Genomic DNA, 56774 nt, shown 5'->3' with positions numbered 1-56774 from the left:
TAGGTCTTGCGGGCGGAAAAGCCCATGTCGCCCGAACACAACACGACGACGCGGTAGGGCAGGCCGAGGCGTTGCAGCACCGTCTCGGCGCATTTGGTCATCCGCTCGTGTTCTTCGTCCGAGCGGTCGGGGTGGACCACCGACACCATTTCCACCTTGTGGAACTGGTGCTGGCGGATCATGCCGCGGGTGTCCTTGCCCGCCGATCCGGCTTCGGAACGGAAGCAGGGGGTCAGCGCGGTCATCCGCAACGGCAGGTCTTTTTCGTCGAGGATCGCATCGGCGACCAGATTGGTCAGCGGTACCTCGGCGGTGGGGATCAGCCAGTGACCGGTGTTGGTCTTGAACAGATCCTCGCTGAATTTCGGCAATTGGCCGGTGCCGAACGCAGCGGAATCCTTGATCATCAGTGGCGGGTCGATCTCGGTATAGCCGTGCTCGCCGGTCTGGAGGTCAAGCATGAACTGGCCGAGCGCGCGTTGCAGCCGGGCCAGCGGCCCCTTCAGCACGACGAAGCGGGCTCCCGACAGCTTGGCCGCGCCGTCGAAATCCATTCCGCCCATTTTTTCGCCCAGCGCATCGTGGTCGAGCGGGGTGAAATCGAACGCGCGCGGTGTGCCCCAGCGGCGAATCTCGACATTGGCGCTTTCGTCGGGGCCATCGGGAACCGACTCGTCGGGCAGGTTGGGCAGGGTGGCAAGGATCGTCTCGATCTCGGCGCCGATCACCCGGTCTTCGTCCTCGATTGCCGGAATCCGCTCCTTGATCGCCGCGACCTCGGCCATCAGGGCCTCGCAATCGCCGCCCTGGCGCTTGATCTGGCCGATCTGCTTCGAGGCGTCGTTGCGCCGGGCCTGCAAGTCCTGAAAGGTGGTCTGGGCGGCGCGACGGCGCGCGTCAAGCTCCAGGATCGCCGCCGATTGGGGCGGCAACCCACGCCGGGCGAGGCCGGCATCGAACGCTGCGGGATTGTCGCGAATCGACTTCAGGTCGTGCATGGAACGGTATCCGGGAAAGTCTGCCAAGCGGCTGGTTATAAGCCGACGCGGAATTCTTGTCGAGACGCGGCGGCGAATCGGTTCTGAATGTAACGCGACCCAATCGGCCAGATTAAGCCGCTATCCGTTGAAATCGGTTTCTTCGACCGCGTCGGTCTCCTCGGCCTCGGAATCAGCCTTGGCGCGTCGTTTTTCCATCGCGCGGGCCGCCAGAATCGAGATTTCGTAGAGCAGAACCATCGGGATCGCCAGCGAACACTGGCTGACGATGTCGGGCGGAGTCACGATCGCGGCGAAGACGAAATTGCCGACGATGGCAAAGCGGCGCTTTTCCGCCATTCCCTTCGCGGTGATCACGCCCACCCGGGCCAGCAGGGTCAGCAGCACCGGCATCTGGAAGGCCAGTCCGAAGGCGAAGATCAGGGTCATGATCAGCGACAGCGATTCGTTGACCTTGGCTTCGAGCTGGATCGGCAGCGATCCCGGTGCCGCCACCAGCGATTCGAAACTGAGCAGATAGGTGTAAAGACCGGGCAGGACGACGAAATAGACCAGGGCCGCGCCCATCGCGAACAGGACCGGCGTCGCCAGCATGAAGGGGAGAAAGGCGCGCTTCTCGTGCTTGTAGAGCCCCGGGGCGATGAACGCCCACAATTGCCCGGCCCAGACCGGGAAGCAGATCGCGGCGGCGGAGAATCCCGCGACCTTCATGAAGGTGAAGAACGCTTCGGTCGGTGCGGTATAGATCAGGCGGCGGCTGCCGCCCTTGGCCAGCGCCGCCGACGAATAGGGTTCGAGCAGAAACTCGTAGATCGTGCCGGAAAAGTAATAGCAGACACCGAAGGCGACGAGGAACGCCAGCGCCGACCAGATCAGCCGACGGCGCAGCTCGATCAGATGGTCGAGCAGCGGCATCGTTTTGTCGTCGAGGGACTCGGTCACGTCGGGATCGCCCAGGTCAGGGGGCCGGAGGCCGCGATTGCGGCGCATCGGCGGGAATCGGCTCGGGAACGGGGTTCGCAGCCGGAGGGGGAAGGGCGTCCGGTGGCGGCAGCGTCATCGCCCGCGCCAGGTCTCCGTCGGGATCGACCGCCTTGTCGATCTCTGCGCGCAACAAGGCAGGGTCGCTTGCCTTGACGATCTGCTGCTTGACCTCGTCCAGTTCGGATTCGCGCACCATGTCGTCGAATCCGCGCTGGAAATCGGCGGCCATCAGCCGGGCCTTGCGGGTCCAGCGTCCGACCTGACGCAGCACCACGGGCAAGTCCTTCGGCCCGATCACGATCAGGCTGACGGCGGCAATCAGCGCCATCTCGTCCCAGCCGATATCGAACATCCGGACTCTCCCGTGCCGTTAAGCGGCCTTAGCTTTTGTGCAGCGGATCGGGCTGCTGTGCTGCCTGCGGGGCGGCGGCCGGAGCCGCGACGGGCTGCTGCGGGGCCGCGACGTTCTGGGCCGCGACGGGCGGAGCTTGAACGCTGGCCTGGGGTTGCGGCGCGGGCTGAGCCGCATTCTCTTCGTCGCCGTCCTTCAGACCCTGCTTGAACGCCTTGACCCCTTTGGCCATGTCGCCCATCAGCTTAGGGATCTTGTTGGCGCCGAACAGCAGCAGCACGATGACCAGAACGATCAGCCAATGCCCGATGCTCCAGCTTCCCATGACCCATTCTCCTCGACGCGATGAAACGATGGCCGGGTGGCCGGGGCCGGATCATCGCAAATGACGACGCCGACCGCAATGCCGCCGGGCGGTTGATCTCGAAATAGACCGGCGGTCAGCCGACCAGCAGCGCCAGCAGCCGTTCGGCCGCCGCGATATCGCGTTTGAGGGCGGCGCGGCGCGCGGTGGCTTCGGCGTCCTCGCCCCATTGCTCGATCTGATAGGTCTCGTCGAGCTGGGACAGGCTCCAGGCGGTGGCGGCATCAATCCGCGCCTGGGTCAGGGCCAGGGCCAGCACCAGCGAGCCGGTGGCGGCGGCGGCGGCCTGGATCGCGGTCAGCCGCCAGGAATCCTGACGCTCCAGATGCTCTGCCAGTGCCGCGACGGCGTGGTCGGGCTGGGCCACCGCCAGCACCGAGACGGTCGAGACCAGCGGAGCCGCCAGCGTCTCGGCGGCCCAATCCAGCAGCGGCTGCCATTCCTGGGCCTGCCGCTCGGCCAGATCGGTCGGAGACTCGGCGCGGTAGCACAACAGGTCGGTCCCGGCATAGGCCATCAGATAGCCGGTGATCGTCTCCCGCTCGGGGCCGACGCGGTCGAGCGCGGTGCTGGCCAATTGGGTCAGCGGCATCGAGGACGGCTGGATCGTTTCGCCCTGATCGTCCCATTCGGCGGCGATCGCTTCGGCCAGGGAGCGGGTAGGAACGCGCAGCAAGCACCCGCCGGGGGTCCGCACCGGGCGCCCGTCGAGATGGACGGCAAAGCCGTCCTCGCTTTCGGCGGCGGCGGCGGCGGCATAGAAGCGGCGAAGGGGAGTGAGACTCACGGGTACGGACCTCGAAGGTTAGCGGCGGCCGATGACGGCACGGCAGGGAGCAGGATCGACCGGCGGCCGGGTGGCGGCGGGACGTTGCGAAAAGGGACGCAGACCGGTGGACTCGCCGCCGACGACGGGAACGGCCAGCGCCCCGCGCAGCCGGGCCGCCGATCCGCCGCGCACCGCAAAGACAAGGTCGAGCATCTCGGTGCGCAGATCGAGCGTACCGCTGCCCAGGATCGCCGCGCGCGGGGTCTCGACCGCCAGGCCGCGTTCGGCGCTGGCCAGTCCGTTCTTGATGCCGATCCGGACGGCGGCGCAGCGCAGATGGATCGGGTCTTCGTCGCCGGTTCCGCCGTCCAACGCGGTCAGCAGCCGGGCGGGAACGCCGCCTGCGGTGCTGGCAGCCAGTCCGGTATCACCGATTCCGGCCAGGATATGACCGTCCAGGGTTCCGGCCAGCATGCGCGGGCTGGCTCCCTGGGCGTGCAGATCGACCGCCAGTTCGGCGCGGCCGCCATCGAAGGGGAAGCCGCCCCCGATCCGCTTCAGGTCAAGTCCGCTGCCTGCCAGCTTCAGGGCGGCGGCGGGGACGTGGTCGGAGGCGTCGAGCAGCGCTTCTCCGGTCAGAAGGCCCTCGCCCAGCCGGGCGGAAAAGCCCTCGATCGCCAACCGTCCGGCGGTCAGGCGCACCGTCGCGGCGGCCTCGGTGAACCCGGCCGCCCCCAAGGGAAGGTTGGCGGCGGTAATGCCGAGGTCGAGATCGAAGCTTCCCAGACGATTCAGCGCCAGCGGTTCGTTGGCCAGCAAGCGTTCGTCGGCGATCGGGATCGCCGGGCGCGCTGGTGTCGGCTGGACCGTTTCGATCAGCCTCAGCGGATCGAGACCAAGATCGGACAGGGTAAGAGTGGTGGCGGCGATCTTGCCGCTGACCGCTGGCCGGGGCTGGAGCGCCAGAGCGAGATCGCCGGAGAGATCACTGCTGCCGATGGTCGCCTTGATTCCACTCAGCCGCCAGCCCGTCGGGCTATCGGTCAGTTTGCCGCCCGCCCGCAATGCCGCCCCGCTGGCGAGGTCCAGTCCGAACAGCCGTCCCGGTCCGGTCAGGCTGTCGGCCTCGGCGGTCAAAGCGAGATCGAGCCCGTGACCGGACAGCGGCGCCGAGAACGATCCGCGCGCGCCGAGCAACAGGGTGTCGTGCTTGCCCAGCACCGCGTCGATATTTTCCAGTGCCGGAGCCTGGACCGAACCGACCAGCCGGGCCGCGACCTTGTAGGGGCCGATCGCCGGAGGGGTCTGTCCCTCGGCGAGCGACAGCCATCCGGCCCGGTGCAGCAGGGTCGCGATCTCGTCACCCCGGGCGTCGAGGATGATGTCGAGCCCCTCGCCGGTCAACGGATCGGCAATGCCGCCGCGGGCGACGACGACCGCGCCGTTGATCGTCCCCTTCAACTGGATCGGGAAGGGACGGTGGCGCTTGCGGGTGTCGGCCGGTCCGACGATGCCGCCCAGTTCGAAGCCGGTCCCGGCCCATTGGCCGTGCGCTTCGAGCGTCAGGCGACCGCCTTCGATGCTTTCCGGGCGAATCCGCCCCTGTGGCAATTGGATGCGGGTTTCGCTCTGGGGCGCGTCGGGAACCCACAGCAGGGTCGCGTCCTCAAGCTGGACCTCGCCCAGGGCAAAGCTGGTCGGCGGCACTTCGTCGCTGACCCGGTCGAGGCCGATCCCGGCGGCGGCGGCGATCGCGGCGGCGGCGGCAGGAGCGGTGGTCGGGGTCAGACGCAGGGTCGGCCGGATCAAGAGCAGCCGCTCGGTGCGGAACTGGCGGAACAGCAGCGGCAGCAGCCCGACCCGGGCCTCGATGCGATCGACCTGCACCATCGGCGCCGAGGCCCCCGGCACCGACAGGCCCAGCCCGGTGATGCTGAGACGGGGCGAGAGGCCGAGGCGCAGCTTGACCGGCCCGTTGAAGACCATCGTCAGACCGGTGGCGGCTCGGACACGGTCGGCCAGAACCGCCTTGTACCGCTCGGTATTGACCGATTTGGCGGCCGCAATCGCCGCGATCGCCAGCAACAGGCCGGCGACAAGGACGATCTTTATGATTGTGGCGGGACGCATGGCCGTTCTCCGATGACCAAGTCGAGCGTTCGACTCAGCTGTTCAAAACTGTCCAGAACCACCCGGGCTCCGGCACTGTGCAACTCGTCCAGCGATTGATAGCCCCACGAGACGCCGATGGCGACGGCGCGGGCGGCATTGGCCATCGCCATGTCGTAAGAGGTATCGCCGATCATCACGACAGCGGCGGGATCGAGCCCGCATTCGTTGGCGGCGCGCAGCAGCATCGACGGGTCGGGCTTGCTGGGATTTTCGTCGGCGGTCTGGATCGTGACAAAGCGTCCGCGCAGGCCGTGAGTCTCCAGCATCGCCTCGACGCCCCGCCGCGACTTGCCGGTGGCGAGCCCCAGCAGCCAACCGTCCGCCTCCAGCCGGTCCAGCGCGGCAAGCGCGCCGGGAAACAGTGGATCGTCGTGTTCGGGCTTCACCCGCAGGGTGTGAAAGGCGCTCTTATAGGCCTCGGCGACGGCGCGGTGGGTCGCCGCCGAGGCCCAGGGCAGCAGCATCGCGCAGGCTTCGACCAGCGACAGACCGATGATCCGGCGCACCTGATCGGGTTGGGGGATGCCGAGACCCATCCGGCCCCAGGCCATTGTCATCGCGCTGACGATGGTGTGCTGGCTGTCGATCAGGGTGCCGTCGACATCGAACATAGCAAGGCGCAGAGGCGGCATGATGTCTCACGATGGGTGGGGGTGGGCGGACAATAGCGCAGCCAAGCCCGCCGACCAATCCTCGTCATGACAGGGTGACGATTAGCAGGGGGCTGGACGGTCGAACGGCACGAAGCGGCCACCAAAAGCGCGCTCGTCGTCGCTCAAAGCGGGGCTCTGGTGGCTAATCTGTCCATCGGCGGGGACTTGCGGCTCGACTGGCATGTCTTCGGCAATGCCGATTTCGATCAGGATCGGCCCACCGGTTAGGAACATATCGGCCCCGATCTGCTCGACATGGTCGATTTTGCGGTACGCGATCCCGAATGCCGCCGCGATCCGTTCGAGATCGGGAACACTGTACAGCCGCCCCGACGCCTCGTAGCGGTTGTCGCAATTCTGGTCCTGATACTGCTTGATCAGGCCATAGCCGTTATTGTTGAACACCACCACCGCGATCCCCAGCCGGTGATAGGCCAGCGTCTGCAAATCCTGCAACGACGCCTGCAATCCGCCATCGCCGACCACCGCCACAACTTGTCGGCGGGGCTGTTCCAACACCGCTCCGATCGCCGCCGGAACAGCGTAGCCGGTCGGGGCCAGCCCTCCGGCCGCGAACAGGGAATGGCGGCGGCGGTGGAACATCTGGAACAGCCAGCACAGATTGGCCCCGCAATCGCCGATCACCACCGCGTCGAGAGCCAGGCCCTTCGTCAGACGCCGGATCACCGCATAGGGCGACAGCACCCGGTGGGTCTGGGCAAAGGTCGAAATGTCGCGGCCGAGATAGCGGGCGCGGGTCTCTTCCAGATAATCGTGCCAGGCGCGAGTCGGTTGCGGCGCGGTCAATTGGTCGAGCAATTGCGGCAGATAGCGCAGGTCGAGGCAACTGGTCTGATAGCCGTCGGCGGCGAGACGGGCCAGATCGGCCGGGTCGATGTCGATAACGTGAATGCGGGCGGAGGGCGCGAAATAGCGGGGATCGCTTCCGCGCAGATTGGCGTCGAGACGGCTGCCCAGCACCAGCAGGCGGTCGCAGTTCCACAGCGCGAAATTGGCTCCGCGATTGCCATGGCGGCCGATCGCGCCCAGATAGCTGGGCAAATCGTGGTCGAAGCAGGCCAACGCGCTCCAACTGGCGACAAACGGAACCCGGTCGCGCCGCAGCCAGTCGGCCAGCGCGGTGGCAATTCCCGCCTGTCCGACGCCACCGCCCAGCAGCAACAGCGGGCGTGCACCCTCGGCCAGAAAGGCGTTGAGAGTGGCGGCAATCTCGTCTAGTTCCGGTGGCGGCAGGGGGGGAGCGATCTGGGGCGGCAGGATCGGCAGGTCAACCGGCTCGGTCTGCACTGCGACCGGGATATCGACCAGAACCGGCCCAGGTCGGCCGACAGTGGCAAGATCCCAGGCTTCGGCCAGGATACGAGGCAGATCGGCCGCGCAGGTGACCTCGAATGTTTTCTTGGCAATTGGAGCGGCCATTGCCGCAATCGGGGTCCGCTCGATTGCGGCTCGGCCGGTGATGAACAGCGCCGGAACCGAATCGTGACAGGCGCAGGCGATGCCGGAGATCAGGTTGGCCGCGCCGGGGCCGCCGCTGGCCATCGCCACCCCGATCCGGCGCGCGCTCCGCCATACCGCATCGGCGGCCAGCGCCGCCGAACGCTCGTTGAAATGGGTGAAATAATCAATCCCCGGCTGGCGGGCGATCGCGTCGATCATCAGCGCGCAGGATATCCCGGCCGTGCAATGAACCCGCCCGACGCCCCGATGCCGCAAAAAGGCGGCGACGTAGTCCGCTCCGTTCAAAAGATACCTCGTCGTGTCGGTTCCCGCCGGACCCTGGTGTTCGGCCTGCCCAAGGCCCCCGATCCGGTATCACGGCAAGCGGGGTGGGAAATGATAAAGCCGTCGGGGCGAAGAGTCGACCCGACGGCTTATATGATCAGTGTGGAACCGGCCTGTCCGCGATCAGTGATGGCGCACGGCCAAAGCCAGCAATTCGGCACGCCGTGCCGAACCGCCCTTCGCCCCCTCGCTGTCGGCCAGTCGGATCGCCTCGGCGACCTCGGTCAGGCATTCGGTGTTGCGGTTCTCGACCGTGTCCAGCGTCCAGCCCGCGTTGCGACCTTCGGCCGACAACATCGCCGCTTCGGTTTGCAGCGCCTGGGCCAGATCGAACAGCCGGGCCGCATTGGCGGCATGGCGGGCCGCCGGGTTGACCGCGATGTCGGCGGCGGCGGCGGCGGCGCTGGCGGAACGGTCGTCGCCGTTCAGCCAGCTTTTGGCCCAGCCGATCCAGTCGCTGTTGCTCTCGAGATCCTGAGCGTGAAGGATCGCGAAGGCGACCGACTGGGCGATCGAGAGATCGTCACCGAGGCTCATCCTTCCGCCCCCCCGTTGGCCGGAGCGGCCCCCTCGCGGGGGCGGCGACGGACGGTCTTGGGGTCGGCGGTGATCTGACGGTAGATCTCGATCCGCGCCCCATCCTCGACCACCGCGTCAAGGGTGGTCGCTTTGCCATAGATCCCGACCTTCTGGGCGTCCAGATCGATCTCGGGGAACTGGCGCAGGATGCCGGACTTCTCGATCGCGTCCTTGACGGTGCTGCCGTCGGGCACGTCGATGGTCAGCCAGGATTGACGTGCCGGGGTGGCGTAGACGACTCCGACCTTCATCGCTCTTCTCCTTAGACGCTATGAGCGCCGGCCATGCGGATTTCCTTGCCGGCGGCAAGGTCGATCATCCGCTTGGCGACCAGAACCAGCCCGGTGACCAGGAACCCGCCCGGAGGCAGGATCGCCAGCAGCACGCCGCTATCGGCGGGCAGCAGACGCAGTTCCATGAAGTGGAACGCCGGACCCAGCAGCAGGGCGGCGTCGGCGAAAACGGTGCCATTGCCGATCAGTTCGCGGATCGCGCCGATCACCACCAGCGCCAGGGTGAAGCCGATGCCCATGAACAGGCCGTCCAGGAAGGAGCGGCTGACCGGTTCCTTGGCGGCGAAGGCTTCGAGACGGGCGAGCGGCAGACAGTTCGACACGATCAGCGGGATGAACAGGCCCAACACCTTGTACATCTCGTGCATCCAGGCGTTCATGCACAGATCGACCAGGGTGGTCATCGAGGCAATGATCAGGATGTAGACCGGGATACGGACTTCCTGGGTGATCGTGTTACGGAACAGCGCAACCAGCAGGCTGGAGGCGGCCATCACCACCGCGGTGGCGATGCCGAGGCCAAGGCCGTTGGTGGCGCTGGTCGTGACCGCCATGGTCGGGCACATGCCCAACAGCATGGCGATGACGCCGTTATTTTCCCACAGTCCGTCCTTGATGATCGTCTTGTAGGGCGTAGCCATCAACCGGCCTCCAGCATCTTGGATTTCTGAGCGTCAAAGAAATGCAGACCCTCGCGGATCGCGCCGACCACGCCGCGCGGCGTGATGGTCGCGCCCGAGAACTGATCGAATTGACCGCCGTCCTTTTTCACCTTCCACTTCTCCAGCGGGGTGTTGGCGAACGACAGCCCGTTGAAGCGCAGAATCCAGTCGCCCTTATCGACCTGGATCTTGTCGCCCAGGCCAGGGGTTTCCTTGTGGGTGATGACGCGGACACCGAGAACCTTGCCCTCGGCATCGACGCCCAGCATCAGGCGGATCGGACCGGCATAGCCGCTCCCGACGATAGTATAAGCGACGCCGGTAACCTGTCCGCCCTTGGTGGCGCGATAGATGGTGACATCCTCGCCCTTGGCATCCTTCAGGGTGATGGTGTCGGTAACCGGCGAATTGTCGTGGATCGCGGTCGGCAGCACCTGAGACAGCGAGCGTTCCTTGTCCTCAAGGATGCGCTGCTTGATGTCGTCGTTGGTCTGCTGGTCGGTGACGGCCAGCACGATTCCGAAGCCCAGGCAGAACGCCCCCAGGATCGAGGCGTGAATCCAGGTGGCGCGGCTCATTTATTCCCCCTGTTCAACGGCAGCGGCTCGCCCTTGCGGGTACGGCCAAAGGCGCGCGGGCGAATATGGTGGTCGATGATCGGGGTCAACGCGTTCATCAGCAGAACCGCGAAGGCCATGCCTTCGGGATAACCGGCGAACGTGCGGATGACCCAGGTCAGGAAGCCGATGCCAAAGCCGTAGACCAACTGGCCCGATTTCGACACCGGCGAGGTGACGTAATCGGTGGCGATAAAGAACGCCCCCAGGATCGTCGCACCCGACAGCAATTGGAAGGTTCCCGGCGTGAAGCGGTCGGGATTGATCGCACTGAACACGGTGCCGAGCAGGAACAGGGTTCCCATCACCGCGACCGGGATGTGCCAGGAGATCACCCGCTTGGCGATCAGGAACAGGCCACCCAGCAGGATCAGGAACGCCGAGGTCTCGCCGAAGCTGCCAGCATGGGTGCCGAGCGCCAGGCTGGTGAGGTCGGGGGCGGTCAGGATCGACTGGCTGACCGGAATGCCGCGCGACAATTCGGTCTTGATGTAGCCGAGAGCCGAGGCGGCGCTGAGCGAATCCAGCATCGCCGAGTGGCCGAAGATGATGCCGATGCTGTCGATCAGACCGGGCGATCCGGCGCTGCCCAGCGGGGCGGGACGGACAAAGGTGGTCATCTGGAGCGGGAACGACACCAGCACCGCGATACGGCCGACCATCGCCGGGTTGAACACGTTCTGGCCGAGACCGCCAAAGGCATGCTTGGCGAGGCAGATCGCGAACACGGCGGCGACGAAACACACCCACCACGGCGCCCACGGCGGCATGCTCATCGCCAGCAACCAGCCGGTCAGAACCGCCGAGCCATCGGCGAGGGTGGGGCCGACCGGGCGCTTCGACAGGTACAGGCACATGGCCTCGAGCCCGACGCAGGACAGCACGGTGACCAGGAACATCAACGCCGCCGGCCAACCGAACAGCCAGATATCATACAGCGTAGCGGGGAGCAGCGCCGCCAGCACCAGAGTCATGGTGCGCGAGACGCTGGTGGGAGCGTGGGTGAACGGTCCGCTCTTATCGACGGCGATTCTCATGCGTCTGCCTTGTTCACGTCAGAGTTTTGCGATTGCGCCTTGGCGCGGGCGGCGGCGTCGCGCTTGGCCTGGGCGACCCGCTCCAGACGGGCGTTGCGGGCTTCGACCAGAGCCTTGGTCTGCTCGGTCTTGCGACGCTCGCGGTCAAGCGCATTCAGCCGGCCCTTGGCGTAGTTGAAGTAATGGACCAGCGGAACATAGGAGGGGCAGATGTACGAGCAGGATCCGCACGACACGCAATCCTGAAGCCCGATCGCGGCGGCTTCTTCCAGTCGCTCGTTGCGGATCAGCGCCGCCATCTCGACCGGGACCAGACCGCACGGACAGATCGACACGCAGGTGCCGCAACGGATGCAGGGCTGGGTCGGCCGTTCGTTGACTTCGTCGCCGGTCAGCGCCAGCACGCCCGACGTGCCCTTGACCACCGGGACGGCGGTATCGACGATCGGCTGGCCCATCATCGGGCCGCCGCTGACCAGACGCTTGATCTGGCCGTTGATGCCGCCGCAGAAGCCGAGCAGGTCGTTGATCGGGGTGCCCAGCGGCACTTCGATGTTCTTCGGTTCCTTGATGCCGTGGCCGCTGACGGTGACCACCCGCGACAGCAGCGGGCGGCCGAAGCGGACGGCATGATGGATCGCCCGCGCGGTGGCGACATTGTGCACCACCACACCGACATCGGCGGTCAGCTTGCGCGCCGGGGTTTCCCGACCGGTCACCGCCTGGGTCAGGTGGCGTTCGGCTCCCATCGGATACTGGACCGGCACGCCGACGATGGTGACGTTGGGCTGGGCACTCGCGGCCTTGCGCATCGCCTCGGTCGCCTGCGGCTTGTTGTCCTCGATCGCGATCACCACCTGGGGCGCGCCCAGGGCGTGAGCCATGATCCGGGCACCGTCGATCACTTCCGCGGCATATTCACGCATCACCCGGTCGTCGCAGGTGAGGTAGGGTTCGCACTCGGCGCCGTTCAGCAGGAGAATCTCCAGCTTGTTCTTGTCGCCAAGGCCCAGCTTGACCGCCGAGGGGAAGGTCGCCCCACCCAGCCCGACGATGCCGGATTCACCGACACGGGCGCGGATCACCTGGGTCGATTCGGCGAAGGGATCGGCGATCGGGGCGGGCAGGTCGGCCCACTGATCCTTGCCGTCGGCTTCCAGCACGATCGTCAGCATCGGCAGACCCGACGGATGCGGCGCGGTCATCTCGGCGATCTCGACGATCTTGCCCGAGGTCGGCGCGTGGACCGGGGCGGAAACGACGCCCTGGCCGCGGGCCAGCATCTGTCCCTTCAGCACCACATCCCCAACTTTGACCACCGTGCTGGCGGCGGCCCCCATGTGCTGCTGCACCGGCAGATAAAGAACCGACGGGATCGGGAGCGCGACGATCGGCTTCTCGCTGGTCAGTTCCTTGCGGTATTCGGGATGAATGCCGCCCTTGATGGGAAACAACTTCATGAACCGTCGCTCCTACAGAGCTTGCAAAACAATCGGACTGGGGCATCGGCCCCCCGCGCGGCTGGCGCGGGGAACACTTTGCCGCAAAGGCGAATCGGGTCGGCCGGACGGACTAATGCGCGGTGTGGGCACCCGGCTTGTCCCAGTGCCACGTCGCGAGCGTCGGCAGCACCGGCCGCATCTCGATCGCTTCGGTCGGGCAGGCCTTGACGCACTTTCCGCAGGCGTGGCAGACGTCGGCGATGACGGTGTGCACCTGCTTGGCGGCACCGACGATCGCATCGGTTCCGCACTCGTTGAAGCAGCGCAGGCAGCCGATGCACAGATCCTCGTTGACGAACGCGACCATCGGGCCGGTCTCGACGTGATCAGAGGCGTCGAGGCTGACACCCAGCCGCTTGGCCAGGGCCTCGGCAGTGGCATGACCGCCGGGGATGCAGGCGGCGACCGAAGCGTGACCTTCGGCCAGAGCGGCGGCGAACTGCTGACAGCCGACATAACCGCACTGTCCGCATTGCGATCCGGGCAGCATCGCCTGAAGCTCGGCTTCCAACGGATCGGCTTCGACGGCGAGATAACGGGCGGCAACGCCGAGGAGGGCACCGAGGGTGACGCCCATGGCGGCCAGACCTCCGACTGCGATCAACATGGTGTCATCTCCCTAGTTGGTGGCCATGCCGGAAAAGCCCATGAAGGCAAGGGCGAGCAGGCTGGCGGTGATGAATCCGACCGGCGGGCCGGCGAACAGGCGGGGCACGGTGGCGAGCGCAATCCGTTCGCGCAGACCGGCGAAGATCACCATCACCAGACTGTAGCCCAACGCCGAGGCGAACCCGAACAGGGTGGCGTTGATGAAGCTCATCTTGCCCTCGACCAGCAGCAGCGCGAGGCCGAGCACGGCGCAGTTGGTGGTGATCAGCGGCAGATAGATGCCCAGCGTCTTGAACAGCGACGGCGATACCTTGCGGACGGTCAGTTCGGTGAACTGCACCGCGGCGGCGATCACCAGGATAAAGGTGACGGTCCGCAGATAGCCAACACCGTAAGGTTCCAGCAGATATTGTTCGACCGCCCAGTCGCCCATACAGGAGACGGTGATGACGAAGGTGGTCGCCAAGCTCATGCCGACGGCGGTTTCCTGCTTGGTCGTCACACCCATGAACGAGCACAAGCCCAGGAAGCGGGCCAGCACTACGTTGTTGACCAGAGCCGCTCCGACGATCAGCAGCAGTAAATCGTGCATCGAATATCCCTCACCCGAGATCGGTATGGCAGCTTTCGCCCGGGCCGGGGCCGTAGGCGCGACGAATTAAGCGGGGGGACAGATCCCCCTTTTTGGCAAGGTACGAGGCGGACAGCCGGGCGATCCCGATACCAACCGCCAGACCGGCGAAGGCCCCCACCATGGTCCGGGTCTCGCCGCCGCCCATCTGGTCGATCGTGACCATCGTGACCAGCATCGTCAGCAGCGGAATGGCGTAGGCGGTGAGCGAGGCCCGCATCAGCGAGCCGCCGCCCAAACCGACCACTACCCGGTCGCCGATCTTCAATCCGGCGCTGTCGGCCAGGGTAAAGCGCTTGGCCAGCAGGCGGGAGGTGTTGCCGGTCTTGGTGCCGCACAGCGCCGCAGACATGCAGCCGTTGCACGATCCGGTCGGTTCCGGTTCAAGAACGGCCAGCCCGTGTTCGAAGGCCACCACCTTGGCCACAGCCTCGATGGTGTTTTCGCCTTCGGGCGACGATGCGCGGTCCAGACCCTGGCTCATGTCTCCATGCCGCCTTTCACGCCATTTCTATCTTTAGGCCGTCACCGTGGCGGTGACGCCGTCGGGGGTGACGAAGATCGCCGTCAGACCACCGGCGGCACGCAAAATCTCCTGACGCCGTTCGACCGGAGCCAGCAGAAGCGCGGTCGACAGCCCGTCGGCCTTGGTGGCGGTGTCGGCGATCACCGAGACGCCCACCATCGCTGGCGCGGTCTTGCCGGTGCGGGTGTCGATCAGGTGGGTGAACTGGCCGGCATCGTCGAACAGGGTACCATAGCCGCCCGAGGTCGAGATCGCCTTATCGACGACGTCGATTTCGGTGATGGCGCGGGTGGGATCGGCCGGGTTGGCGATGCCGATCCGCCAGGCCGAGCCGTCCGGCTTGGTCGACAGCGCGCGGGGCTCGCCCATATCGACCAGCATGTTGACGAAGCCGTGGCTCCGCAGCACGTCGGCGACGCGGTCGGTGATATAGCCCTGAGCGCCGGAATTCAGCGTGATCGCCATGCCGGGGCGGGCCAGCACGATGGTGCGGCCGACCGGATCAATCTCGATGCCGCGCCAATCGACCAGGGCCAGCGCCTGGGCCAGATCGGCGGCGGCGGGACCGGCGGGGTCGGGGTTGGCGGCGGTGAAGTGGCTGAAATACAGCTGCCACACCGGCTGGATCGTCGGGTCGTAGACGCCGTCGCTGATCTTCGCCAGATCGCGGGCGTGGGTCAGCATTTCGATCAGTTCGACCGGAGCGTTGTCGAGACGTCCGTCGCGGTTCAGCGCCGAGAGGGCCGAATCGGCGCGATAGACGCTGAAGATCGATTCCAGCCTGGCGAGTTCGTCAAGACCGGCGGCGATGGCGGCGCGGGCCTTGGCTTCATCGGTGTGATAGAGCTGGATGGTCGAGGGAGCGCCGAGAGTGGTGCCTTCCCAACGGATCAGACGGGCGGCTTGCGCCTGGCTCGCCTGCCAGATCAGCGGCAGGCCGGCGGCGGCAGCCAGCACGGTGATGGCACGACGGCGGTTGATACGGACGGTCATAGAACCTCAGCCCTCCTCCAGCGAACATCCTGAGTCCGGGGCGGGTGCCGCCGCTCCGGAACGGATGGATATGCTCAAATCTTAGCCACGTTGTCAAACATGCCCAAAAAAACGTCGGGGCGCATCCTAGGCTACCCAAATGCGCGGTTCAAGTCCTACCTACCCCTGACCGCATAAGGGTGAACCAGTATAGAGTGGCAGAATTCCATCGAATTCAGCCATTGTGCAACGCACCCCGGCCGCATGGCTGGCATGTGTAACCGAAAACGACGGGAGAAACGCCACAAAATTTCGTCACCCCAGCCTGCCACTGCGAAGTGGCATAGTCGGTCATATGTCTATTGGGCTGGGTTGGGTCTGGGTGGGGATGGGCCGTCAGTCTGGCCGCCGCACCACGCCGAACCAATAGGCCTCGACGCCGTGAATCGCCCGAAACAGATCGTCTATTTCCATCGGCTTAGCGATGTAGCCGCAGGCTCCGGCCCGATAGGCGGTGGCGATGTCCCATTCCGAGGTCGAGGTCGACATCACTACGACGGGGAGATGGTTCAGCATCGGATCGGCGCGGATCTCCTCGAGCACCTGGATGCCGCCCTTGCGCGGCATATTGATGTCGAGCAGCACCAGATGGGGCATGTTGGGATCGTCGCCGACAGCGAGCGGGCGTAGCCGTTCCAGCGCTTCGATCCCATCGCGCGCGCGTTCGACAATGCAGGGGAAGGGGCCTTCTCCGATCGCCTGCGAGACCAGGGCAACGTCCCCCGCATCGTCGTCAACGACCAGAACACGATAGGGGGACACAGCGTTCATTGGGGCTTACCGCAATTGATCGAGGTTCGATTCTGTATTGGAGCGGAACCGTGCCGTGAAACCACGGCATAAGACATCATCCGACAAAGTCGGTGTCGAGCGCGATTTGTTTTTCGGTCGCGGCTATATGGTCCGACGTGCCGATCCTAGCTCGGATATCGGACGTATGCAAACGGCGATCGCCGCTGTCTGGGTAATGTCACTTGCATGACGGTCCCGCCGAGGCTATACAGTGGGTGAGAGACGCACACGCACGTGCCTATGGCCCACTGGGGTTATGCAACGACGATCGCGTCCTTTTTGGAGAAGCCGGCCAAGAACGGGCCGGTCCCCGAAAGGGAGGTGGACATGGTTGTGACCCGCGAACGGGCCCTTATCCCAAGATTAGAAAAAAGTATGTGACGGCGGTCAGGCGAGACCGGTCAATCCGGTCGCCTGCCGCCGACGCGTAGCGTACCCAACCCTCCTCCGACATGGGGGGGCGGGTGTTGATGTCGTGTTTGGTTCGGCAACCTTAATGGACGGGAACCGCTTGCCCAGTGGAGACTAGAAAAGATGAAGCATATCGCGTTTGACGGACGATTGGTGGTGGTGGGATTCGGCAGCATCGGACAGGGGGTTATGCCGCTGATCCTGCGCCATATCGACATCGATCCGACTCGGATCACCATCATCACCGCCGACGAACGCGGTCATGACGTTGCCAACGAATACGGGCTGCGCTTCATCAATGACGCCCTGACCCGCGAGAATTATCGCCCCCGGCTGTCGGCGCTGCTGGGCAAGGGCGATTTCCTGCTCAATCTTTCGGTCGATGTGTCATCGGTCGCCCTGGTCGAACTGTGCCGCGATCTCGGCGCGCTTTATCTCGACACCTGCATCGAACCCTGGCCGGGCGGCTATACCGATCCCGCCCTCAGCCCCAGCCGCCGCAGCAATTACGCCCTGCGCGAAACGATGCTGGGTCTGCGCGGGTCTGCCCCCGCCTCGACCGCGTTGATCACCCACGGGGCCAATCCGGGTCTGGTGTCGCATTTCGTCAAGCAGGCCCTGTTGAACGTCGCCACCGAGTGCGGGCTGGACGCGGCGGTTCCGGCCGACCGTGCGGGTTGGGCCGCGCTGGCGCAGCGGGTCGGCGTCAAGGTCATCCACGTCGCCGAGCGCGATACCCAAGTCGCCGACCGTCCCAAGGAAAAGGGCGAGTTCGTCAATACCTGGTCGATCGACGGCTTCGTCGGCGAAGGCTGCCAACCCGCCGAACTGGGCTGGGGCTCGCATGAAAAGGGCCTGCCCGGCGATGGCCGCCGCCACGATTTCGGCTGCGACAGCGCAATCTATCTGATGCGTCCGGGGGCCAGCCAGCAGGTGCGGACCTGGACTCCGACCGAGGGACCGTTCCACGGCTTCCTGATTACCCATAGCGAAGCGATCTCGATCTCCGATTTTCTGACGGTGCGTGACGGCGACCAAGTGGCCTATCGGCCGACCTGCCACTACGCCTATCACCCCTGCGACGACGCGGTGAAGTCGGTCCACGAACTGGCGGGCAAGGGCTGGGTTCAGCAGCCGCGCCAGCGTCTGATGATGTCCGAGATCACCGGCGGTATCGACGAACTGGGGGTTCTGCTCGCCGGTCACGCCAAGGGCGCCTATTGGTACGGGTCGCAGCTTTCGGTCGCCGAGGCTCGCTCGCTGGCGCCCCACAACAACGCCACCAGCCTCCAGGTCACCGTCGCGGTCCTGGCCGGGATGATCTGGGTGATGGAAAATCCCGAGCGCGGCATCGTCGAGCCGGACGAGATTGATTTCCAGCGCATCCTTGAAATCTGCCGCCCCTATCTGGGTCCGGTGGTCGGGGCCTATACCGATTGGACCCCGCTCGATGGGCGCGGCACCTTGTTCCCCGAGGATATCGATCCCAGCGATCCCTGGCAGTTCCGCAACATCCGGGTCGCCTGATCGGGGGCCAGCGTAGAAGCAGAGGGGGGCACACGTCCTCCCTCGGCCGACGCGCTACCCTTTTGTGTCCTTACCGATCTCGACCGCCTCGAACCGACTGGCGCGGAAGGTGGTCGACCAATGATCGGGGGCCAGTCCCGCCTTGCGCTTGAGATGGGCGAGGAAGGTCCGGGGGGCGGGCAATTGCTCCCACACCGCAGGCAGAAACAAAGCCCGCGCTCCGCCATCCTCGATGATCAATCCGTCACGACGCGGGCGCAACTGGGCCAGCAGATCGGCCTCGTCGGTGAAGCGCATTGCCACCGGCGGAGTCAGCACCGACACCGACAGGGCCAGCCCGTCCAACTCGGCCGGTCGCAGCGGTAGAAAGCGCGGGTCGCCAAAGGCGGCCTTGAACGCGTTATCGACGATATCTTCGGCCAGCGGGCGCCAGGCCTGCGGCGAGCCGATACAGCCGCGCAATTCGCCCTGGCGGGTCAAGGTGACGAAGACCGCGCCGGGTTGGTCGAGGCGACCGGTGGACGTGACCGGGGCGGATGCGGGGCGACCATGGCTCAGTCCGTGGTGGATCGAACCCCAGGCCAGATCGAGCAGGGTCGGGCCGAGGGCGCGAATCTCCGCGTCTTCGTCTTTCGTCCCGGTTTCTTTTTCGGTTTCGTACAAGGCCCAGGCTCCATAGCCGACCACCCGGTCGCGCGGTCCGGCGGTGTCGCCGGAATTGCGTAGATCAAGCCGTTCGATTCGCATCGCCCGCCGCTTCGCCGCCAGCAGCAGACCGGCGAGGGGAACGCGGCCGCAGGCGGACTCGTGGTCCAACCCGTCCGGGTCGAACCGTTCGATCGCGGCGGCGGTTGATTGGTCCCGGCGACGGCACGACTCGTAATCGAGATAATGCGACAAATCGGTTGAAATCACGATCAGGGTCTCAGGCCCGCCCCAGACGGCGTCAAGCGCGGCCGCGACGGTTTCGGCCGAAGCGTCGCCGACGACGAGCGGCAGCATCCGGAAGTCGTTGCCCAGCACCGTTTGCAGGAAAGGAAGCTGAACTTCCAGTGCATGTTCCTGGGCATGGGCCGGGTCGAACAATCCTAGACCGGGCAGGGTGGCCAGACGCTGGGTGCCATCATGATCGAGCCCGACCGGCCCCAGCGGCGAGGCCCACTGGTCGGCACTCGACAAGGCCAGTCCGCGCAAGGCGATTCGATGCGACGGACCCAACAGCACCACGCGGCGCACTTTTCCCCGTGCTGGAGCCATTTGGGCATAGGCGGCGGCGGCGATGGGACCGGAATAGATCCACCCGGCATGGGGAACAATGATCGCCTTGGGAACCGGCGGCCGAGCCGGGGGCGCGGCGGCGAGCAGAGCCGCGCAGATTTGGCGGATTTCGGCCGGATCGGTCGGATAAAACTGTCCGGCAACGGCAGTGGGGCGAATCGCGGTCATGGCCAAGGCCTCTTTTGAGCTTTTTGCCCACTTTCATGGTACTCTGCGGCGATGAACAATGCCATCCAGGGCTCTTTCTTTCCTGCGCGTCATTGGCATCGTCTTGATGACGGTCGGATTCGATGCGCCGTTTGCCCCCGCCAGTGCATTTTGCGGGAAGGGCAGCGCGGACTGTGCTTCGTGCGGGCGGCGGCGGCAGAGGGAATGGTGCTCACCACCTATGGCCGCTCGTCGGGGTTTTGTATCGACCCGATCGAGAAGAAGCCGCTCAACCACTTTCTGCCCGGGACGCCGGTGCTGTCGTTCGGGACCGCCGGGTGCAACCTGACCTGCACCTTCTGCCAGAATTGGGATATTTCCAAGGCCACCACCGTCGATCGCCTGAACGAATCCGCGTCGCCGGAGGCCATCGCCACGGCGGCGGTGCGGCTGGGCTGCCGCTCGGTTGCCTTCACCTATAACGATCCGGTCGTTTTTCTCGAATATGCCGTCGATGTTGCCCTGGCTTGCCGCGCGCGGGGGGTAAAGACGGTGGCGGTGACGGCGGGCTATGTCGATGCGGCGGCGCGCAGCGATCTGTTCGCCGAGATGGATGCCGCCAATGTCGATTTGAAGTCTTTTTCCGACGATTTCTATCGCCGTCTGTGCGGCGGTCGCCTGGAACCGGTCAAGGAAACCTTGCGCTGGCTGGTTCACGAGACCCCGACCTGGGTCGAGATCACCACTTTGCTGATCCCCGGCGAAAACGATTCTCCCGCCGAAATCGAGGCGCTGTCGGGCTGGATCGCCACCGCGCTCGGGCCGGATGTGCCGCTGCATCTGTCGGCGTTTCATCCCGACTGGAAGATGCGTGACCACCTTGCCACCGATCCTTCGGTGCTGACCCGGGCACGTCGGATCGCCAAGGCCAGCGGCCTCAACCACGTCTATACCGGCAATGTCCATGATTGCGACGGAGGCGCCACCCTCTGCCCGGTGTGCAAAGCCCGTCTGATCGAGCGCGATTGGTATCGGCTGACCGGCTGGGCGCTGACCGAAAACGGTTGCTGCTGCGCCTGCGGGGCGCGGCTGGCCGGTCTGTTCGAACCTCATCCCGGCGATTGGGGAGCCCGACGTCAGCCGGTCCGGCTGGGCGAGTGACACCGGATGAACCCCGGCCAGGATGTGGCCGGGGTGTCGTCGATCCGACCGATTCCGGTCAGGCGGCCTTGCGGCCCGACTGGACGTCGGTGAAGCGGGCGTTCAGCGGCTCGAGCGTCGCGCTGACGGCGGCGGTGGCGATTTCAGCCAGCTTGCGCGTCTCTACGATGACGTCTTCGAACGACTGGCGGGCCAGACGGTTCTGAAGTTCGGCCAGTTCAACCGGGCTTTTGACCGCGAACAGGGCTTTGAACGCGGCGTCGGCCTTGTCGATCGAGCGGGCCAGCACCGCCTGCTGCGCCTTGGCAATCTCCTCAATCGCCTTGACGCTGGCAGCGCCGCTCTTGCTCAGAGCGTCGGCATTATCCTTGCCGAACGAGACGAAGGTTTCGAATCCATCAATTTTAAAGCTCATGACAAATCCCTTCTTTGTGTCCACAAAGCGGGCCGTGGCCGGATCGCTTATTGTGCAGTGCAACATAAGGCCGCTTTAGCTCAATCGCAAGCGAGCGCAAATGGATTTTTTGCACCGCAGCAAATGCGAATTGGGATCAGCGGATCACCGCGAAATCGCGCAGGACACCGACCTCAAGCTGGGTTTCGCGCAGACGGTAGCTGACCGCGTCGCCGATCGAGACGATTCCCAACAATTGGCCATCGGCGACGACCGGAAGGTGGCGGATGCGCCGCTCGGTCATCACCACCAGGATTCCCTTGGCCGAATCGGTGGGTGCACAGGTCACTACCGGGCTCGACATGATGTTGCGGATCGGCATGTCGATCGCCGCCTTGCCGTACTGGCTGATGCCATGGACGATGTCGCGTTCGGACAGAACACCAAGCAAGGCGCCGGAGCTGTCGCACACGACGGCGACGCCGACTTTTTTGCCCGACAACAGGGCGGCGGCGTCGGCGACCGAGTGATCGGGCCGAATGGTGAAGATGTTATGACCTTTGATGTCGAGAATGGCAGCGACTGACATAATTGTATCCTTCCGACCCGAACCTATGACCCGTCCTTCGTCCATGCTGGGATGGCGAAGGTGTCCTGTAATGAGTCTAGAGTTGGGGCCGAAGGGCTTGCGTTTCAATGCCTCCCCATCGGTGGAAATCCCTACCTCCGCTTGGAAGGCAGGCAGACCGGCCAAGACGACGCGGCGGCAAAAGGCGACCTGTCTTGGTCAAACCTACCGCTTTCGCCAGCAGAACTAGCCTAGAGGTTATAATCGACCAAGCCTGTTGGCTAGGGTTGGGTCAAGATTACCCTAAGCTTAAGACCTGTCGAAATATGCGGATATGCCTTTGTAGATTTGTATAAAATTGAGGAAGCATTATATGTTTCGTTAAGCTGAAGCATCAGGTTGAATCTCAACCCTTTCTTTTAATTCTCCTGATGATGCCGGAAAAATAAAATCGCAGAAAGCGGGCAAAGCGGGGAGGGGAAAATCTCCAATTGGAATGACCAAGGGATCTATCCCCATGAAGGCACTTAGCATTCGGCAACAGATTCTTCTGATGCCAATCCTGTCGGCGGCGGCGATTCTGCTGGTGGGTATTTTTGCCGCCAATATCGTCCATGACAAAATCGAGGCCGCCCATCGCCTCCAGATCAAAAGCGTCACCGAAGCCGCCGTTCGGGTGGTCGGCTCGTTGCACGCCGAGGCCAAGGCCGGTCGGATGGACGAGGACCAGGCCAAAATTCTGGCCCGCGATGCGATCCGGGCCATCCGCTTTTCCGGCCAGGAATATTTCTACGTCTACGATTACGACGGCAAGCTGCTGTCCCACCCGATCAAGACCGATCTGGAGGGAACCTATAAGCTGAAGGACACCGTCGATTCCAATGGCGTCCGCACCATCGACGAATTGATCCGCGCGGCGCGGCGCGGCGGCGATTTCCTGCCCTTCCAATGGCCCAAGCCGGGCGAGACGGTGCCGTCGGCCAAGTTGGGCTATGCCGCCGGATTCGATCCGTGGGGCTGGATGATCGGCACCGGCGTCTATACCGACGATGTCGAGATCGAAACCCGCCGGGCGCTTGGCCTGATCGCCGGGGCGGGCGGGATCGCCCTGGCCCTGTCGGTGCTGGTCGGTCTGCTGGTGGCGCACGGAATCGGGCGGCGGGTCCGTGCCCAGTCGGAACGGATGTTGTCGCTGGCCGAAGGCGACCTCGACAGTCCGATCGTCGCCGACAGCGGCAATGACGAATTGACCCGGATGGCCGAGGCGCTGGACGTGTTCCGCCAGCGGATGATCGAGAACCGCGAGATGGCAGCCGCCCGCGAGACCGAGCAGGCTCGCCGCACCGCTGCCGCCCACCGCATCGCCGGTCTCGCCCGCACCTTTGATGCCGCCGCGACGAGTGCGCTCGACGTTGTCGCTACCGCCGCAGTCGATCTCGAACGCAACGCAGCCCAGATGTCCTCGGCCGCCGAGATGACGTCGGATCGCTCGATCACTGTCGCCTCGGCGGCGGAGCAGGCTTCGGCCAACGTCCAGACCGTCGCCGCCGCGACCGAACAATTGACCTCGTCGATCGGCGAGATCGGCCGTCAGGTGACCAATTCGGCCCGGATCGCGATCGAAGCCTCGTCCGAGGCCGGGCGGACCAGCGAGCATGTGCGCGGTCTGGCCGAGGCGGCGCAGCGGATCGGAGCCGTCGTCAACCTGATCAACGACATTGCGGCCCAGACCAATCTGCTCGCGCTTAACGCCACCATCGAGGCGGCCCGGGCCGGAGAGGCGGGCAAGGGCTTTGCCGTCGTCGCCGGAGAGGTCAAACACCTCGCCAACCAGACCGCCAAGGCGACCGAGGAAATCGGCGAGCAGATCTCGGCAATCCAGCAGGCCACCGCCGTTGCCGTCGGCGCGATCGATTCGATCGCCGGGATCATCGACACTATCCGCGATTCGACGACGGCGATTGCCGCCGCGGTCGATCAGCAGGGGGCGGCGACCCAGGAAATCACCCGCAACGTCCATCAGGCGTCGTCGGGAACGATCCTGGTCAGCCATACCATCGCCGACGTGACCCAGGCGGTAACCGAGACCCGGCAGATTTCCGGGGGCGTGCATGACGCCGCCGGGCGTCTGCGCCGCGAATGCGACGTCTTGCGCGGGGAGGTCAGCCAGTTCCTCTCCAACGTGCGCGAGGGCTGAGGTTTGGGCTAAACTCGCCCCGGCGCAGGGCACAGATCGGGGGCCGATGCGAGATCGTCGTCGGCCCCCGGCATGAGGCTTCATCCGGCATGATCATTTCGGCGAGTTATCGTACCGACATCCCGGCTTTTTACGGCCGCTGGTTTCTCAACCGCTTTCGCGCCGGATGGGTCCGGGCGGTCAATCCCTATGGACGGCAAATCTCGACAATTCCGTTGCGGGCCGGAATCGACGGCTATGTGTTTTGGAGCCGCAACCCGGCGCCGTTCCAAGCCGCGTTCGACGAGGTCCGGGCCGCCGGATACCCCTTCATCCTGCATTACACCGTGACCGGCTATCCCCGCCGGTTGGAACGCTCGGTGATCGACCCCGCCCGCGCCGTCGCCTTGATCCGCGATCTGGCGGCGCGTCACGGGCCGGACGTGGTGGTGTGGCGCTACGATCCGGTGCTGATCACCTCGCTGACGCCGCCCTCGTGGCATCTGGAGACCTTTGCCGCCCTGGCCGACGCCCTCGCTGGGGCGGTCGATGAGGTGGTGATCTCGTGCGCCACTCTCTATCGCAAGACCGAGCGCAACCTGACTCTCGCGGCGGCAGAGGGGGAGGGGTTTACCTGGGTCGATCCGCCCGCCGAGGACAAGCAGGCGCTGCTGACCCGGCTGGCCGGGATGGCGCGGGCGCGGGGGATGCGGCCGACTTTGTGCGCCCAGCCCGGACTGATCGTTCCCGAGGCAGAGCCCGGCCGCTGCGTCGATGCCCGTCGGCTGGAGCGGGTGGCGGCGGGGTGGGGCTATCCCCGCTCGATTCCAGCGCGACCGCGCGGCACCCGCCCCGGCTGTCAGTGTCACGAAAGTCGCGATATCGGCGAGTACGACACCTGTCCGCATGGCTGCGCCTATTGTTATGCGGTCGGATCGCGCGAACAGGCCAGGATAAGACTCGCCGAACACGACCCTGATTCTGAATTTCTTTTTCGACCTGCCTGGGTATTACCCACAGCCGAAATACCGACTTTGCTGTGATGCAACATAACTCGGGCCAATACCGGACCTTGTCCGATAGTCATATTTCTGAAAGGGAAAGACGACGAAACTATTTATTAAAATGAAACCAAATTAACTTTGGCATTTTGAGCGCGATGTCGTATGGTTTTCATCGGTTGATTGTTTCCAGACGAGGAGGCTCCCATGCTGTCAGGCGCGACTAAAGCCGTCCCGACTCTCGTCGGCCCTCGCCAACCCGCCCGGATCGTAACTCGGGTGTTCGATCATCGGTCCCGCCGTCCGGCCTGCTATGCCGGCAATGCCGAACCCTCGCTTGACGAGGTGATTGGCGATCCGATGGTTCGCCATTTGATGGCTCGCGACGGTGTCGTCGTCGAGTCGCTGATGTCGCTGTTGGACGAAGTCCGTCTTCGTTTGCGTTAACCGAAACCACAGCAGATCCGACCGACTGATCCCTGCCTGCCGTTACCGGCGTGCGCTTGGCGCCGGGAGCGGTTCGGACCGGATTCGTTCGGCCGGAGCGGAACGGGGGGCGGGGGCAGTGTAATCGCTGCTTCCGCCACTTGCGCCGCTGGCACCATCCGCCTGACGCGGGGCGACAGTGATGGTGACGATCGAGCCCAGCACGGACCGGCGTTCGATCTGGACGGTGGCGGCCCGGTCGCCGCGCAGATAGGTCAGGATGCTGGTTTCGCTGGTGATGCTCATCAGCGGCTGCCAGCCGAAGCCGGGCATCTGGGTCTGATAGAAATTGGTCATGTCATTGGCGGAATTGGTCAGCACCATCACCACCCGCCCGGTCCAGCGGTCGCGGTCGGACAGGATCAGCGAGCGGTCCTGATCGATTCCGGCTCCACTGGGGAGGGGAATGTCGGTGACCAATTGGGGCGAGCCGGGGGCGGCCCCATTGTTTTCGGGAGAAGAACTGCGCGTACACCCCGCCTGCGCCAGCAACGGCAGCAGGACGGCGAGGGTTGCGGCAAGGCGGACGGTCTGGCTCTTCATCCCGCAAAGGTACGGGCAAATCTGTTGCCGGGCAAGCGGAGAGGTTTGATCGCTCCCCGATAGCATAAGTGGCAAGATATTCGCCCGAATTTTGCGCCGGATCGCTTAGCCCTTGCTGGTGAGAATGTCGAAAATGGCGGCGTTGGCGGCGGGATCGAAAGTGTAGCCCGAGCTGTTCTGAGCCGCCAGCACCGCCGGCATCAATCCGGTCACCGGGTTGCTCACCTGTGCGGTGGTGGTGTCGGTTTTGGGCTTGGCCGCGATCCGGGTGACGTAATCGTTGACGAAGGTGTCGCCCATCTTGATCTGAACCGCGTAATTGAGGTCGGCCTTGGGGGCGACCGACGAATCGCGGGTGACCTTGAGGATATAGGTGTCGGCCTGGACCGTCAGCTCGCTGCTGAGGAGCGATTGGTAATTGTCGTACAGCTTGCCGCTCTTGCTGTCGCTGTCGGCGATCATCTGGCCGTTCTGGTTCATCAACTGAACGTGGATTGCCTTGTCCGACTGGGTGGTGAAGGCCAGTTTGCCCGAGGTCATCACCTTGAACTTCAAGTCCTGTTCGGTATCGGACGAGTTTATGTTGCTGACGACGTTGAGGCGGCTGTCGTTGCGCTTGACCCAGCCGATATCGGTCGCGGACTGGCGGGTCTGGCTTTCGGGATGATTGACGAGCTTCTGCCACGACTTGACCCCGCCCGGGGTGCTGGCGAGGAGAGCCGATGACGATGAACTGCTGACGCTGCTGTCGGCCATGATCGTAACCTCTTCTGAGGGCGTTCCGCCGATCGGTGTCTCCGCCGCTTCGGGCGCAATCCGACAAACCGATCTGGTGTTACTTTACGCCTTGTCGATGGACAAAACAACAATCTCCTGGCGGTCGATCGGGTGGCGGGCTACGCCATTGTCGATTGAAACGGAACCTGGGGCGCCGGGCCGGAATTGGAGGCGCTCTCGGTGCTGCCGGGGGGCGTCTCCATCAGACCGGCGGCGATGTTGCGGTTGATGTTGATCAGGGTTTCAAGAACCTTCACCTCGCCAGCGAAGGCGCGGGTGGAGGAATTGACGACATAGGAGGCGAGCGCCAGCACGTTGTTGCGAACCGGCTGGGGCAATTCGACCTGATTCTTTTCGATTTCCGAATAGAACAGCAGCCACAGCCGGTAATTGAGCCGAACCGCTTCGTACAAGGCGTCGGGGTCTTTCGAGGCCATCGCATCGTTCAAGGCCATCGCGCATCGGGTCAGGGCGCGCGCCTCGACCGCCCGGCCGGTCGACATGTCCCGCTGGGTCTGGTCGTATGCGTTGACGGTCATTTCGGTGTCTCCTCAGCAGCTTCGCCCATCAATTCCCGCTCGATGTCGACCAAGGCATGGCAGGCCATCAAAGCGTCGTAATAGCGCTCGACCAGGATCAGTTCCCCGATGTCGGTGATGGGGCCGGTGAGAATGGGCCATGCCGCCACCGCCTCTCGTGCGATCTGATGGTACAGGTCGAACAAAATCGGTTTGTCATCGGCAAGATAGATGCTTTGAGTTAAGAAATATAACCGTCGGACCGGGGTTGTGGCGTCCTTTTCGCGCATGATGCGCTTTTCGCGCAGCACGTTCTCGCTGCCGCTGACGATCAGAACGCAACGGCCGCTGCCGCCGTTCTGAACCTTGGCCTTGCCGATCAAAATGGATTCGCCTTGCGCCAGGTTAATCTTGAGCGACATCGTTTCCTCTGGAAGTGACCGAGTGTAACTGCAAAACGCCCGCCGTGTTTTGGCCATCCGGCATGTCGGTCCCGACGCGGACGGACGGAACAGAGCGGCGAGACTGATCCCTTATCGGACCAAAGCCGAATTTATAAGCCATATCGATTCCCCCGTCATGCCCGGATCAGCGCTCGCGGAAGGCTTCGTGGCGCAGTTTCAGCACCGGCTTGACCAGATATTCCAGCACCGTCCGGGTTCCGGTATGAATTTCGACCGTCGCCTGCATGCCGGGGCTGATGATCCGCTTCGCCGTCTCGTCGCCGATATAGGCGCGGTCGGTCTGCACCACCACCCGATAAAACGGCTGGGCGTTGGGGGTCTGGGGAACCGTGGTGTCGGGCGCGACCAGGATCACATCGCCCTCCAGCCCGCCATAGGTGGTGAAATCGTAGGCGCTGATCTTGACGGTGGCGCGCTGGCCGGTCTGGACATAGCCGCGATCCATCGGGCTCAGTTTGGCCTCGATCTGCAACCGTTCGCGCAGCGGCACCAGTTCCATGATCGGGTCGCCCGGTTTGACCACCCCGCCGATCGTGTTGGCGCGCAGATTCTTGACGATACCGTCGATCGGGCTCAGCACGACGGTGCGGCGCTGCTGGTCGGTCGCCTGCGACAGTAATTCGGTGGTGCGGGCGACGTTCAGTTCGGCTTCGGCCAGTTCGCTTTGGACGGTGCGTTGAAAGCGGCTCTGCTCCTCTTCGATCCGGCTGCGCGCTTCCTGTTGGGCGGCCTGGGCGCGGGGGATCGACGAGCGCACCGTTTCAAGCTGTCCCTTCAACTCCTCGGTCTGGGATTCGATCTGGACATGCTCCATCCGCGAGGCCAGACCCGACTTCATCAGATCGCGCGACATATCTAGCCGCTCCTGCGCCAGCCGCAGACTGGTGACCAGCGCCCGCTGGCGGGATTCGTATTCCTGAACCTCCAGCCCTTTTTGCCGCATCTGGTCTTGCATCACCGAGACGGTCGCCCGCAGGGTCTGGCGTCGGGCCTCGAACGAGCGGCGCTCGGAGTCGGCCAGTTGGGGACGGCGGCGGGCCTCGGCCTCGGGGAAGACGATCGGCTGGCCGCTCTGTTCGGCCTGCAACCGCGCCCGCTGGAGCAGATAGCCGTCGAGGCGGACGACAAGCTCCTCGCGATTGACCGAACTGACCGGCAAATCAATCTGGATCAGCGGCGTCCCCTCGGTCACCTCGGCCCCCTCGGTGACGTGAATGTCGCGGATCGTGCCGCCTTCAAGATGCTGGATCACCTTGACCTTGCCCTCGGGCACCACTTCGCCCTCGGCAATCGCGACCTCGTCAAGCCGGGCCAGCGCCGCCCACAGCAGGAACACCAGGGTCAGCGTCATCGCGATCCGGGCCAGCGGACGCCAGGTCGGCAGCGGATAGGTTTCGGCCAGCCGGTACAGCCGGTGACCGGTGTCCGCTGTCGATCCGAGAGGCGGCTCGGGGTGGGCCAGCGGCGGCAGAACCCAGGCCACCGCGCCCCGGACCAGCCGGGCGGGCAGGGCCAGAGCCCCCCTGGGCCGCTCTTCGGGGGGGCAGCTTTCCGGGGCGAACAGCCAGCGGAGCCCGGCCCAGGCGCGGCGCAGCGCCGAGAGGATGTGGCGTCCCGGCGATTGCGCCAGGGCGGGCGGCGGTGCGGATTCGCTCATGTCGCGCCTCCGACGCTGATGTGCAGCCCGGCGGGGGAGGGGGCCGGACGCGGCCCGAACAGCCGGTTCAGGGTTTCGGCGGCAGGACCGGCGGCGGTGATCGCGCCCTTGTCCAGCACCACGACGTCGCGACAGATTGGCAACAGCACCGGGCTATGGGTGACGATCACCACGGTCCGGCTCTGGCCCAGTTCGGCCAGGGTGGCGCGAAGCTCTTCCTCGGCCTGACGGTCGAGGCTGGCCGAGGGCTCGTCGAGCAGCAGCACCGGCGGATCGCCGATCAGGGCGCGGGCGATCGCGATCCGCTGACGCTGACCCGCCGACAGCCGCGACCCCGCCTCGCCGATCGGGGTGGCATAGCCGTCGGGCAGATCGACAATGTAATGGTGAACCCCGGCGGTGCGGGCGGCGGCCAGGATCGCTTCGTCGTCGCAGCCCGGCGCGCCATAGGCGATGTTGTCGCGGATGGTGGCGTTGAACAGCACGCATTCCTGCGGCACATAGCCGATCCACCCCGCCAGTTCGGTGCGGGTGAATTGGGCGATGTCGGCGCCGTCGAGCAGAACCCGCCCCTCGGCCGGGGGATAGAGGCCGAGCAGAATCTTCAACAAAGTGGTCTTGCCGCTGCCGTTGCGGCCGAGGATCGCGGTCAGTCCGCCAGGGCGAATCTCCAGCCGTTCGATCCGGGCGGCGGGTGGCGATGCCGGATCGTAGGCGAAGGTGACGTTTTCCAGCACGATCCGACCGGTCGGGCGTTCGCGCCGCAGCCCGCTATCGCGCCGTTCCTCGCTCTCGGCGAAGACGTCGCCCAGCCGATCGACCGACTGGCGAAACGAGGAAAATCCCTTCCACGCGCCCACCAATTGGTTGATCGGACCGTACAATCGCCCCGACAGCATGTTGCAGGCGATCAGCGCCCCCATGCTGAGTTCGTGGTCGATGATGAAAAGCGCGCCGACGGTGGTCAGCGCGACGCTGCCCAGCATCGTCAGGGTCTGGCCCAGATTGACAAAGCCGTCGGCGGTGGCGCCGCGCCGGATCGATTGTTCGATCGCGTCGGCCTGCCGCTCTTCCCACAGCGGCCGCAGCGCGCCGTCGAGCGCGACCGCCTTGACCGTGGCGCGACCAGCGATGATCTCGGCGATCAGGGCGTCGCGACCGGTCTGGACGTTCTTTTCCTTGCCGGTGGCCTCGGAGACGCTGCGGCCCGAGGCCCAGGCCAGCAGCGCGAAGGCGGCCAGCAGCACCACGAACACCAACGCCAGCGGGCGGCCAATGACGAAAATCACCCCCAGGAAGATGAAGACGAAGGGCAGATCGGTCAGCAGGATCGCGGTCGCGCCCGACACGGTGTTGCGGATGGTATCGACATCGCGAAACAGGGTCTGCCAGAACGAGGCCGGGCGGCTTTCCAGGCTCCGCAGCGGCAAATGGGTCATCTTGTCGAACAGTCGGGTACCGACATCGACATCGATCCGCAGCGCCATCGTCTGCATGATCCGCCCGCGCGAGGTGCGGATGACCCAGTCGAACCCCAACAGCAGGGCGACGCCGATGGTCAGTCCCTGCAAGGTCGCCAGCCCGTTATGGCCGATCACCCGGTCATAAACCTGCATCACGAAGATCGGCACGGCCAGCGCCATCAGATTGATGAACAGCGAGGCGATCAGCAATTCCCGCATCACCGATCGCAGCGGTTCCAGAATTGGTTTCAGCCAGTTTTCACGGTCGTCGCTCATCTTGGCGATTTGGCCTCGGCTCCGGACGGGATGCAAACGGAAAGTGCAGAGGCCCCGGACCGACCCGGTGACGGCAGGGGCGGTGGAAACGATAAAAATCGCACCAATTTCGTTGTTGTCGGGACTCGACGAAGCCTGTCTGGCAAGCTATCTGTAATTGATGAAAACGTGCGCCGCCCTTCGCCATGTCGCCTTCGAGGATCTCGGTTCGTTCGAGCCGTATCTTCGCCGGGCCGGATTCGACATCGCCTATCACGAGGCAGGTTACGACGATTTGTCCGGGTTCGATCCGCTCGCTCCCGACCTGCTGGTGGTGTTGGGCGGACCGATCGGGGCCTATGACGACGCGATCTATCCGTTCCTGCGCGACGAGTTGCGGTTGGTCGAGGCCCGGCTGGCCTCGGGCCGTCCGCTGATCGGCCTCTGTCTCGGGGCCCAGTTGATGGCCCGGGCCTTGGGGGCCAGCGTCCATCCCAATCCGGCCGGGCGCGAGATCGGCTGGTCTCCCTTGTCGTTGACTGACGCCGGGATGGCCTCGCCGCTCTGCGAATTGGCCGGGATCGACGTGCTGCACTGGCATGGCGACACCTTCGATCTGCCCGCTGGCGCGGCGGCGCTGGCCTCGACCGCGATCACCCCCAATCAGGCGTTCCTGCACGGTGGTGCGGCGCTGGGGCTGCAATTCCATGTCGAGGGGACGGCGCGGGGGCTGGAACGCTGGTTTATCGGCCATGCCGCCGAAATCGGTCAGGCCGGTCTGTCGGTGCCCGACCTGCGCGCTGCCACCGCCCGCCATGCCGCCGCGCTGGAGCAGCAGGGAACCCGTCTTCTCGGCCGGTTCCTCGACGGGGTTCGACTTTTGGCCTAGTCCTACCTGTTCAGTGTGATCGAACCATTGTATGATCGGTGAGGATCGGAGGGGCAATAACCTTGGACCAGATGCTCAACGAGGACGACGTCAAGCGACTGCTGTCGAACCCTGACGGGGAGACGCGGATCGAGATCGCAGGCAAAATCGCGTCCCAGCATCAGGGGCTGAGCAGCGACGAGCGCAAGGTGGCCGAGGACATCTTTCGCCTGATGGTCCACGACGCCGAGGTGCGGGTGCGCGAAGCGCTGGTCCGTCAACTCAAGGACAATCCCACCGTCCCCCACGACGTCGCCCTGGCGCTGGCCAGCGATGTCGATGACGTCTCGCTGCCGATGCTGCAATTCTCCGAAGTGCTGACCGATGACGATCTGATCGAGATCATCCACAGTCAGGGCGCGGAAGGGAAACAGGTCGCGGTTGCCGGTCGTCAGACCGTCTCCTCCACCCTCGCCGACGCTTTGATCGAAACCGGCAACGAGACCGCCGTCGCCACCCTGGTTTCGAACGAAGGGGCCGATCTCAACGAGCACACCCTGTCCCATGTCGTCGATCGTTATGGCGAAAGCGAAAGCGTCGGCAAATCGCTGGTCGAGCGTAAATCGCTGCCGGTTTCGGTCGCCGAGCGGCTGCTGACCCAGGTTTCCGAGCATTTGCGCCAGCATCTTCTCGCCCGCCGCGACCTGTCGCCCGAGGCGGTCGCCACCGTGATGATCCAGGCGCGCGAACTGGCGGTGCTGGGGCTGTCCAACTCGGAATCCAATGCCGCGCCGCTGGTCGATCACCTTTATCAGGTCGGGCGGCTGACGCCGTCGATCATCCTGCGCGCCGTCAGCATGGGCGACATGCCGTTCTTCGAACTGGCGCTGGCCAAGCTGGCCCGGATCAAGGTCGAGAATTGTCGCACCCTGATCCACGACGCCGGCAAGCGCGGGTTCGAGGCTCTGTTCGAGAAAGCCGGTCTGCCCCGGCCGTTTTTTGCCGCGATGCGGGCTGCTGTCGATGTTTCCTATGAAATGGAGTATGACGGCGGTCCACATGATCGCGAGAGGTTTTCACGCCGGATGATTGAGCGGATTTTGACCCAGTATGGCGACCTTGGCGTCGAGTTCGAAAATGACGATCTGGAATATCTGCTGGCCAAGCTGAACCGTCTCCCCGCCTCCGTGAAGGGCTCGTGACGTTTGGGTCGCGGCTGACGAGGAACGATGGGATGGCTACTGCCACTGTAACTGCGCCCAAGAAACCCGATCCCGATGTGCGGAATCGTCGGGATATCATCACCACCATCAAGGGACCGATTACCGAGCGTCTCACCAGCCTGATCCCGGCGCTGGCGAGCTTTCCCGATCCCTATGCCTCGGTGCTGGCGACGCCGGAATTGCTCCATGCCTGCATGCAGCTGATTCGCACGAGACGCGAGCATTTTCAGGACTTCCTGGTCGATGCGACGGGCGCTCCGGTGACCGAGGACGACCGTCCGCTCCGCTGCGAGCGCAGCCTGGACCAGATCATCAGCATGGTGGTGCGTTCCGGGGCCAAGGCATATGGAATCAAGCGTTTCGTTCCCACCGAGGCCCCGAAGACCCCGGTCAAGACCGAGCCGAAGACCCTGCTGGAGAAACTGACCAATCTGGTCTCGGGCAAGTGGAGCGAGGCCGAAATCCCCAAGCCGCAGCCGACCCAGGCCGACCAGTTTTACAACGCGATCAAGGATTACCTCGATTACGACTGGCAGGTGCCTTTGATCCCCTATTTTGCCGAACTGCCGGTCAAGCTGATCCGCGAATTAGGGCGCGGACTGACCACGCTGCGCACCCCCGAAGGCATCGCCGCGCTGGCCGATATCGGCCGTCACAGCATGGATCAAGCCAAGCGGATCATGTCCGATGCGATGATGCGCGAAATGCTCGATACCCAACCGCTGGCGGCGAAGGGGATCGCCTTCCTTGGCAAGGAGCGCTACGACTTTCTCCATGGTGCCGTCTACGACAAGATGGGCGAGAAGTTCTGGGAAATGTGCGTCGATTGCGACCGTCTCGAAGCGATGGAGGTCCAGAACGCCAAGGATCTCGAGCAGATGGCCAGCCATCTGCACATCCTGTCGGCCGATTCGATCAATCAGATCATCCGCTTCCTGCAATTTTCGCAGATTCCGATCTTCCTCGAGGTCGGAACCGAGAAATTGGGCGAAGAGAAGTTCACCGAAATCTTCGGGACTCCCGGCAATAAGAAGCTGACCAAGATGTTTTGCGAGAAGATCTCGGTCGCCAAGCTCGAACTTGAGGATCCCGATACCGACCTGCGGCGCAAGCTGCCCGACATCTTCACCGCCTATCTGCGCGCCCCGGTCGATTTCGAACGCGGTCTGTGATCGGACCGGGCGGGTCGGGCGACGTGGTCAGTCCTTTTTGGGGGCGGGGACCGTTTTCGGCTTCCACGAGACGACGCTGACCGGCTTGCCCGATTGCGAGCGCATCACGCGCGGCCGCACCACCTGCTCCAGCGGATCGACCCGCGAGCCCGCCTTTCGCGTCGCCGCCTCGGCGGTATAGAACGCCACCATCTCGGCGAAAGTGATTTCGACGTTGATCCCCTTGGCCATCGCCAGCGCTACCGGGGGATGGTCGGCGACCTTGGCGGTCAGCTTGTCGGCCGACAGAACCCCGAACCGCCGCCAGATGCTATCGAGGAAATGCGACGCCTGCGCCGACAGCGGATGCGGCTCGATCATGTGCGGTCGGCCATAGGCGAAGAGGTGGAACACCGTCGGCTCGACCGGGCCGAACGAATCCGTCACGAAGGTCGCGGGCATCAGCTTGCGACCGTCATAGGCCACCGCGTAATAGGCCTGGGCGAGATAGAGCAGGCGGTGCAGCTTCTGCGGCTGGATATATTCGCGGTCGTTCAACGCCAGATCGGACAGGCGGAACACGACGTCGAGACAGGATTTCACCGCGATGGTCATGGCTTGGGGGGACTCCGCAACCGGGGCCAGATCATAGCCCCAGCCCCGGCCCGGAGGGAAGGCTCCGCCGCCCTTTCTACGAATCCTCTTTCTTGCCCGGCCAGACCAGCGAGGCGAGGATGCCAACCGCCAGGGTGCCCAGCACGATCATCAGGCTGACATTCGGCTCGATATGGACGAAGTCCCAGCCGAAGGTGTGTTCGCCCGCCTGGACGGTCAGCTTGAAGGCGATGAAGAACAGCAGCGCGATCACTGCCTTTTCAAGGTGGACGAGGTACTGGGTCAAAGCGGCAAGGATGAAATACAGCGAGCGCAGGCCAAGCACCGCGAAGATCATCGCCGCATAGACCAGCAGCGGTTCCTGGGTCACCGCGATCACGGCGGGAACCGAATCGAAGGCGAACATCACGTCGGAGGTCTCGATCGCCACCAGACACAGAAACGCGGGCGTCGCGAACACCGCCGCATCCTTCGCCAGTTTCAGCGAAGGATCGGCCTTGGCCAGATCGTTGACGATGGCGCGGGTGACGAAGAACCGTTCGGCCTGGAGGCGGGGGAAGATCGGCATCACCGACTGGGTTATCTTCACCGCCCAATGGTCTGAATAATCAGCGATTTCCTCGGCGTCATGGCGGGCTGTCAGCATCTTGACCCCGGACCAGGCCACGATCGCGGCGAACAGGAAGCCGACCCAGGGGGCAAGGCTGAACAATCCGGTACCGATTCCGACAAACAGGGCGCGGAACACCAAGGCCCCGACGATGCCCCAATAGAGGATGCGGTGCTGAAGCGCGCCCCGGATGCCGAACGAGGCAAAGATCGCCATGAAGACCATCAGATTGTCGATCGACAGCGATTTTTCGAGGGCGACACCCGCCAGGTAAAGGTCGGCCCATTGCTTGTCGAAGCGGACCCACAAATAGGCGTAAAAGCCGAGCGCCAGACTGACCCAGAATCCCGACCACAGGCTGGCATCGAGGATCGAAATCTCTTTTTTCCGCCGATGGGCGAACAAATCGATGAACAGCGAAAAGGCGATCACCGAAAAAAAGATCAGGATCGTTTCGAGCGGAAAGCCGAAATGGGCCATAAGGGAGTCAATCCTTGAATCGGCGGCGACGGACGGGCGGGGAGAGGTGAAGGCGGCACTTTATCAGAGCGGAGTCTGGTCTACAATATGGCCGCGTTCATAGCGGTGTTTACTTATAAGTTGAACCGTAAGGCGGTGGAGCAACATTAGCAATTCGCCCAAGGTGCGGTTTGTGCGAGTCGCTTTGGTCCAACTTGATCCGGCGCGGCTGCGCTCCCATCTGAGCTTTGCTGTCCCATCGCCGAAAGGAAGGCCTTATGCGAGTCGCCGCCAGCCTGCGCCAGAAGATCGAACAGAACCTTGCCCCGACCCGGCTCGATATCCGAGACGAATCCGCCCGTCATGCCGGCCACGGCACGCATGCGGGCGAAGAATCCCATTTCGCCCTGGTGGTGGTGTCCGACGCCTTTACCGGCAAAAGCCGGGTCGAGCGGCATCGCATCGTCCACACCCTGCTGGCCGAGGAATTGAGCGTCGGCGGGGTCCATGCCCTGGCCCTGACCGCGCTGACGCCGCAGGAAGACCGCGCCGCCTAAGCTATTTCACCTTGACGTCCATCAGCTCGATATTGCGCCGGGCGGTGTCGGCGGCGGGGCCTTCGGGGGCGATTTCGATCGCCCGCATCCAGTCGGCTCGCGCCCCCGCCTCGTTGCCCCCGCCCCGGCGGATCATGCCCCGTTCGAGCAGCGCGTCGGGATAGGCCGGGTCCAACTCCAGGGCGCGGGTGATATCCTTTTCCGCCTCGGCGGAATGGTCGAGCAGGCGCTGGGCGCTGGCGCGCAGGGTCAAGGCCTCGACCCGGTTGGGCTGGGCCTTCAGCAATCCGGTCAGCAGACCGACCACTTCGGCATGGTGGCCCTGACTGGCGAGCAGAACCGCCTTGTCGAGGATCAGGTCTGGCTGGCCCGGCACCAGCCCCAGCGCGGTATCGAGATCGGCCAGCGCCCGTTCCGGCTGGGTCGCCAGCATCCAGGCCTGCGCCGCCTGGGCCAGCATTTCGGCGCGCAGGCTTTCCTCGCGGCGGCTCTGCTGGGCCAGGGCTTCGAGCCGCTTGGCCCCCTCTTCGTACTTGCCCTGTCCGATCAGCGCCAGGGCGGCGCAATGGCGGGCGGGTTCGCCGCCGCCCAGCGATTGCCAGGCGATCGCCTCCTCCCAGCCCTCGTCGGGCTTGGATTGGGCCAGGGACAGGCAGGCGCGGTATTCGCGCTGCGGCTCGATGATTTCGGCCCGCGCGGCGCATGGCAGCAACAGCAGGGGCAGAACAAGGGCGATGGCGGGACGGGTCATGAGGCGGTAGTGTCGTCAAAAGCGTGGGCGATGCAAGGGAGGCCAGCGGGATGGACGAGAAATTTTTCGTGTTCGGCCTGGGCTATTCCGGCAAGGCAGTCGCCCGCGCTCTGCTCGCGCGCGGTTGGAGCGTCGCCGGAACCACCCGGTCGGGCCGGGCCGACGATCTGGAAGGGGTCGAGACCTTTGCTTTCGACCGCGACCGTCCGCTTCCCGCAGGCGCGCTGGAGGGCGTCACCGCGATCCTATCGACGGTGCCGCCCGATCCCGCCGGAGACCCGGTCGTCGCGGTGATGGCGGCGCACATGCAGGCGGTGCGCCCGCGCTGGGTCGGCTATCTATCGACCACCGGGCTGTATGGCGACCATAACGGCGGCTGGGTCGATGAGACCACGCCGCCCGATCCGACTCAGGAGCGCTCGCGTCGTCGTCTTGAGGCCGAGCAGGCGTGGCGGGCGACCGGTTTACCGCTGCATCTGTTCCGTCTCGCCGGAATCTATGGGCCGGGGCGGTCGGCGATCGAGCAGGTGCTGGCGGGGACGGCGCGGCGGATCAACAAACCCGGCCAGATGTTCAGCCGCATCCATGTCGAGGATATCGCCCGTTCGGTGCTGACCTCGCTCGACCGTCCCGCGCCGGGGACGATCTACAATCTGTGCGACGACGATCCCGCTCCGCCGCAAGACGTGATCCTGTACGCCTGTGCCCTGTTGGGGGTCGAACCGCCGCCCGAGATCGGCTGGGATGAGGCGCGGGCGACCCTGTCGCCGATGGCGCTGGGATTTTATGCCGACAACAAGCGGGTGTCGAACCGGCGGATGCGCGAGGAATTGGGGGTCGATCTAGCCTATCCCAGCTATCGCGACGGGTTGGCGGCGATCGCGAAACGTCAGCGGGGCGGCGATCAGCCCGGCTGAGCCTCAGGCGAATCCTCCAGGCTCAGCGCCATTCGCACCAGCGCCGACAGGCTGTCGGCCTCCATTTTTTCCATCACCCGGGCGCGGTGAATCTCGACGGTGCGAACGCTGATCGTCAGATCGGCGGCGATTGCCTTGTTCGGCATTCCGCGCACCACCCGTTCCATCACCTCGCCTTCGCGTGGGGTCAGGGTGCGGAAGCGGGCTTCGATCTCGTCGCGGCGACAGCGCTGGCGGAAGCTGCGTTCGCCCCGGTCCAGCGCCTCGCGGGTGCTGCGCAGGAAGGTCTCGTCGTCGAACGGCTTCTCGATGAAGTCGGCGGCCCCTTCCTTTAATGCCTCGACCGCCATCGCGACGTCGGCATGGCCGGAGATGACGATCAGCGGCAGGTCGAGGCGGCGCTGGTTCAGCAGACGCAGCAGGTCGAGCCCGCTCATCCCCGGCATTCGCACGTCGGCGACGACGCAACCGGGACTGTCCAGCGCCGCTTCGGCCAGAAAGGTTTCTGCGTCAGCATAGGCCGCCGGGGCGAGATCGGCCGCTTCCAGCAGCATCGACAGCGAGTCGCGCACTGCCGGATCGTCGTCAACGATATGAACCAGCGGCCGAGTCATGTCTGTCCTCCTGTCGAAGTCGGTGCGGCCACCGGCAAGGTGAAGCGGAACGCGCAGCCGCCGGGACCGTTGCCAGCCAACCATAATCGGCCGCCATGGGCTTCGATGATAGTACGGCAGATCGCCAGTCCCAAGCCCATGCCTGCGGCCTTGGTGGTGGAAAAGGGCTGGAACAGTCGCGCCACCAGATCGTGATCGAGGCCGGGGCCGCTATCGGCGACCTCGACCGTTACCGTTCCCGGCTCGGCTGGGCGGGCAAAGACGGTGACCAGACGGCGGGGGCCGAGGGCTGGTTCCATCGCCTCTATCGCGTTGCGCAGCAGGTTGAGCAGCACCTGCTGGACCTGGACGGCATCGACCAGAACCAGAGGCAAGGCGCGGTCCAGCACCGCTTCGACCTTGATGCCGCCGCGCTGGCAATCGGGTTCCAGCAGCGCCAGCGAATCCCGCACCAGCGCGGGCAGCGATTGCGGCTGGCGGTTCAGTTCGCCCCGGCCGATGAATTCACGCAGGGTGCGGATGATCATTCCCGCCCGCTCGGCCTGGGTGGCGGCTCCGTTCATCGCCGCACGCAGCTTGGCCGGATCGCCGCCGGGGGAATCGAGCAGACGTTGCGCCGCCCGCGAATAGGTCAGCGCCGCCGACAGCGGCTGGTTCAGTTCGTGGGCCAGCGCCGCCGCCATCTCTCCCGCCAGCGACAGCCGGGCGCAGCGGTCAAGCTGGTCCTGCCGTCGCCGCAGGGTGTCCTCGACCGAGCGCCGCTCGGTCACCGCCACGCCCAGGAACAGGGTGGAGAGAGTCAAAACCAGCATCCGGAACTGATAGGCGGTGACGGCGTCGGCATCCTTGACCACCATCACGAAGGCCGCGACCATCCCGATTTGCAACACGATGTTGATCACCACCGCGCCGCGGACGCCGAACCGGGCCGCCGCCCAGATCGAGGGCAGCACCAGCAGATCGTACAATTGCCATTCGGCGGCGGCGGGCAGACGGAACAGCAGCCACAGCATCGCCAGCGCCACCGCGCCCTGAATCGCCGCCTCGATCATCGCGGCGCGGCTGGGCAGCGGCAAAGGCGGACGCATCACCAGCAGCAGCGGCGTCACCACCATTGCCCCGATCATGTCGCCGATCCAGGCCCGCGTCAGCACCTGGGTCACTTCGCCGTCTTGCGACCAGGGGGCGAGCCAGAAGGCGGCCGCATCGCCTGCGGCGGTGGCGAGCGAGGCTGCTGCCGCCACGACGATCAACAGGAACAGGTCGCGCTGACCGGCCAGACGAAGATTGGCGAAGCGGCGCAGCACTAGGGCGGCCAGTCCCCAGCTGATCCCCAGCGTCAGCGCCGGAAGCAGCACCGCCACGAGCGGAAGCTGACCGCCGAAGCGGAACAAGGAGGAGGCGATCTCGCCCGCCACCACCACCGGCAGTAGCGGCGGACCGCCCAGCAGCAGCGCGGCGAAGGCCAGCCCGACCGAAGGATCGAGCGGTTCAATCCCGATCAGAACCTGCCCCTGCCCGTATTCGATCCATTCGATCGCGATATAGCCGATCAACAGAGCGGTTAAAGCCAGTCCCTGGTGGCGCAACCGGGTCATGAGAGAGAGCGCTTTGGCGCGGCCAGGGTCTGGGCCAGTTCAACCGCGGTCTTGACCCCCATTTTCTCGAACAACCGGGCGCGATGGACCTCGACAGTCCGCATCGTGATACCGAGTTCGTCGGCGATCACCTTGTTGAGCTTGCCCGCCAGCACCCGCTCCATCACCTGACGCTCGCGCAGGGTCAGGGTATCGAGTCGGGCGGCAAGACAGGCCCCGGCGGCATCGACTTCGCGTTGCTGGTCGGCCCATTCCAGCGCCTCGATAACACGATCGACCAGATCGTTGTTATTAAACGGTTTTTCGACAAAATCGCGGGCGCCTTTCTTGACCGCCGCGACCGCCATCGGCACGTCGCCATGGCCGGTCAGGAAGATCACCGGCATCCCGGCGCCGGTTTCGCGCAGGCGGTCGAACAACTCGATCCCGGTCATTCCGTCCATCCGGATATCGAGCACGACGCAGCCATAAAGGCCGGGGTGCCAGTGCGCCAGGAACGCTTCGGCCGAGGCGAAGGTCTCGGCCGCGACACCGCGCGACTGGAACAGCCAGGACAAGGCGTCGCGGATCGCCTCGTCATCATCGACGATGAACACCACCGATCCGGTCATCTGGCTAATCCTCCTTGGTCGGCAAGGTGAACAGGAAGACGCTACCCCCGCCGGGATTGGGTTCATACCATAACCGTCCCCGGTGCCATTCGACGATCGAGCGGCAGATGTTCAATCCCATCCCCATCCCTTCCTCCTTGGTCGAGAAAAAGGGCGTGAACAGACCGCTGGCCATTTCCGGAGTGATCCCGCTGCCGCGATCGGCGACCCGCACCACCGCTTGACCCTCGACGGTTCGGATCGAGATGTCGATTTCGCGGTGAAACCAAGGACTTGCGCTCATTGCCTCAATCGCGTTGCGAGCTAGGTTCAACACCACCTGCTCGATCAGAATGCGGTCGGCATCGACCCAGGGATCGGTCGGGTCGGGGGTGACCGTCACCCGGATGCCGTGCTTGCGGGCGTCGGCCTCGACAAAGCCGATTGCGCCGTCGATCACTCGGTTGATCGCGCAGGGCGCGACCGAGGGTTTGCTCTTGCGCACGAAATCGTGAATGCGGCGGATGATCTGTCCGGCGCGCTGAGCCTGGTTGCCCAGCTTGGTCAGCGGAGCCTCCAGTTCCTCGGCGCGGACATTGCCGGATTCCAGCCGGTTGAGGCAGCCGGCGGCATAGCTGGCGATCGCTGACAGCGGCTGATTCAACTCGTGGGCCAGGGTCGAGGCCATTTCCCCCATCGTGATCAGGCGGGCGGTGCGTTGCAGCTTTTCCTGCTGTTGGCGCGACAGATCCTCGGCCCGCTCGCGTTCGGTGATGTCGAGAACAGAGGCCATCCAGCCGGAATGGCGTCCCTCGCTGTCGATCAGCGGCGCCTCGTAGACCAGCGCCTTGAACCGCTGGCCCGACTTGCGGCACAGGGTCAGTTCGAATCCTTCCGGCGGGGCGTCGCCGCGCAGCACGGCGCGAAACATCGAATAGCAATTCTCGGCTTCCTCGGGGGCCCAATAGACCATCGGCGGCACCGAGCCGATCAGGTCCGATGCGTCCCAGCCGACCATCCGGCAGAAGGCGGAATTGACATAGGTCACCCGTCCGTCAAGGTCGCGCGCCCGCATCCCGACGGTCAGCGAATCCTCCATCGCCTTGCGGAAGGCGTGCTCGGCCCGCAGGGCCTGTTCGGCCTCGAGCCGCCGCCGCATGTGGCGGCGCAGCATCCACAGGCTGAGAATCGCCGTCAGCGCCAGACCGAAGATCGCCGCCGCCAGCAGATTGCGGACCAGATCGTTTTCCTTCCGATAGGCGGTGACGACGATCGACAACCCCTTGCCCGGCGGCTCGAATCGAACCTGATGGCTGAGACCGGGTTCGGCCACATCGACCTGCGACTTCGTCGCCAGCACCATGCCGTCGCCATCGACGATCTCCAGCCGGTATTGCTGGGCGAACCACCACGGCACCTGTTCCGACAGCAATTCGTCGAGCGAGACCGTCGCGACCAGCATGCCGACGAACTGTCCCTGCCGGAACACCGGAACGTAGACGTCGAAAGCGACGCCCAACTCGCCGCCCAGCCAGAACGGCGCGCCATAGACCGGCTGTCCCAGCGAACGGGCCAGAATGAACCCGGTGTGCCAGTCCGGCGCGATTTCGGTTTCAGGCAGAGGATCGGCGGGCGGGGCGGCCCGCAGCACCTTTTCCCCGGCATCGCGCAAGGTGATCCGGCGCAGATCGGGGCTGGAGGCGATCAGGGTGGCGGTTTCGGCGTAGAACACCTCCGAGGTCAGTCCCTCGCGCCCCAGCCGGTTGGCCAGCCGGGTCAGGGATTCGGCGTTGGTGGCAAGGTGGAAGTGGAGATCCTGCTCGACCCACAGCACGTCCTGGATCAAAGATTGCTCGCGGTTTTCGACCTCGTTGCGGTGGAGCAGCCAGAGCAGGATGCCAAGCAACAGCACCACCAGCGCCATCGCCAGAATCGGCAACGCGCCGCGCCATTCCGAGGCCAATCGCATCAAACCACCATCCCTGTTCGTTCCCGCTGGGGAGCCGACTGTCACCATCCCGATACGCTCAAGGGCAAAATGGTATAGAGTGAACGCAAAAATCGATACAAAATGATCGGGAAGGCTCGGCGATGAAATATTCGATCCCGCGATTCACCTTGCTGTCCTGCCTGCTTGCCGTCGTTCTGGCCGTGCTGACGCTTGCGTCGCCGCTGGCTTTGGCGGAGCCGAAACCGATCGTCATCAAGTTCAGCCACGTTGTCGCCCCCGACGCGCCGAAGGGCAAGGCCGCCGCCTATTTCAAGTCGCTGGCCGAGGACCGGACCAAAGGGCGGGTGGTGGTCGAAATCTATCCCAACAGCCAGCTCTATAAAGACAAGGAAGAGATGGAGGCGCTTCAGTTGGGTGCCGTCCAGATGCTTGCTCCCTCGCTGGCGAAGTTCGGTCCGCTGGGGGTCAAGGAATTCGAGATTTTCGACCTGCCCTATATCTTTCCCTCCAAGGACGTGTTGCGTGCCGTCACCGAGGGTCCGATCGGACGCGCCCTGCTGAAAAAGCTCGAACCGAAGGGCATCATCGGCCTGTCCTATTGGGACAACGGCTTCAAGATCATGAGCGCCAACCGGCCGCTGCGGACGCCCGAGGATTTTCGCGGCCTCAAGATGCGGATTCAATCCTCGAAAGTGATCGACGCCCAGTTCCGGGCCTTGGGGGCGCTCCCCCAGGTGATGGCCTTTTCCGAGGTCTATCAGGCGCTGTTGACCGGCGTCGTCGATGGGACCGAGAACCCACCGTCCAACATGCTGACCCAGAAGATGGAGGAGGTGCAGAAATTCGCCACCATCTCCAATCACGGCTATCTGGGCTATGCCGTGATCGTCAACCGCAAATTCTGGAGCGGCCTGCCCGACGATATCCGCGAGACGCTGGAAGACGCGATGATCGAGACGACCCGATACGCCAACGCGATTGCCCAGTCCGAGAACGACGTCGCGCTGGAGGCGATCAAGGCGTCCGGCATGGTCGAAATCTATACCCTGACCCCCGCCGATCTCGTGGTCTGGCGCAAGGCCCTGCTGCCGGTGCATCACGAGATGGAGGGGCGGGTCGGCAAGGAGTTGCTCGACAGCTTCTACGCTGAAGCGGCAAAATTCGGCTTCAAGAACTGATCTCGCCCCCCACCGCCCGACAGAGCTGGTCCCCGTCGATGTCGTTTCGAATCCTGATGGTTCTGCTGATGCTGTTGCCAATCCTCTCCGTTCAGGCCTGCTCTTCGCCGCCACCACCGGTGATCGCCTCGGATCATCCCCTGGCCGGGCGGATCTGGCAGCCCCGGACCGGGCGGTTCCTCACTGTTTCGGACCTGGAAGCGCTGCTTGGTTCGGCTCAGGTGGTGGTGCTGGGCGAAACCCACGACAACCCCGATCATCATGCAGGTCAGGCTTGGGCGGTCCGTGCTCTGGTCGCTGCCGGGAAAAAGCCGCAGGTGGCGTTCGAGATGATCGACCGCGACCGGCAGGCCGATCTCGATGAAGCTGTCCACGATCTCGACGGCTTGGGCGAGGCCCTGCGCTGGAACGAGCGGGGGTGGCCCGATTGGCAGATGTATCGCCCGATCGCCGAGGCGGCGCTGGCGGCGGGGGGAACCCTGTCCGCCGCCAATCTGCCCGCCGATCTGACCCGTCAGATCGCCCGCCGCGCCGAACCGGCCGAACAGGCGGCGCGGTTGGGGCTCGATACCCCGCTGCCCGAGGCGTTCGCCGCCGCGCTGGCCGACGAAATCCGTTCCAGCCATTGCAACATGATGCCGGACAGCGCGATTCCGGCGATGGTGCGGGTCCAGCGCGCCCGCGATGCCGAGATGGCCGCGACCGTTGCCGCTTTGGCCCAGCGTCCCGGCACCGGTCCGGTGGTGCTGATCGCCGGGGCCGGGCATGCCCGCACCGATCGCGGCGTGCCGGAGCGGCTGCGTCAGATCGCGCCGAGCCTCAACGTGTTTTCGCTCGGTCTGATCGAAATAGAGGCGGCAGTCACCGATCCCGCCGCCGAGAGCCCGCCGTTCGACGCGGTGTGGTTCACCGGCCGGGCCGAGCGGGAAGACCCCTGCGCCCAGTTGATGCGGCACATGAAGAAAAAGTCCGATGCGGCGGGGAAATAGGCGGGGCATCCCGGACGGAAGGCCCCGGCCTTTCGGAACGCTCTATCCCGCTGTCGCCGCTTTCAGCACCGCAGCGGCATGGCCGGGGACCTTGACCTTGCGCCATTCCGCCTTCAGCGTCCCATCGGGGCCGATCAGGAAGGTCGAGCGTTCGATCCCGAAATAGGTGCGGCCGTACATGCTTTTCTCTTTCCACACCGCATAGGCTTCGGTGACCGCGCCGGTTGAATCCGAACCCAGGCGGAACGGCAACTCGTGCTTGGTGCGGAACTTGACGTGGCTGGCGACCGAATCCCGCGACACCCCCAGGATATCAATCCCGGCGGCCTGGAAATCGGCGAAGGCATCGCGGAACGATTTGGCCTCGGTGGTGCAGCCCGACGTGTCGTCCTTGGGATAGAAATACAGCACCAGGGTGCGACCGGCATAATCGGCCAGCGTGACCGGACCGTCTTCGGTTTCGAGGGCGAAAGCGGGGGCGGGTTGGCCAAGAGGGGTGGTCGTCATGATCGGGCTTCCTTACGAGGGGGGACGAAGGCGGCGGGCGGGCTCGTCCACCAGCCGGGTGAACACCTCGAACGCGGCCTGGGCGCAATCGTCCATCCGATCGACGAGGCTTTTGAAATCGCCCAGCCCGGCAGCGCGGGCCAGCAAATCCTTTAACCCGCGCGAGGCGGTGCGTTCGTCAAAGCCGCCGGGCAGGGTCTGGCGCAGCACCGTCTGCACCGCTGACCATAGCGCCAGCGCCTCGTCCAGAATCGCCGCGTCGCCCAGCCCGAGCAGACCGGCGGCGCGGGCGCGCGACAGCGCCTCGGCGGTGTTGGGCGACAAGATGGCGGGATAATCGGCTCCGTGCGCCAATTGCAGGGTTTGGGCGATGAATTCGATATCGACCAGCCCGCCGCGGCGATGCTTGACCTCCCAGCCGCTGACGGCTTTGTGTTCGTTGGCGATCCGCTCGCGCATTTCGGCGACGTCGGTTACCAGCCGGTCGGGGTCGCGCCGTTTGGTCAAGGTCTCGCGCAGCACCGCTTCGACCCGGTCGGCCAGAGCGGGATCGCCCGCGACCACCCGCGCCCGCGTCAGCGCCATATGCTCCCAGGTCCACGCCGCTTCGGTCTGATAGCGGGCAAAGGCTTCCAGGCTCGAGGCGATCGGGCCAGAATGGCCCGACGGCCGCAGTCGCATATCGACCTCGTACAAGGTGCCTTCGCCGGTCTTCGCGGTCAGGGCGTTGACCATCCGTTGGGTCAGCCGGGCGAACCAGGTCGCCACCGCCAGCGGACGGGTACCGTCGGATTCCTCGGATTCGGGGGGCGCGTCATAGATCAGGATCAGGTCGAGGTCCGAGGTCGCCGACATCTCGCGTCCGCCCGCCTTGCCCATCGCCAGAATGACCCAGGCCCCGCCCGGCACCCGGCCATGGGTGCGGGCGAATTCATCCTCGACCCGGGGCGCGAGGCGGTCGATCACCGCCTCGGCGATGTCGGACAAGGCGCGGGCGGCCTCGGCCGGGCTGATCACCGCGCGCAGGGTCAGCACGCCGACCTGGAATTTGCGGTCGTTGGCCCAGCGCCGCACCACGTCGAGCACCTGCTGGAAATCGTCGGCCTGTTCCAGCGCGCGGTCGAGTTCGCCGATCAGGCTGTCGAGGCCGGGCGGCGGGGCGAAGAACCCGGCCTGCAACACCGAATCCAGCAGCGAGGGGTGGCGGGCGAGGTGGGCCGACAGCAACGGCGCGTCGCCCATGATCTCGGCCACCAGTTCGAGCAGGGTCGGATTGGCGTGGAACAACGAGAACAGCGGTACTCCGGCGGGCAGGCCGCCCAGAAACTCGTCGAAGCGGAGGAAGGCGTCGTCGGGGGCGGCGGTGTTGGCCAGCGCCTCCAGCAGCGTCGGGGTCAGTTCGGTCAGCAATTCGCGGGCGCGGGTCGAGCGGGTGGCGCGGACCCGGCCATGGTGCCAGCCGCGCAGGGTCGAACACACCGCGTCGGCGTTGGTAAAGCCCATCGAATTGAGGGTACGGACTGTCTCGGGATCGTTGTCGCCGCCGGTGAAGACCAGATCGCCATGGGCGGACAAGGCCGGGGCGTCCTCGAACAGATGAGCGTAATGGCCCTCGACGGTTTGCAGCCGCACCGTCAGGGCGGCGGCGAACTCATCGAAATCGGCATGGCCCATGAACGCGGCGATGCCGTCGAGCAGGGCCGGATCGGTCGGCAGGGTCTGGGTCTGCTTGTCGTCGATCATCTGAAGCCGGTGTTCGAGGCGGCGCAGATAGCGATAGGCTTCGGTCAGCGATTGGGCGACCTCGTCGCCGACATGCCCGGCTTGGGCCAGCGCCGCCAGCGTCTCCACCGTGCGGGACAGCCGCAATTCGGGCTGACGCCCGCCCCAGATCAATTGCTGGGTCTGGGCGAAAAACTCGATCTCGCGGATGCCGCCGCGCCCCAGTTTGACGTTGTGACCGGCGACGGCAATGGTGCGGCTGCCGCGATGGGCGTTGATCTGGCGCTTGATCGAGTGGATATCGGCGATCGCGGCGAAATCGAGCGATTTGCGCCAGATGAATGGGCGGAGGAATTTCAGGAACGCGGTCCCGGTCTCGACATCGCCCGCGACTTGGCGCGCCTTGATCATCGCGGCGCGTTCCCAATTCTGTCCGAAGCTTTCGTAATAGGTTTCGGCGGCGGCCAGCGACACCGCCGCCGGGGTCGAACTGGGGTCGGGGCGCAGGCGCAGATCGGTGCGGAAGACATAGCCGTCGGCGGTGCGCTCGTCGAGCACTCGGACCAGATCGCGGGTCAGCGCCACCACGCATTCCTGGACGCTTTTGCGGCCGGTATAGGTCAACAGGTCGGGATCGTAGAGGACGATCAGGTCGATATCGCTGGAGTAATTGAGCTCGAACGCGCCCAGTTTGCCCATCCCCAGGATGACGATCCCCGATCCGACCGAGGGACAGGTCGGGTCGGCAAGGCTGAGATCGCCCCGTTCGCCGGCGCGGCGCAGCAAGGCGTCAAGCGCCAGCGCGATCGCGGCATCGGCCAGTCGCGACAAAGCGCGGGTGACCTGCTCCAGGCTCCAGGCTCCGGCGAGATCGGCCAGACCGGCCAGCAGGGCTCCCTGCCGCTTCGCCACCCGCAGCACCCGCATCAGCCGGACCTGATCGCTTTCGGCGGCAAGATCGGTGGCCAGTCCGTCCAGCAACGCCTCCAGCGTCGCGTCAGGCCCGAAATCGAGCAGCCGGGCCAGGAAGGCCGGTTCGGTCTCGAGGCAATGGGTCAGGAACGGGCTGTTGCCGAACACGGCGCGCAGCAGCGGCCCAATGTCGCGATCGTCGGGCAGGGCGCGCATCCGTGCGGCCAAGGCGGGATCGTCGATGCAGGCGGCGGCTTCGGCCCAGCGGGCCAGCCCCAATTCGATGCGGGACGTATCTGCAACACGGGGAAGCAAAGACGGAATTGCGGGAAATCGCACCTTGTGCCACCTCGGTTGTTATGGTTGCTTGCAACACTGCGGAATGCTTGACCAGGGGTCAAGCGCGCCGGTGGTTTCCTTTCATCGATCGAACGGGTAAGGGGGAGGCGCGTGGTCCACGGTGCCGTCAACGTGTTTTTCCGGGCGCTGGGGCTGCTTCTGGTCGGCGGGCTGATCGGGGCGGCCTTGCTGGCCTGGCGGTTGTCGCAGGGGCCGATCGTGCTGGATTTCCTCACTCCGGCGATCGAGGACGCCCTGGCAGCCCGCGACGGGTCGCTGTCCGTGCGGCTGGGCACCACCGTACTGATGGCGGGAGACAGCGGCCGTCTGCTCGAAATCCATGCGTTCGACGTCCGCGCCTATGGACAGGGCGGCCAGCAGATTGCCGTCGTCCCCGACATGTCGTTCAATCTGAGCGGCCGGGCATTGCTGTCGGGGATCGTCGCTCCCAACGCGATCCGGCTGTACGGCCCCCGGCTGAAGCTGATACGCGATCCCGATGGGCGGGTCCATCTCGGTGTCAACAACCGGGCCGAAGAGGCCGATCCCAGTCCGGATTCCGAGGCGGTCGGCGATGCGATCCGCGATGCCCTGCTGGGCGATCCCGATCCGGCCAAGCCGGGACGGACCCTGCAATCGCTGACGATCCGCGCCGCCGAGGTGATCGTCGATGATCGGGTTCTCGGGCGACAATGGCGGGTTCCTGAGTCCGACCTGACCTTTCGCCGTGCCGAGTCCGGGCTGATCGTCACCGGACGGGCCAGACTGGAACTGGACGGCAATACGATCGGGCTGGATGTCGAGGCCTCTTATCGCAAGGATACCGAGACGGCCGACGGTTTGGCCCGTTTCTCGGCACTGCGTCCGGCTGTGTTGGCCCGGTTCGGCGGGATTCTGACACCGCTGGCAACGCTCGATCTGCCGTTGACCGGCTCGGTTCGGGTCAAATTCGACCGCGAAGGGCAGGTGGAGCGGCTGGACGTCGATCTGACCGGCGGTGCGGGCAGCATCACCCCACCGCCGCCGCTGGTCGAAAGCGTGATCCATCTCGACGGGGTCCAGGTGCGCGGCGGCTATGACCGCGCCAGCGGTCGGATCGATCTGGCCGGGCTGAAACTCGATTTCGGTGCGGGCTCGACACTGAACATGACGGGGGCACTGGAGGGGCTGGCGACCGCCGCCGGTGGCCCGGTGCGGCTCGACGCCGTGGTGCGCGATCTGCCGGTCGATCGGCTGCGCGATCTGTGGCCGCAAGGGCTGGGCCAGAACGCCCGCGACTGGGTGGTTCCTAACCTGTCGAAGGGCATCGTCCACGAAGCGACTCTGGCGCTGGCGGCTCATCTGCCCCCTGGCGGCAAGCCTGACGATCTGGTGCTCGATCATGTCGGCGGACTCATTCGCGCCGAGGGCGTTACCGTCGATTATCTCCATCCGATGCCGCCCGCGCGGGGGGTGGCGGCCAATGTGACTTACGACGCGCATTCGATGCAGATCGCCCTGACCGCGGGCGAGGTCTATGGCCTTAAACTGAAAGACGGTCTGGTCGGATTCACCGGTCTCGATCAGTTTGATCAATTCGCCGATATCGCGCTTACCATCGCCGGGCCGATTCCCGACGCGCTCCGGCTGCTCGACAGCCCGCCCTTGCGCTATGCCCAGGCGCTGGGGATCGAGCCGGGCAAGGCCGGGGGCGAGGCCTCCACCCGACTGTCGCTGAAATTCCCGCTGTTAAAGACGTTGCGGCTCGACGATCTGGAAATCCTGGCCCAGGCGTCGGTGAAGTCGCTGTCGCTGCCCAAGGTTGCGCTGGGGCAGGATCTGGATGGCGGTGCGCTCGAGCTTACCGTCGATGGCAAGGGGCTGGACGCCGCCGGTTCGGTCAGTCTGGGCGGGATGCCCGCGACGCTTGTCTGGCGCGAGAATTTCTCGGCGAAGGGAGCGCCCTTCCGCAGCCGCTATCATCTGAAGGCGGCCGCCGTTACCGACGAGCAGCGCCGCCGTCTTGGTCTTGACGCCGGATCGTTCCTGACCGGTCCGGTCGCGGCCGATGTCAGCGTCACTTTCGGCGATGGCGGCCGGGGCGATATCGAGGCCCGCCTTGATCTGGCTCCGGCGCGGCTGACCCTGCCCGGACTGGGTTGGACCAAGGAGCCGGGCAAGCCGGGCACCGCCGAGGCTTCGATCCGGCTCGACCGCCGCCAAGTCGCCACGATTCCCCGCTTTATCGTCCTGTCAGGCGATCTGGAGGCGCGTGGTTCGGCTGCGTTCGTCGCCGACAGCGTGTTACGGCGGGTCGATCTGTCGCGGCTGTCCTATGGACGGACCCAAGGCGAGGGCAGCGTGACCCTGCGCCAGGGCGGCGGCTTTGACATCGTCTTCACCGGCCCCAGCTTCGATGCCCAGCCGGTCCTGTCCGCGGACGAGGATCGCTCGAAGGACGCTAAGAAGTCGCCCCCGATGGGAATCGTCGCCAATGTTCAATCCCTGTGGGTGTCGGACAAGGGAGCGGTGCGTCAGGCCGCCCTGTCACTCCATCGCGACGCCCAGGATTGGCGGGCGCTGTCGCTGAAGGGCGTGCTGGACGGCGGCAAGTCGCTGTCGGCCACCCTGACCAGCGATGCGGCGCGGCGGCGCAGCTTTGCCGTCGTCTCCGAGGATGCCGGGGCGGTCGCCCGGACCTTCGACGTATTCGACGATCTGGTCGGCGGTGATCTGACCGTCGATGGATATATCGACGACAGTCGCGCCGACCAGCCGTTGATCGGTACGGTCAAGGTCGCCGATTATCACATCCGCAATGCCCCCGCTTTGGCCCGTCTGCTGACCGTCGCGGCACTGACCGGGATCGTCGATGTGTTGCAGGGCGAAGGGGTTGGCTTTTCGTCGCTGGACGCGCCGTTCGTCTATGCCAACGGATTGCTGGAGTTGAAGGACGCCCGCGCCTGGGGGGCCGCGCTGGGGATCACCGCCAAGGGCCAGATCGACCTCGACCGCTCGCGTCTGGCGATCGAGGGGACGGTGGTCCCGGCCTATGTGCTGAACAGCGCGCTGGGGCGGATTCCGCTGCTGGGCTGGCTGATCACCGGGGGAGAGAAGGGCGGCGGCGTCATCGCCTTCAATTACACGATGAAGGGAGCGGCGGACGATCCGTCGGTGACGGTCAATCCGCTGTCGGCGCTGACGCCCGGATTCCTCCGCAAGCTGTTCAACATCTTTGACGATGGCAGCGAGACGGATGCGCGCAAAAACGACAGCGGCGTCAAAGCGACGCCGTAAGCGGGGAGGGGGCTTCAGTCCTTGCCCGGTGTCCCTCCGCCCGAGGTGGCCAACAGCATGATCAGTGCGCCGCAGACCGCCGTGAGAAGCAGGCCGACATAGACGGCGAGCCCCAGCGGGCTGGTGGAGGGCGAGGGGTCGGCGACCGCGCCGGAGAACGCTCCGGAGGCGGCGATCGACAGGTAGACGACGATCAGTACCAGCCCGGCGGCAATCAGGCCTGAGAGTTTGGCGAGGACGCTCATCTTTGCATTACCCCCCAGACGGCAGAGAGATATCGCTAAACAGTAACAGGTTTTTACCCCGTCGGCGGTGCTAAATCGGGTGTGGCGGCTTTAGAACGGTCCCGACGGCGTTTTTTCGCCTGCATACGCAGGCTTTGCGATCAATCCGGCGATCGGGTGATCGAAGTCCTTTGCCATTTGCGACTTCACTGTTAATTGGAAAGGCCGGGCTGCGAAATCCGCTTTTGCCAATCCTGGCGAAAGCGATGACACTTCGACGAAGGACCCACAGGGACACTGTCCGGTATCCCTTACGATCCCCCGTTGGCCCGTGTTCTAAGGAGTCCGCATGCGCGAGATCCCCGTTCTGATCAAGCCCGGCGATGCCGATGCCCTGGCCGCCGGGCGGCATGGCGATCCATTCGCCGTTCTTGGCCCCCACCCTGCCAATGGGGGGGTGGTCGTGCGCAGCTTCCAGCCCCAGGCCGCCGAAGTTTTCGTTCTGGCCGGGGGCGAGCCGATCGCGATGACCCGGGTCCATCCCGACGGTCTGTTTGCCGCCCGTCTTCCCGACGATGGCGTGGCCGGATACCGTTTGCGGACGATCTGTCCCGATGGATTGGTCGAGGAGATCGACGACCCCTATCGTTTCCCGGCCCAGCTTGGCCCGCTCGACATCCATTTGCTGGCCGAAGGGACGCATATGCGCCTCTATCAGGTCCTGGGCGCGCATCCCCGCACCATCGATGGAGTCGATGGCGTTCTGTTCTCGGTGTGGGCGCCGAATGCCGAGCGGGTCTCGGTGGTGGGCGACTTCAATTCGTGGGACGGGCGTCGCCATCCGATGCGGCTGCGCCACGATGCCGGGGTATGGGAACTGTTCCTGCCCGCTCTCGGTCATGGCTCGATCTATAAGTACGAGATCGTCGCGCGCGGCGGCGTGATGCTGCCGTTGAAGGCCGACCCATGCGGCACCTGGGCCGAACGCTCGCCCAAGACGGCGTCGAAGGTCTGGCACCAGCCGAAATGGGAATGGTCGGACGCCGACTGGATGCAGTCGCGCCAGCGTCACAACGACCGCCATGCTCCGGTCAGCATCTACGAGGTGCATCTGGGCTCGTGGCGGCGCAATCCGTCCGACGGCAACCGGCCGCTGACCTATCTCGAGATGGCCGACGAACTGGTCGAGTACGTCTCGGCGATGGGCTTTACCCATGTCGAGTTCCTGCCGGTCCACGAACACCCGTTCGGGGGGTCGTGGGGCTATCAGCCGGTCGGGCTGTTCGCGCCGACCTCGCGCTATGGCTCGCCCGACGATTTCCGCGTTCTGATCGAACGGCTGCATCAGCGCGGCATCGGCGTCATCATTGATTGGGTTTCGGCCCACTTCCCCAGCGATCCGCACGGGCTGCATTGGTTCGATGGAACCCATCTGTACGAGCATCAGGATCCGCGCCTGGGCGTCCATCGCGACTGGAACACCCTGATCTACAATTTCGGCCGCACCGAAGTGATGAACTATCTGTGCGCCAACGCGCTCTATTGGCTGGAGGAATTCCACGTCGATGGGCTTCGGGTCGATGCGGTGGCGTCGATGCTGTATCTCGATTACTCGCGCGAGCCGGGCGACTGGCTGCCCAACCGTTTCGGCGGCAACGAGAATCTGGAGGCGATCGACTTCCTGCGCCGGATGAACCAGATGGTTTATGCCGAGCATCCCGGTGCCGTCACCATCGCCGAGGAATCGACCGCATGGCCGATGGTGTCACGTCCGGTCCATCTGGGCGGCCTGGGCTTTGGCTTCAAATGGAACATGGGGTGGATGCACGACACCCTCGATTACTTCTCGAAGGATCCGATCCACCGCCGCTATCACCACGACGAACTGACCTTCGCCCAGCTTTATGCCTATCACGAGAATTTCGTGCTGCCGCTGTCGCATGACGAAGTGGTGCACGGCAAGGGATCGCTGATCGGGCGGATGCCGGGCGATGATTGGCAGCGTTTCGCCAATCTGCGCGCCTATTTCGGCTTCATGTGGATGCAGCCGGGCAAGAAGCTGATGTTCATGGGCGGCGAGTTCGCTCAGGAGCGCGAGTGGAACGTCGATTGCAGCCTCGACTGGCATTTGCTCGACTCCCCCCGTCACCTCGGCGTCAGCCGTCTGGTGTCCGACCTCAACCGGCTCTATCGCACCGAACCGGCCCTGCATCAGCTCGACAACGACCAGCGCGGCTTTGCCTGGATCGATTGCAACGACCGCGACAATTCGGTGCTGAGTTGGCTGCGTCGGGGCGTCGATCCGCACGATTGCGTCATCGTCGTCGGCAGCTTTACCCCCGTCGTGCGCGAGGGCTATCGGATCGGTGTGCCCGAATCCGGCTTCTATCGCGAGATTCTCAATACCGATTCCGAATGGTATGGCGGGGCCAACATTCACAATAACGGCGGTGTCGAGGCCGAGGACGTGCCCTGGCACGGCCATAGCTGGTCAATCCTGTTGCGTCTGCCCCCGCTGTCCGTCTCGGTATTCAAGCGCGACGGATAAGGGTAGTATCGTCCTGCCCGACATCTTCACGAAGACGATTGTCGTCATATTAGAGGTGTGCCGCATCAAGGTTTCCGTTTCTCCCCCCAGCCGCCCGTCGAGGATTACATGAACGCCCGCCGCCTTTTACCCGGCTCTCCGAACCCGCTGGGAGCCACCTGGGACGGCAACGGCGTTAACTTCGCGCTGTTTTCCGCCAACGCCCAGCGGGTAGAACTGTGCCTGTTCGATAGTCGCGGTCAACGCGAGATCGAACGGGTGGTTCTGCCCGAATATACCGATCAGATCTGGCACGGCTATTTGCAGGACGTGCGGCCGGGCCAGCTCTACGGCTATCGCGTCTGGGGGCCTTACGACCCCAATGCCGGCCATCGCTTCAACCCGCACAAGCTGCTGCTCGACCCCTATGCCAAGGCGTTGAGCGGCGAGCTGACCTGGACCGACGCCCATTTCGGCTTTCGCGTCGGCGGCCCGCGCCAGGATCTGGTCGCCGACCGCCGCGACAATGCCCGATTCATGCCGAAATGCCGGGTGTTGGACACCGCGTTCACTTGGGGCGACGACCGCCGTCCTGCGGTGCCGTGGTCGCGGACGATCGTCTACGAGGCCCATGTTCGCGGTCTGACGATGGCCCATCCCGGGGTGCCGCCAGCCTATCGCGGCAGCTTTCTCGGTCTGGCCCAGCCCGGCGTGATCGGTCATTTGAAGTCGCTGGGGGTGACCAGCATCGAATTGCTGCCGATTCAGGCGATGGTGGACGAGCGCCACCTCGTCGAGAAGGGGCTGCGTAATTTCTGGGGCTACAACACGATCGGTTTCTTTGCCGCCGATCCGCGCTATTACGTCACCAGCGCCCATCGCGACTTCAAGAGCATGGTCCAGCGCCTGCACGAGGCGGGGATCGAGGTGATCCTCGACGTGGTCTACAACCACACCGCCGAGGGCAACCATCTGGGGCCGACCCTGTCGTTCCGCGGCATCGACAATGCCAGTTATTACGTTCTGCGTGCGGGCAATCCGCGCTGGTACGAGAATTATTCCGGCTGCGGCAACACGCTGAACCTGACCCATCCCCGCGTGTTGCAGATGGTGATGGATTCGCTGCGCTATTGGGCCGAGGAGATGCGGGTCGATGGCTTCCGCTTCGATCTTGCCTCGGCGCTGGCACGCGGCCGCAACGGCTTTGATTCCGGCGGGTCGAGCTTCCTCGACGCGGTGCGCCAGGATCCGGTCCTGTCGCGGGTGAAGCTGATTTCCGAACCGTGGGATCTGGGCGGCGACGGCTATCGGCTGGGACGCTTCCCGCCCGGCTGGTCGGAATGGAACGGGCGTTACCGCGACACCGTCCGCCGCTTCTGGTCGGGCGAGGGGGGGATGATCGGCGATCTGGCCTCGCGTCTGACCGGCTCGGCCGACCTGTTTTCGTGGGGCGGCCGCCGTCCCACCGCCAGCCTCAACTTCGTTACCTGCCACGACGGCTTCACCCTGCGCGATCTGGTGACCTATCAGCGCAAGCGCAACGAAGCCAATGGCGAGGGCAATGCCGACGGCACCGATTCCAACTATTCATGGAATTGCGGCCATGACGGCGAGAGCCCTTATCCCGAGATCACCGCGTTGCGTCAGCGCCAGGCCCGCAATCTGTTCGCCACCCTGCTGCTGTCGCAAGGGGTGCCGATGATCCTGGCCGGGGACGAATTGGGCCGGACTCAGAACGGCAACAACAACGCCTATTGCCAGGACAACGCGATCGGCTGGGTCGATTGGAACAATGTCGATGAGGAGATGCTGGCCTTCGTCCGCATCCTGATCAAGCTGCGGCGCGACAATCCGGTGTTCCGCCGCGCCCGCTTCCTCGAAGGCAAGCGCCTGCCCAATCTGGTTCTGAAGGACATCATCTGGGTCACCCCCGAGGGACGCGAGATGACCCAGGCCGATTGGACGCTGCCCTACGCCCGCTCGCTGGGCTTC

53 protein-coding genes (2 of these 53 running past the window's edge) are annotated in these 56774 nt (G+C 64.9%); 15 read left to right on the top strand and 38 right to left on the bottom strand.

What is annotated here, in order from left to right; all coding sequences use genetic code 11:
- The 19 genes from serS to BLW40_RS01900 form a co-directional block, all read right to left on the bottom strand.
- Nucleotides 1-998: the 5' portion of a serine--tRNA ligase gene (gene serS, locus BLW40_RS01990; protein WP_074764966.1), read on the bottom strand. Its footprint begins 271 nt before the window's first position; the window shows 998 of its 1269 coding nt (coding positions 1-998); it begins with the start codon at nt 996-998; its stop codon lies beyond the left edge, outside the window.
- A gap of 120 nt (nt 999-1118) precedes the next feature.
- Nucleotides 1119-1940, bottom strand: coding sequence for a twin-arginine translocase subunit TatC (tatC, locus tag BLW40_RS01985; RefSeq protein WP_244511020.1), 822 nt, complete (start codon nt 1938-1940; stop codon nt 1119-1121).
- A gap of 16 nt (nt 1941-1956) precedes the next feature.
- Entirely contained in the window at nt 1957-2334 is a 378-nt protein-coding gene (gene tatB, locus BLW40_RS01980) for a Sec-independent protein translocase protein TatB (RefSeq protein ID WP_074764962.1), read from the bottom strand.
- 28 nt (nt 2335-2362) lie between these two features.
- A complete protein-coding gene (locus BLW40_RS17845) occupies nt 2363-2659 on the bottom strand; it encodes a twin-arginine translocase TatA/TatE family subunit (RefSeq protein WP_074764959.1) in 297 nt (98 codons plus the stop codon).
- A gap of 115 nt (nt 2660-2774) precedes the next feature.
- Nucleotides 2775-3485 carry an ATP12 family chaperone protein gene (locus tag BLW40_RS01970; RefSeq protein WP_074764957.1) on the bottom strand — a complete coding sequence of 237 codons (711 nt, stop codon included), beginning with the start codon at nt 3483-3485 and terminating at the stop codon, nt 2775-2777.
- Nucleotides 3486-3503: 18 nt separating this feature from the next.
- A complete protein-coding gene (locus tag BLW40_RS01965; protein WP_074764955.1) occupies nt 3504-5597 on the bottom strand; it encodes an AsmA family protein in 2094 nt (697 codons plus the stop codon).
- Entirely contained in the window at nt 5576-6271 is a 696-nt protein-coding gene (locus BLW40_RS01960; protein WP_074764953.1) for an HAD family hydrolase, read from the bottom strand. Before BLW40_RS01960 ends, BLW40_RS01965 begins: the two co-directional genes overlap by 22 nt.
- An 81-nt stretch (nt 6272-6352) precedes the next feature.
- A complete protein-coding gene (locus BLW40_RS01955) occupies nt 6353-8059 on the bottom strand; it encodes a thiamine pyrophosphate-binding protein (protein WP_074764951.1) in 1707 nt (568 codons plus the stop codon).
- A 162-nt stretch (nt 8060-8221) separates the two neighbouring features.
- Nucleotides 8222-8635: a hypothetical protein gene (locus BLW40_RS01950; protein ID WP_074764949.1), complete on the bottom strand. Its 414-nt coding sequence runs from the start codon at nt 8633-8635 to the stop codon at nt 8222-8224.
- Entirely contained in the window at nt 8632-8928 is a 297-nt protein-coding gene (locus tag BLW40_RS01945) for an RnfH family protein (protein WP_074764946.1), read from the bottom strand. Before BLW40_RS01945 ends, BLW40_RS01950 begins: the two co-directional genes overlap by 4 nt.
- Before the next feature lie 11 nt (nt 8929-8939).
- A complete protein-coding gene (locus BLW40_RS01940; RefSeq protein WP_074764944.1) occupies nt 8940-9611 on the bottom strand; it encodes an electron transport complex subunit E in 672 nt (223 codons plus the stop codon).
- Nucleotides 9611-10210 carry an electron transport complex subunit RsxG gene (rsxG, locus tag BLW40_RS01935; protein WP_074764942.1) on the bottom strand — a complete coding sequence of 200 codons (600 nt, stop codon included), beginning with the start codon at nt 10208-10210 and terminating at the stop codon, nt 9611-9613. The genes BLW40_RS01940 and rsxG overlap by 1 nt, the downstream gene beginning before the upstream one ends.
- Nucleotides 10207-11286 (bottom strand): RnfABCDGE type electron transport complex subunit D, encoded by a 1080-nt coding sequence (locus tag BLW40_RS01930; RefSeq protein ID WP_074764940.1) that lies wholly within the window; start codon nt 11284-11286, stop codon nt 10207-10209. Before BLW40_RS01930 ends, rsxG begins: the two co-directional genes overlap by 4 nt.
- Complete coding sequence (gene rsxC, locus BLW40_RS01925) at nt 11283-12746, bottom strand: electron transport complex subunit RsxC (RefSeq protein WP_074764938.1); 1464 nt, start codon at nt 12744-12746, stop codon at nt 11283-11285. The genes BLW40_RS01930 and rsxC overlap by 4 nt, the downstream gene beginning before the upstream one ends.
- Before the next feature lie 112 nt (nt 12747-12858).
- Nucleotides 12859-13395, bottom strand: coding sequence for an RnfABCDGE type electron transport complex subunit B (locus BLW40_RS01920; protein ID WP_074764936.1), 537 nt, complete (start codon nt 13393-13395; stop codon nt 12859-12861).
- Between the two features lie 12 nt (nt 13396-13407).
- The gene (gene rsxA, locus BLW40_RS01915) at nt 13408-13989 is read right to left on the bottom strand and encodes an electron transport complex subunit RsxA (RefSeq protein WP_074764934.1); all 582 of its coding nucleotides are present in this window, start codon (nt 13987-13989) and stop codon (nt 13408-13410) included.
- Nucleotides 13990-13999: 10 nt separating this feature from the next.
- Nucleotides 14000-14512 (bottom strand): SoxR reducing system RseC family protein, encoded by a 513-nt coding sequence (locus BLW40_RS01910; protein WP_074764932.1) that lies wholly within the window; start codon nt 14510-14512, stop codon nt 14000-14002.
- A 33-nt stretch (nt 14513-14545) separates the two neighbouring features.
- Nucleotides 14546-15547 carry an FAD:protein FMN transferase gene (locus BLW40_RS01905; protein WP_074764930.1) on the bottom strand — a complete coding sequence of 334 codons (1002 nt, stop codon included), beginning with the start codon at nt 15545-15547 and terminating at the stop codon, nt 14546-14548.
- Between the two features lie 375 nt (nt 15548-15922).
- Complete coding sequence (locus BLW40_RS01900; RefSeq protein ID WP_074764928.1) at nt 15923-16357, bottom strand: response regulator; 435 nt, start codon at nt 16355-16357, stop codon at nt 15923-15925.
- A 555-nt stretch (nt 16358-16912) separates the two neighbouring features.
- Between BLW40_RS01900 and BLW40_RS01895 the strand changes: the two genes are divergently transcribed.
- Entirely contained in the window at nt 16913-18316 is a 1404-nt protein-coding gene (locus BLW40_RS01895) for a homospermidine synthase (RefSeq protein ID WP_074764926.1), read from the top strand.
- A gap of 54 nt (nt 18317-18370) precedes the next feature.
- Here the strand turns inward: BLW40_RS01895 and amrB are convergent, their stop codons facing one another.
- Nucleotides 18371-19762, bottom strand: coding sequence for an AmmeMemoRadiSam system protein B (gene amrB, locus BLW40_RS01890; RefSeq protein WP_074764924.1), 1392 nt, complete (start codon nt 19760-19762; stop codon nt 18371-18373).
- A gap of 51 nt (nt 19763-19813) precedes the next feature.
- Here amrB and amrS point away from each other — a divergent pair, with 51 nt between their 5' ends.
- A complete protein-coding gene (gene amrS, locus BLW40_RS01885; RefSeq protein ID WP_074764922.1) occupies nt 19814-20902 on the top strand; it encodes an AmmeMemoRadiSam system radical SAM enzyme in 1089 nt (362 codons plus the stop codon).
- A gap of 58 nt (nt 20903-20960) precedes the next feature.
- On the opposite strand, the gene BLW40_RS01880 is transcribed toward amrS, so the two are convergent.
- Together BLW40_RS01880 and BLW40_RS01875 are read right to left on the bottom strand one after the other, a co-directional pair.
- Entirely contained in the window at nt 20961-21317 is a 357-nt protein-coding gene (locus BLW40_RS01880; RefSeq protein ID WP_074764920.1) for a phasin family protein, read from the bottom strand.
- A 136-nt stretch (nt 21318-21453) separates the two neighbouring features.
- Nucleotides 21454-21885, bottom strand: a complete 432-nt coding sequence (locus BLW40_RS01875) for a CBS domain-containing protein (RefSeq protein ID WP_074764918.1) — start codon at nt 21883-21885, stop codon at nt 21454-21456.
- Between the two features lie 496 nt (nt 21886-22381).
- Between BLW40_RS01875 and BLW40_RS01870 the strand changes: the two genes are divergently transcribed.
- The 3 genes from BLW40_RS01870 (at nt 22382) to BLW40_RS17575 (ending at nt 25488) form a co-directional block, all read left to right on the top strand.
- Complete coding sequence (locus BLW40_RS01870; protein ID WP_074764916.1) at nt 22382-24061, top strand: methyl-accepting chemotaxis protein; 1680 nt, start codon at nt 22382-22384, stop codon at nt 24059-24061.
- An 89-nt stretch (nt 24062-24150) separates the two neighbouring features.
- Nucleotides 24151-25083, top strand: coding sequence for a DUF1848 domain-containing protein (locus BLW40_RS01865; RefSeq protein ID WP_074764914.1), 933 nt, complete (start codon nt 24151-24153; stop codon nt 25081-25083).
- A 237-nt stretch (nt 25084-25320) separates the two neighbouring features.
- Nucleotides 25321-25488, top strand: a complete 168-nt coding sequence (locus tag BLW40_RS17575; RefSeq protein WP_170834509.1) for a hypothetical protein — start codon at nt 25321-25323, stop codon at nt 25486-25488.
- Nucleotides 25489-25530: 42 nt separating this feature from the next.
- Here the strand turns inward: BLW40_RS17575 and BLW40_RS01860 are convergent, their stop codons facing one another.
- The 6 genes from BLW40_RS01860 to BLW40_RS01835 all read right to left on the bottom strand — a co-directional run bounded on the left by BLW40_RS01860 (nt 25531) and on the right by BLW40_RS01835 (nt 31225).
- Nucleotides 25531-26070, bottom strand: coding sequence for a hypothetical protein (locus tag BLW40_RS01860; protein ID WP_074764912.1), 540 nt, complete (start codon nt 26068-26070; stop codon nt 25531-25533).
- Nucleotides 26071-26175: 105 nt separating this feature from the next.
- Entirely contained in the window at nt 26176-26826 is a 651-nt protein-coding gene (locus tag BLW40_RS01855; protein ID WP_074764911.1) for a hypothetical protein, read from the bottom strand.
- Nucleotides 26827-26966: 140 nt separating this feature from the next.
- Complete coding sequence (locus BLW40_RS01850; RefSeq protein WP_074764909.1) at nt 26967-27386, bottom strand: flagellar biosynthesis regulator FlaF; 420 nt, start codon at nt 27384-27386, stop codon at nt 26967-26969.
- Nucleotides 27383-27787 (bottom strand): flagellar biosynthesis repressor FlbT, encoded by a 405-nt coding sequence (locus BLW40_RS01845; protein ID WP_074764907.1) that lies wholly within the window; start codon nt 27785-27787, stop codon nt 27383-27385. The genes BLW40_RS01850 and BLW40_RS01845 overlap by 4 nt, the downstream gene beginning before the upstream one ends.
- A gap of 166 nt (nt 27788-27953) precedes the next feature.
- A complete protein-coding gene (locus BLW40_RS01840; RefSeq protein WP_083386576.1) occupies nt 27954-29486 on the bottom strand; it encodes an HlyD family type I secretion periplasmic adaptor subunit in 1533 nt (510 codons plus the stop codon).
- Nucleotides 29483-31225 (bottom strand): peptidase domain-containing ABC transporter, encoded by a 1743-nt coding sequence (locus BLW40_RS01835; protein WP_074764905.1) that lies wholly within the window; start codon nt 31223-31225, stop codon nt 29483-29485. Before BLW40_RS01835 ends, BLW40_RS01840 begins: the two co-directional genes overlap by 4 nt.
- Nucleotides 31226-31385: 160 nt before the next feature.
- Between BLW40_RS01835 and BLW40_RS01830 the strand changes: the two genes are divergently transcribed.
- From BLW40_RS01830 to BLW40_RS01820, 3 genes are all read left to right on the top strand, one after another.
- Nucleotides 31386-32093 (top strand): glutamine amidotransferase, encoded by a 708-nt coding sequence (locus BLW40_RS01830; protein ID WP_074764903.1) that lies wholly within the window; start codon nt 31386-31388, stop codon nt 32091-32093.
- A 62-nt stretch (nt 32094-32155) separates the two neighbouring features.
- A complete protein-coding gene (gene spbR, locus BLW40_RS01825) occupies nt 32156-33274 on the top strand; it encodes a SpbR family protein (RefSeq protein ID WP_083386575.1) in 1119 nt (372 codons plus the stop codon).
- 32 nt (nt 33275-33306) lie between these two features.
- The gene (locus tag BLW40_RS01820; protein WP_074764901.1) at nt 33307-34467 is read left to right on the top strand and encodes a hypothetical protein; all 1161 of its coding nucleotides are present in this window, start codon (nt 33307-33309) and stop codon (nt 34465-34467) included.
- Nucleotides 34468-34494: 27 nt separating this feature from the next.
- On the opposite strand, the gene BLW40_RS01815 is transcribed toward BLW40_RS01820, so the two are convergent.
- Both BLW40_RS01815 and BLW40_RS01810 read right to left on the bottom strand, forming a co-directional pair.
- Complete coding sequence (locus BLW40_RS01815) at nt 34495-35061, bottom strand: Panacea domain-containing protein (protein WP_074764899.1); 567 nt, start codon at nt 35059-35061, stop codon at nt 34495-34497.
- Nucleotides 35062-35137: 76 nt separating this feature from the next.
- Complete coding sequence (locus BLW40_RS01810) at nt 35138-36151, bottom strand: TerC/Alx family metal homeostasis membrane protein (protein WP_074764897.1); 1014 nt, start codon at nt 36149-36151, stop codon at nt 35138-35140.
- Between the two features lie 257 nt (nt 36152-36408).
- On the opposite strand from BLW40_RS01810, the gene BLW40_RS01805 reads away from it, so the two are divergent.
- On the top strand, nt 36409-36687 hold the full coding sequence (locus BLW40_RS01805) for a BolA family protein (RefSeq protein WP_074764895.1): 279 nt from the start codon (nt 36409-36411) through the stop codon (nt 36685-36687).
- Nucleotide 36688: 1 nt separating this feature from the next.
- Here the strand turns inward: BLW40_RS01805 and BLW40_RS01800 are convergent, their stop codons facing one another.
- Complete coding sequence (locus BLW40_RS01800; RefSeq protein WP_074764893.1) at nt 36689-37438, bottom strand: tetratricopeptide repeat protein; 750 nt, start codon at nt 37436-37438, stop codon at nt 36689-36691.
- Between the two features lie 50 nt (nt 37439-37488).
- Between BLW40_RS01800 and BLW40_RS01795 the strand changes: the two genes are divergently transcribed.
- Nucleotides 37489-38355 carry an SDR family oxidoreductase gene (locus tag BLW40_RS01795; protein WP_074764891.1) on the top strand — a complete coding sequence of 289 codons (867 nt, stop codon included), beginning with the start codon at nt 37489-37491 and terminating at the stop codon, nt 38353-38355.
- On the opposite strand, the gene BLW40_RS01790 is transcribed toward BLW40_RS01795, so the two are convergent.
- Genes BLW40_RS01790 through BLW40_RS01775 form a run of 4 tightly spaced genes read right to left on the bottom strand, consistent with a single transcriptional unit; the run spans nt 38343 to nt 43126 of the window.
- Entirely contained in the window at nt 38343-38969 is a 627-nt protein-coding gene (locus BLW40_RS01790) for a response regulator transcription factor (protein WP_074764889.1), read from the bottom strand. The genes BLW40_RS01795 and BLW40_RS01790 overlap by 13 nt on opposite strands.
- Nucleotides 38966-40567 carry an ATP-binding protein gene (locus tag BLW40_RS01785; protein ID WP_074764887.1) on the bottom strand — a complete coding sequence of 534 codons (1602 nt, stop codon included), beginning with the start codon at nt 40565-40567 and terminating at the stop codon, nt 38966-38968. Before BLW40_RS01785 ends, BLW40_RS01790 begins: the two co-directional genes overlap by 4 nt.
- Nucleotides 40564-41178, bottom strand: a complete 615-nt coding sequence (locus BLW40_RS01780; protein ID WP_074764885.1) for a response regulator transcription factor — start codon at nt 41176-41178, stop codon at nt 40564-40566. The genes BLW40_RS01785 and BLW40_RS01780 overlap by 4 nt, the downstream gene beginning before the upstream one ends.
- A gap of 4 nt (nt 41179-41182) precedes the next feature.
- Entirely contained in the window at nt 41183-43126 is a 1944-nt protein-coding gene (locus BLW40_RS01775; RefSeq protein WP_074764883.1) for a PAS domain-containing sensor histidine kinase, read from the bottom strand.
- 122 nt (nt 43127-43248) lie between these two features.
- Between BLW40_RS01775 and BLW40_RS01770 the strand changes: the two genes are divergently transcribed.
- Both BLW40_RS01770 and BLW40_RS01765 read left to right on the top strand, forming a co-directional pair.
- Nucleotides 43249-44286 (top strand): TRAP transporter substrate-binding protein, encoded by a 1038-nt coding sequence (locus BLW40_RS01770; RefSeq protein ID WP_083386574.1) that lies wholly within the window; start codon nt 43249-43251, stop codon nt 44284-44286.
- 38 nt (nt 44287-44324) lie between these two features.
- The gene (locus tag BLW40_RS01765; RefSeq protein WP_074764881.1) at nt 44325-45275 is read left to right on the top strand and encodes a ChaN family lipoprotein; all 951 of its coding nucleotides are present in this window, start codon (nt 44325-44327) and stop codon (nt 45273-45275) included.
- A gap of 42 nt (nt 45276-45317) precedes the next feature.
- Here the strand turns inward: BLW40_RS01765 and BLW40_RS01760 are convergent, their stop codons facing one another.
- Together BLW40_RS01760 and BLW40_RS01755 are read right to left on the bottom strand one after the other, a co-directional pair.
- Nucleotides 45318-45782, bottom strand: a complete 465-nt coding sequence (locus tag BLW40_RS01760; protein WP_074764879.1) for a peroxiredoxin — start codon at nt 45780-45782, stop codon at nt 45318-45320.
- A gap of 12 nt (nt 45783-45794) precedes the next feature.
- Nucleotides 45795-48755, bottom strand: coding sequence for a bifunctional [glutamine synthetase] adenylyltransferase/[glutamine synthetase]-adenylyl-L-tyrosine phosphorylase (locus BLW40_RS01755; RefSeq protein ID WP_074764877.1), 2961 nt, complete (start codon nt 48753-48755; stop codon nt 45795-45797).
- Nucleotides 48756-48866: 111 nt separating this feature from the next.
- On the opposite strand from BLW40_RS01755, the gene BLW40_RS01750 reads away from it, so the two are divergent.
- Nucleotides 48867-52031, top strand: a complete 3165-nt coding sequence (locus BLW40_RS01750) for a YhdP family protein (RefSeq protein WP_074764875.1) — start codon at nt 48867-48869, stop codon at nt 52029-52031.
- A gap of 14 nt (nt 52032-52045) precedes the next feature.
- On the opposite strand, the gene BLW40_RS01745 is transcribed toward BLW40_RS01750, so the two are convergent.
- Nucleotides 52046-52276, bottom strand: coding sequence for a hypothetical protein (locus BLW40_RS01745; protein ID WP_074764873.1), 231 nt, complete (start codon nt 52274-52276; stop codon nt 52046-52048).
- 328 nt (nt 52277-52604) lie between these two features.
- On the opposite strand from BLW40_RS01745, the gene glgB reads away from it, so the two are divergent.
- Entirely contained in the window at nt 52605-54803 is a 2199-nt protein-coding gene (gene glgB / locus BLW40_RS01740; protein ID WP_074764870.1) for a 1,4-alpha-glucan branching protein GlgB, read from the top strand.
- A gap of 108 nt (nt 54804-54911) precedes the next feature.
- A protein-coding gene (gene glgX, locus BLW40_RS01735; RefSeq protein ID WP_074764868.1) for a glycogen debranching protein GlgX crosses the window boundary here: on the top strand, nt 54912-56774 show its 5' portion. It continues 300 nt past the right edge of the window; the window shows 1863 of its 2163 coding nt (coding positions 1-1863); it begins with the start codon at nt 54912-54914; the stop codon falls past the right edge of the window.

The organism is Magnetospirillum fulvum (assembly GCF_900108475.1).
Lineage (GTDB): Bacteria > Pseudomonadota > Alphaproteobacteria > Rhodospirillales > Magnetospirillaceae > Phaeospirillum > Phaeospirillum fulvum_A.
Note: the sequence above shows the minus strand (reverse complement) of the source record. Positions and strands in the feature narration are given on the sequence as shown.

Excerpts from the sequence above, each read along its gene's own strand:
- BLW40_RS01775 (WP_074764883.1), bottom strand. The coding sequence starts at position 43,126 with ATGCGATTGGCCTCGGAATGGCGCGGCGCGTTGCCGATTCTGGCGATG.
- BLW40_RS01815 (WP_074764899.1), bottom strand. The coding sequence starts at position 35,061 with ATGACCATCGCGGTGAAATCCTGTCTCGACGTCGTGTTCCGCCTGTCC.
- BLW40_RS01850 (WP_074764909.1), bottom strand. The coding sequence starts at position 27,386 with ATGACCGTCAACGCATACGACCAGACCCAGCGGGACATGTCGACCGGC.
- glgB (WP_074764870.1), top strand. The coding sequence starts at position 52,605 with ATGCGCGAGATCCCCGTTCTGATCAAGCCCGGCGATGCCGATGCCCTG.
- BLW40_RS01810 (WP_074764897.1), bottom strand. The coding sequence starts at position 36,151 with ATGGCCCATTTCGGCTTTCCGCTCGAAACGATCCTGATCTTTTTTTCG.
- BLW40_RS01945 (WP_074764946.1), bottom strand. The coding sequence starts at position 8,928 with ATGAAGGTCGGAGTCGTCTACGCCACCCCGGCACGTCAATCCTGGCTG.
- BLW40_RS01910 (WP_074764932.1), bottom strand. The coding sequence starts at position 14,512 with ATGAGCCAGGGTCTGGACCGCGCATCGTCGCCCGAAGGCGAAAACACC.
- BLW40_RS01895 (WP_074764926.1), top strand. The coding sequence starts at position 16,913 with ATGAAGCATATCGCGTTTGACGGACGATTGGTGGTGGTGGGATTCGGC.
- BLW40_RS01940 (WP_074764944.1), bottom strand. The coding sequence starts at position 9,611 with ATGGCTACGCCCTACAAGACGATCATCAAGGACGGACTGTGGGAAAAT.
- BLW40_RS01780 (WP_074764885.1), bottom strand. The coding sequence starts at position 41,178 with ATGACCGGATCGGTGGTGTTCATCGTCGATGATGACGAGGCGATCCGC.
- BLW40_RS01960 (WP_074764953.1), bottom strand. The coding sequence starts at position 6,271 with ATGCCGCCTCTGCGCCTTGCTATGTTCGATGTCGACGGCACCCTGATC.
- rsxA (WP_074764934.1), bottom strand. The coding sequence starts at position 13,989 with ATGCACGATTTACTGCTGCTGATCGTCGGAGCGGCTCTGGTCAACAAC.
- rsxC (WP_074764938.1), bottom strand. The coding sequence starts at position 12,746 with ATGAAGTTGTTTCCCATCAAGGGCGGCATTCATCCCGAATACCGCAAG.
- BLW40_RS01865 (WP_074764914.1), top strand. The coding sequence starts at position 24,151 with ATGATCATTTCGGCGAGTTATCGTACCGACATCCCGGCTTTTTACGGC.
- BLW40_RS01785 (WP_074764887.1), bottom strand. The coding sequence starts at position 40,567 with ATGACCCGGTTGCGCCACCAGGGACTGGCTTTAACCGCTCTGTTGATC.
- BLW40_RS01855 (WP_074764911.1), bottom strand. The coding sequence starts at position 26,826 with ATGGCCGACAGCAGCGTCAGCAGTTCATCGTCATCGGCTCTCCTCGCC.
- amrB (WP_074764924.1), bottom strand. The coding sequence starts at position 19,762 with ATGACCGCGATTCGCCCCACTGCCGTTGCCGGACAGTTTTATCCGACC.
- BLW40_RS01860 (WP_074764912.1), bottom strand. The coding sequence starts at position 26,070 with ATGAAGAGCCAGACCGTCCGCCTTGCCGCAACCCTCGCCGTCCTGCTG.
- BLW40_RS01805 (WP_074764895.1), top strand. The coding sequence starts at position 36,409 with ATGCGAGTCGCCGCCAGCCTGCGCCAGAAGATCGAACAGAACCTTGCC.
- BLW40_RS01790 (WP_074764889.1), bottom strand. The coding sequence starts at position 38,969 with ATGACTCGGCCGCTGGTTCATATCGTTGACGACGATCCGGCAGTGCGC.
- BLW40_RS01760 (WP_074764879.1), bottom strand. The coding sequence starts at position 45,782 with ATGACGACCACCCCTCTTGGCCAACCCGCCCCCGCTTTCGCCCTCGAA.
- BLW40_RS01770 (WP_083386574.1), top strand. The coding sequence starts at position 43,249 with ATGAAATATTCGATCCCGCGATTCACCTTGCTGTCCTGCCTGCTTGCC.
- BLW40_RS01965 (WP_074764955.1), bottom strand. The coding sequence starts at position 5,597 with ATGCGTCCCGCCACAATCATAAAGATCGTCCTTGTCGCCGGCCTGTTG.
- BLW40_RS01800 (WP_074764893.1), bottom strand. The coding sequence starts at position 37,438 with ATGACCCGTCCCGCCATCGCCCTTGTTCTGCCCCTGCTGTTGCTGCCA.
- BLW40_RS01845 (WP_074764907.1), bottom strand. The coding sequence starts at position 27,787 with ATGTCGCTCAAGATTAACCTGGCGCAAGGCGAATCCATTTTGATCGGC.
- BLW40_RS01900 (WP_074764928.1), bottom strand. The coding sequence starts at position 16,357 with ATGAACGCTGTGTCCCCCTATCGTGTTCTGGTCGTTGACGACGATGCG.
- BLW40_RS01795 (WP_074764891.1), top strand. The coding sequence starts at position 37,489 with ATGGACGAGAAATTTTTCGTGTTCGGCCTGGGCTATTCCGGCAAGGCA.
- BLW40_RS01875 (WP_074764918.1), bottom strand. The coding sequence starts at position 21,885 with ATGTCAGTCGCTGCCATTCTCGACATCAAAGGTCATAACATCTTCACC.
- amrS (WP_074764922.1), top strand. The coding sequence starts at position 19,814 with ATGAACAATGCCATCCAGGGCTCTTTCTTTCCTGCGCGTCATTGGCAT.
- BLW40_RS01820 (WP_074764901.1), top strand. The coding sequence starts at position 33,307 with ATGGCTACTGCCACTGTAACTGCGCCCAAGAAACCCGATCCCGATGTG.
- BLW40_RS01870 (WP_074764916.1), top strand. The coding sequence starts at position 22,382 with ATGAAGGCACTTAGCATTCGGCAACAGATTCTTCTGATGCCAATCCTG.
- BLW40_RS01835 (WP_074764905.1), bottom strand. The coding sequence starts at position 31,225 with ATGAGCGACGACCGTGAAAACTGGCTGAAACCAATTCTGGAACCGCTG.
- rsxG (WP_074764942.1), bottom strand. The coding sequence starts at position 10,210 with ATGAGCCGCGCCACCTGGATTCACGCCTCGATCCTGGGGGCGTTCTGC.
- BLW40_RS17845 (WP_074764959.1), bottom strand. The coding sequence starts at position 2,659 with ATGGGAAGCTGGAGCATCGGGCATTGGCTGATCGTTCTGGTCATCGTG.
- BLW40_RS01950 (WP_074764949.1), bottom strand. The coding sequence starts at position 8,635 with ATGAGCCTCGGTGACGATCTCTCGATCGCCCAGTCGGTCGCCTTCGCG.
- BLW40_RS01880 (WP_074764920.1), bottom strand. The coding sequence starts at position 21,317 with ATGAGCTTTAAAATTGATGGATTCGAAACCTTCGTCTCGTTCGGCAAG.
- tatB (WP_074764962.1), bottom strand. The coding sequence starts at position 2,334 with ATGTTCGATATCGGCTGGGACGAGATGGCGCTGATTGCCGCCGTCAGC.
- BLW40_RS01765 (WP_074764881.1), top strand. The coding sequence starts at position 44,325 with ATGTCGTTTCGAATCCTGATGGTTCTGCTGATGCTGTTGCCAATCCTC.
- BLW40_RS01930 (WP_074764940.1), bottom strand. The coding sequence starts at position 11,286 with ATGAGAATCGCCGTCGATAAGAGCGGACCGTTCACCCACGCTCCCACC.
- BLW40_RS01920 (WP_074764936.1), bottom strand. The coding sequence starts at position 13,395 with ATGTTGATCGCAGTCGGAGGTCTGGCCGCCATGGGCGTCACCCTCGGT.
- BLW40_RS01840 (WP_083386576.1), bottom strand. The coding sequence starts at position 29,486 with ATGAGCGAATCCGCACCGCCGCCCGCCCTGGCGCAATCGCCGGGACGC.
- BLW40_RS01830 (WP_074764903.1), top strand. The coding sequence starts at position 31,386 with ATGAAAACGTGCGCCGCCCTTCGCCATGTCGCCTTCGAGGATCTCGGT.
- BLW40_RS01745 (WP_074764873.1), bottom strand. The coding sequence starts at position 52,276 with ATGAGCGTCCTCGCCAAACTCTCAGGCCTGATTGCCGCCGGGCTGGTA.
- BLW40_RS01905 (WP_074764930.1), bottom strand. The coding sequence starts at position 15,547 with ATGACCGTCCGTATCAACCGCCGTCGTGCCATCACCGTGCTGGCTGCC.